General features: G+C 33.3%; 49 protein-coding genes (2 of these 49 cut by a window edge). 25 read left to right on the top strand and 24 right to left on the bottom strand.

Annotation, left to right across the window (positions count from 1 at the left end; all coding sequences use genetic code 11):
* From pstC to OZP08_RS05500, 5 genes are all read right to left on the bottom strand, one after another.
* On the bottom strand, positions 1 to 537 hold the beginning of the coding sequence (pstC, locus tag OZP08_RS05520; RefSeq protein WP_281323181.1) for a phosphate ABC transporter permease subunit PstC. It extends 711 nt beyond the left edge of the window; only the first 537 of its 1,248 coding nucleotides appear in the window; the start codon lies at positions 535 to 537; its stop codon lies off the left edge, out of view.
* A gap of 244 nt (positions 538 to 781) precedes the next feature.
* Positions 782 to 1,615 (bottom strand): PstS family phosphate ABC transporter substrate-binding protein, encoded by an 834-nt coding sequence (locus OZP08_RS05515; RefSeq protein ID WP_268848672.1) that lies wholly within the window; start codon positions 1,613 to 1,615, stop codon positions 782 to 784.
* Positions 1,616 to 1,877: 262 nt separating this feature from the next.
* Positions 1,878 to 3,221: a porin gene (locus OZP08_RS05510; RefSeq protein WP_268848671.1), complete on the bottom strand. Its 1,344-nt coding sequence runs from the start codon at positions 3,219 to 3,221 to the stop codon at positions 1,878 to 1,880.
* A gap of 194 nt (positions 3,222 to 3,415) precedes the next feature.
* Entirely contained in the window at positions 3,416 to 4,513 is a 1,098-nt protein-coding gene (locus OZP08_RS05505) for a sensor histidine kinase (RefSeq protein WP_281323180.1), read from the bottom strand.
* Between the two features lie 70 nt (positions 4,514 to 4,583).
* Complete coding sequence (locus OZP08_RS05500) at positions 4,584 to 5,267, bottom strand: response regulator transcription factor (protein ID WP_281323179.1); 684 nt, start codon at positions 5,265 to 5,267, stop codon at positions 4,584 to 4,586.
* A 236-nt stretch (positions 5,268 to 5,503) separates the two neighbouring features.
* Here OZP08_RS05500 and OZP08_RS05495 point away from each other — a divergent pair, with 236 nt between their 5' ends.
* The 6 genes from OZP08_RS05495 (at position 5,504) to OZP08_RS05470 (ending at position 13,203) form a co-directional block, all read left to right on the top strand.
* Positions 5,504 to 8,308: a TonB-dependent receptor gene (locus OZP08_RS05495; RefSeq protein ID WP_281323178.1), complete on the top strand. Its 2,805-nt coding sequence runs from the start codon at positions 5,504 to 5,506 to the stop codon at positions 8,306 to 8,308.
* Between the two features lie 189 nt (positions 8,309 to 8,497).
* The gene (locus OZP08_RS05490) at positions 8,498 to 8,800 is read left to right on the top strand and encodes a hypothetical protein (protein ID WP_281323177.1); all 303 of its coding nucleotides are present in this window, start codon (positions 8,498 to 8,500) and stop codon (positions 8,798 to 8,800) included.
* Between the two features lie 51 nt (positions 8,801 to 8,851).
* Positions 8,852 to 10,027: a DUF8696 domain-containing protein gene (locus OZP08_RS05485; protein ID WP_281323176.1), complete on the top strand. Its 1,176-nt coding sequence runs from the start codon at positions 8,852 to 8,854 to the stop codon at positions 10,025 to 10,027.
* A gap of 193 nt (positions 10,028 to 10,220) precedes the next feature.
* Entirely contained in the window at positions 10,221 to 11,651 is a 1,431-nt protein-coding gene (locus OZP08_RS05480) for a hypothetical protein (protein ID WP_268848664.1), read from the top strand.
* A 104-nt stretch (positions 11,652 to 11,755) separates the two neighbouring features.
* Complete coding sequence (locus OZP08_RS05475) at positions 11,756 to 12,094, top strand: T9SS type A sorting domain-containing protein (protein ID WP_281323175.1); 339 nt, start codon at positions 11,756 to 11,758, stop codon at positions 12,092 to 12,094.
* Between the two features lie 128 nt (positions 12,095 to 12,222).
* Positions 12,223 to 13,203: a LuxE/PaaK family acyltransferase gene (locus OZP08_RS05470; protein WP_281323174.1), complete on the top strand. Its 981-nt coding sequence runs from the start codon at positions 12,223 to 12,225 to the stop codon at positions 13,201 to 13,203.
* Positions 13,204 to 13,222: 19 nt separating this feature from the next.
* On the opposite strand, the gene tyrS is transcribed toward OZP08_RS05470, so the two are convergent.
* Positions 13,223 to 14,521 carry a tyrosine--tRNA ligase gene (gene tyrS, locus OZP08_RS05465; protein ID WP_268848662.1) on the bottom strand — a complete coding sequence of 433 codons (1,299 nt, stop codon included), beginning with the start codon at positions 14,519 to 14,521 and terminating at the stop codon, positions 13,223 to 13,225.
* Between the two features lie 178 nt (positions 14,522 to 14,699).
* Between tyrS and OZP08_RS05460 the strand changes: the two genes are divergently transcribed.
* A complete protein-coding gene (locus OZP08_RS05460; RefSeq protein WP_281323173.1) occupies positions 14,700 to 15,938 on the top strand; it encodes a tRNA modification GTPase in 1,239 nt (412 codons plus the stop codon).
* A gap of 288 nt (positions 15,939 to 16,226) precedes the next feature.
* On the top strand, positions 16,227 to 17,216 hold the full coding sequence (locus OZP08_RS05455) for an NAD-dependent epimerase/dehydratase family protein (RefSeq protein ID WP_281323172.1): 990 nt from the start codon (positions 16,227 to 16,229) through the stop codon (positions 17,214 to 17,216).
* 9 nt (positions 17,217 to 17,225) lie between these two features.
* On the opposite strand, the gene OZP08_RS05450 is transcribed toward OZP08_RS05455, so the two are convergent.
* Genes OZP08_RS05450 through OZP08_RS05440 form a run of 3 tightly spaced genes read right to left on the bottom strand, consistent with a single transcriptional unit; the run spans position 17,226 to position 19,763 of the window.
* On the bottom strand, positions 17,226 to 17,669 hold the full coding sequence (locus OZP08_RS05450) for a DUF4296 domain-containing protein (protein WP_281323171.1): 444 nt from the start codon (positions 17,667 to 17,669) through the stop codon (positions 17,226 to 17,228).
* A 15-nt stretch (positions 17,670 to 17,684) separates the two neighbouring features.
* Positions 17,685 to 19,025, bottom strand: coding sequence for a dihydroorotase (locus OZP08_RS05445; RefSeq protein ID WP_268848659.1), 1,341 nt, complete (start codon positions 19,023 to 19,025; stop codon positions 17,685 to 17,687).
* A gap of 12 nt (positions 19,026 to 19,037) precedes the next feature.
* The gene (locus OZP08_RS05440) at positions 19,038 to 19,763 is read right to left on the bottom strand and encodes a polyprenol monophosphomannose synthase (RefSeq protein WP_281323170.1); all 726 of its coding nucleotides are present in this window, start codon (positions 19,761 to 19,763) and stop codon (positions 19,038 to 19,040) included.
* Positions 19,764 to 19,864: 101 nt separating this feature from the next.
* On the opposite strand from OZP08_RS05440, the gene OZP08_RS05435 reads away from it, so the two are divergent.
* From OZP08_RS05435 to OZP08_RS05415, 5 genes are all read left to right on the top strand, one after another.
* Positions 19,865 to 20,536, top strand: a complete 672-nt coding sequence (locus OZP08_RS05435) for a DUF4271 domain-containing protein (protein WP_281323169.1) — start codon at positions 19,865 to 19,867, stop codon at positions 20,534 to 20,536.
* Positions 20,537 to 20,548: 12 nt separating this feature from the next.
* Positions 20,549 to 21,298: a uroporphyrinogen-III synthase gene (locus tag OZP08_RS05430; RefSeq protein ID WP_268848657.1), complete on the top strand. Its 750-nt coding sequence runs from the start codon at positions 20,549 to 20,551 to the stop codon at positions 21,296 to 21,298.
* Between the two features lie 177 nt (positions 21,299 to 21,475).
* Positions 21,476 to 21,946, top strand: coding sequence for an Lrp/AsnC family transcriptional regulator (locus OZP08_RS05425; RefSeq protein WP_268848656.1), 471 nt, complete (start codon positions 21,476 to 21,478; stop codon positions 21,944 to 21,946).
* A gap of 122 nt (positions 21,947 to 22,068) precedes the next feature.
* Positions 22,069 to 22,950 carry a glycoside hydrolase family 16 protein gene (locus OZP08_RS05420; RefSeq protein WP_281323168.1) on the top strand — a complete coding sequence of 294 codons (882 nt, stop codon included), beginning with the start codon at positions 22,069 to 22,071 and terminating at the stop codon, positions 22,948 to 22,950.
* A gap of 158 nt (positions 22,951 to 23,108) precedes the next feature.
* Positions 23,109 to 23,465 (top strand): hypothetical protein, encoded by a 357-nt coding sequence (locus OZP08_RS05415; RefSeq protein ID WP_268848654.1) that lies wholly within the window; start codon positions 23,109 to 23,111, stop codon positions 23,463 to 23,465.
* Positions 23,466 to 23,535: 70 nt separating this feature from the next.
* On the opposite strand, the gene OZP08_RS05410 is transcribed toward OZP08_RS05415, so the two are convergent.
* The 5 genes from OZP08_RS05410 to leuS all read right to left on the bottom strand — a co-directional run bounded on the left by OZP08_RS05410 (position 23,536) and on the right by leuS (position 29,352).
* A complete protein-coding gene (locus OZP08_RS05410; RefSeq protein ID WP_268848653.1) occupies positions 23,536 to 24,216 on the bottom strand; it encodes a zinc metallopeptidase in 681 nt (226 codons plus the stop codon).
* A 138-nt stretch (positions 24,217 to 24,354) separates the two neighbouring features.
* Complete coding sequence (locus OZP08_RS05405; RefSeq protein WP_268848652.1) at positions 24,355 to 24,951, bottom strand: hypothetical protein; 597 nt, start codon at positions 24,949 to 24,951, stop codon at positions 24,355 to 24,357.
* Positions 24,938 to 25,411 carry an RNA polymerase sigma factor gene (locus tag OZP08_RS05400; RefSeq protein ID WP_281323167.1) on the bottom strand — a complete coding sequence of 158 codons (474 nt, stop codon included), beginning with the start codon at positions 25,409 to 25,411 and terminating at the stop codon, positions 24,938 to 24,940. Before OZP08_RS05400 ends, OZP08_RS05405 begins: the two co-directional genes overlap by 14 nt.
* Position 25,412: 1 nt before the next feature.
* Entirely contained in the window at positions 25,413 to 26,261 is an 849-nt protein-coding gene (locus tag OZP08_RS05395) for an alpha/beta fold hydrolase (RefSeq protein WP_268848650.1), read from the bottom strand.
* A gap of 205 nt (positions 26,262 to 26,466) precedes the next feature.
* Positions 26,467 to 29,352 (bottom strand): leucine--tRNA ligase, encoded by a 2,886-nt coding sequence (leuS, locus tag OZP08_RS05390; protein ID WP_281323166.1) that lies wholly within the window; start codon positions 29,350 to 29,352, stop codon positions 26,467 to 26,469.
* Positions 29,353 to 29,796: 444 nt separating this feature from the next.
* Between leuS and OZP08_RS05385 the strand changes: the two genes are divergently transcribed.
* From OZP08_RS05385 to truB, 4 genes are all read left to right on the top strand, one after another.
* On the top strand, positions 29,797 to 30,672 hold the full coding sequence (locus OZP08_RS05385; protein WP_281323165.1) for a cell division protein FtsX: 876 nt from the start codon (positions 29,797 to 29,799) through the stop codon (positions 30,670 to 30,672).
* 90 nt (positions 30,673 to 30,762) lie between these two features.
* Positions 30,763 to 31,008: a DUF3098 domain-containing protein gene (locus OZP08_RS05380; RefSeq protein ID WP_268848648.1), complete on the top strand. Its 246-nt coding sequence runs from the start codon at positions 30,763 to 30,765 to the stop codon at positions 31,006 to 31,008.
* 69 nt (positions 31,009 to 31,077) lie between these two features.
* Positions 31,078 to 31,887 (top strand): undecaprenyl-diphosphate phosphatase, encoded by an 810-nt coding sequence (locus OZP08_RS05375; RefSeq protein ID WP_281323164.1) that lies wholly within the window; start codon positions 31,078 to 31,080, stop codon positions 31,885 to 31,887.
* Between the two features lie 10 nt (positions 31,888 to 31,897).
* Positions 31,898 to 32,599, top strand: a complete 702-nt coding sequence (gene truB / locus OZP08_RS05370; protein ID WP_281323597.1) for a tRNA pseudouridine(55) synthase TruB — start codon at positions 31,898 to 31,900, stop codon at positions 32,597 to 32,599.
* 104 nt (positions 32,600 to 32,703) lie between these two features.
* Here the strand turns inward: truB and OZP08_RS05365 are convergent, their stop codons facing one another.
* On the bottom strand, positions 32,704 to 33,321 hold the full coding sequence (locus OZP08_RS05365) for a thioredoxin family protein (RefSeq protein ID WP_268848647.1): 618 nt from the start codon (positions 33,319 to 33,321) through the stop codon (positions 32,704 to 32,706).
* A 176-nt stretch (positions 33,322 to 33,497) separates the two neighbouring features.
* On the opposite strand from OZP08_RS05365, the gene OZP08_RS05360 reads away from it, so the two are divergent.
* From OZP08_RS05360 to OZP08_RS05345, 4 genes are all read left to right on the top strand, one after another.
* A complete protein-coding gene (locus OZP08_RS05360) occupies positions 33,498 to 34,304 on the top strand; it encodes a patatin-like phospholipase family protein (protein WP_268848646.1) in 807 nt (268 codons plus the stop codon).
* Between the two features lie 266 nt (positions 34,305 to 34,570).
* Positions 34,571 to 35,278, top strand: a complete 708-nt coding sequence (gene pyrH / locus OZP08_RS05355) for a UMP kinase (protein ID WP_268848645.1) — start codon at positions 34,571 to 34,573, stop codon at positions 35,276 to 35,278.
* Positions 35,279 to 35,353: 75 nt separating this feature from the next.
* Positions 35,354 to 35,917: a ribosome recycling factor gene (frr, locus tag OZP08_RS05350; RefSeq protein WP_268848644.1), complete on the top strand. Its 564-nt coding sequence runs from the start codon at positions 35,354 to 35,356 to the stop codon at positions 35,915 to 35,917.
* A 117-nt stretch (positions 35,918 to 36,034) separates the two neighbouring features.
* Complete coding sequence (locus OZP08_RS05345; protein WP_281323163.1) at positions 36,035 to 38,533, top strand: DUF5686 family protein; 2,499 nt, start codon at positions 36,035 to 36,037, stop codon at positions 38,531 to 38,533.
* A 29-nt stretch (positions 38,534 to 38,562) separates the two neighbouring features.
* Here the strand turns inward: OZP08_RS05345 and OZP08_RS05340 are convergent, their stop codons facing one another.
* The 5 genes from OZP08_RS05340 to OZP08_RS05320 form a co-directional block, all read right to left on the bottom strand.
* Positions 38,563 to 40,836, bottom strand: a complete 2,274-nt coding sequence (locus OZP08_RS05340; protein ID WP_281323162.1) for a cation:proton antiporter domain-containing protein — start codon at positions 40,834 to 40,836, stop codon at positions 38,563 to 38,565.
* A gap of 123 nt (positions 40,837 to 40,959) precedes the next feature.
* The gene (locus OZP08_RS05335) at positions 40,960 to 41,679 is read right to left on the bottom strand and encodes a LytR/AlgR family response regulator transcription factor (protein WP_268848642.1); all 720 of its coding nucleotides are present in this window, start codon (positions 41,677 to 41,679) and stop codon (positions 40,960 to 40,962) included.
* Entirely contained in the window at positions 41,648 to 42,412 is a 765-nt protein-coding gene (locus OZP08_RS05330) for a sensor histidine kinase (protein ID WP_268848641.1), read from the bottom strand. Before OZP08_RS05330 ends, OZP08_RS05335 begins: the two co-directional genes overlap by 32 nt.
* Before the next feature lie 43 nt (positions 42,413 to 42,455).
* Complete coding sequence (locus OZP08_RS05325) at positions 42,456 to 42,785, bottom strand: DMT family transporter (protein WP_268848640.1); 330 nt, start codon at positions 42,783 to 42,785, stop codon at positions 42,456 to 42,458.
* Positions 42,786 to 42,881: 96 nt separating this feature from the next.
* Positions 42,882 to 45,152 carry a cation:proton antiporter gene (locus tag OZP08_RS05320; protein ID WP_268848639.1) on the bottom strand — a complete coding sequence of 757 codons (2,271 nt, stop codon included), beginning with the start codon at positions 45,150 to 45,152 and terminating at the stop codon, positions 42,882 to 42,884.
* A gap of 197 nt (positions 45,153 to 45,349) precedes the next feature.
* Here OZP08_RS05320 and OZP08_RS05315 point away from each other — a divergent pair, with 197 nt between their 5' ends.
* From OZP08_RS05315 to OZP08_RS05300, 4 genes are all read left to right on the top strand, one after another.
* Positions 45,350 to 47,764, top strand: a complete 2,415-nt coding sequence (locus OZP08_RS05315) for an efflux RND transporter permease subunit (RefSeq protein ID WP_281323161.1) — start codon at positions 45,350 to 45,352, stop codon at positions 47,762 to 47,764.
* Between the two features lie 286 nt (positions 47,765 to 48,050).
* Complete coding sequence (gene asnS, locus OZP08_RS05310; RefSeq protein ID WP_268848638.1) at positions 48,051 to 49,484, top strand: asparagine--tRNA ligase; 1,434 nt, start codon at positions 48,051 to 48,053, stop codon at positions 49,482 to 49,484.
* A gap of 87 nt (positions 49,485 to 49,571) precedes the next feature.
* Positions 49,572 to 51,041 (top strand): RNA polymerase factor sigma-54, encoded by a 1,470-nt coding sequence (rpoN, locus tag OZP08_RS05305; protein WP_281323160.1) that lies wholly within the window; start codon positions 49,572 to 49,574, stop codon positions 51,039 to 51,041.
* A gap of 60 nt (positions 51,042 to 51,101) precedes the next feature.
* Complete coding sequence (locus OZP08_RS05300) at positions 51,102 to 51,707, top strand: hypothetical protein (protein WP_281323159.1); 606 nt, start codon at positions 51,102 to 51,104, stop codon at positions 51,705 to 51,707.
* Here the strand turns inward: OZP08_RS05300 and OZP08_RS05295 are convergent.
* The 4 genes from OZP08_RS05295 to OZP08_RS05280 form a co-directional block, all read right to left on the bottom strand.
* Positions 51,702 to 52,403 (bottom strand): porin family protein, encoded by a 702-nt coding sequence (locus tag OZP08_RS05295; protein WP_268848636.1) that lies wholly within the window; start codon positions 52,401 to 52,403, stop codon positions 51,702 to 51,704. The two genes, OZP08_RS05300 and OZP08_RS05295, sit on opposite strands and share 6 nt — an antisense overlap.
* A gap of 208 nt (positions 52,404 to 52,611) precedes the next feature.
* A complete protein-coding gene (locus OZP08_RS05290; protein ID WP_281323158.1) occupies positions 52,612 to 54,555 on the bottom strand; it encodes an OmpA family protein in 1,944 nt (647 codons plus the stop codon).
* Between the two features lie 108 nt (positions 54,556 to 54,663).
* On the bottom strand, positions 54,664 to 55,587 hold the full coding sequence (locus OZP08_RS05285) for a PorP/SprF family type IX secretion system membrane protein (RefSeq protein WP_268848635.1): 924 nt from the start codon (positions 55,585 to 55,587) through the stop codon (positions 54,664 to 54,666).
* Between the two features lie 149 nt (positions 55,588 to 55,736).
* Positions 55,737 to 57,671, bottom strand: partial view of an Ig-like domain-containing protein gene (locus OZP08_RS05280; RefSeq protein WP_281323157.1) — the 3' portion only. 16,752 nt of this gene lie beyond the right edge of the window; 1,935 of the gene's 18,687 nt are visible here — the last part of the coding sequence; its start codon lies off the right edge, out of view — the gene reads right to left on this strand; it ends in the stop codon at positions 55,737 to 55,739.

The raw sequence follows: 57,671 nt of genomic DNA, 5'->3' as shown, positions 1-57,671 counted from the left end.
CTCGGAAACGGGTACCCATTCTGTTGTTAGAAAAGTATCCCACGTTTTATCACTACCTTCTTTGTTTTCTGAAACAGCATTCATCGTCTCATCTTCTGGCGATGCTACCGTTAAGTCTTCCTTTGGAGTATCTCCGTAACTTTCTGGCTTTAAATCCTCTTGAGAAACAGGTTCAGAACCATACGTCTCTGGTTTCAGATCCTCTTTCGGTTCCGTACCGTAAGACTCCGGTTTTAATTCCTCCTTTGTTTCAGCACCATAAGATTCTGGTTTTAAATCCTCAGCAACTTCGGTACCATAAGCTTCCGGCTTACCTGTAGCTTCAGCTTTAATTTCTGTTTTTTCCTTAGCTCCATTTCCTGAATTAAATATGGGTAAAGACTCTTTAAAAACAAAAATGAAAATTAAAAAAATAATAGCTATTGATAAAAAGGCAATCGACGATATAATTTTTTCGGCAAGAAATTCGGAAAGCCTGAATTGTTTTTTTAAACTTTCTTTAGTAAAAACTTGTTTTATGGGTAATTGGGGGTTCATGTGTTGATTTTATTGTTTTTTATTAGTCACATGTAATTTGCATGAGGTTATTAGCACTTTCAACCTATTTTACATTCATGCCCATTTCATCCTATTTATCTAAGAATTCATATGAAGCTAATATCTCTTTTAAAGGGATATAGTATCGCCATTTTTTTAAATCTGTGCTTTGCAATTTTGGCGATTTCATTTAGAAAAAAACATAAAAACATCCCTCATTAAAAAATGAGGGATACTTTACTTATTATTTTAAAGGATAGTACCCTACTTCTTCTATTAAACCTTGACCTGCAGGACTCAAAATCCAATCGATAAACTCTTTAGTCTCACCTGTTGGTCTTGATTTTAAATACATGTACAAGTATCTTGTGATAGGATATGTTTTGTTTTTGATAGTAGCTGCAGTTGGTAAAATTGCTGGACTTTTATCGTCTTTCTTTACACCACAATCTTTTACACCTTCTGCATAAGCTGCTCCACCGTAACCTATTGAATTTTTATCTTTTTTAACAGCATTTACAATTGCAGCTGTTCCAGGCAATGTTTGACAAGTTGGAGCAAAATCTGTTTTAACCACATTGTCTTTAAAGAAACCAAATGTTCCAGAACTACTTTCTCTACCATATAATTTAATAGGAGCATCAGCACCACCAACTTCTTTCCAGTTTGTTATTTTCCCAGCAAAAATTTGTCCAATTTGTTTCAATGTAAGTGCAGTTACTGGATTAGCTTTATTTAAATATACTGACAAACCATCTTTAGCACAAGGAATTTCAACTCCTAAAGAACCGTATCTTGCTTTTAATTTTTCTACTTCAGAAGGTTTGATAGGACGACTTGAATTTGCAATATCTGTAGATCCATTAATTAATGCTGCTAAACCTACTCCAGATCCTCCACCTGTAACTTGTATTGATGTTCCTGGATTTTTTTTCATGTATACTTCGGCCCATTTTTGAGACAAAATAACCATAGTATCCGACCCTTTTACGGTAACTTTATTTATTGTAGTGAATGAAAATCCAATAGTCATTACCACTACTAAAAGAGTTGCTATTTTAAATTTTGTTGTATTCATTTTTAAGTGTCTTTTAATTTTTGACAAAAGTAAAACCGCTACGTTAAGTCTATGTTAAGCAAGTATTATTCAATCTTTACCATTTAGCCATTTTTACAATAATTTTACAATAAATAAAAAGTAGCATAACCAGAAAGCTATTAACATCGCTGAATACCAGTAACATAAGAATATTTACAGAAACAATAAGAGACTATTTCACGAGTGATAATAGTCTCTTATATGTAAATAAAATACTTCTGGATTTTAAAATAAAATCATTTTAGAAACTAACTTGAAATCTCAAGGTTGTTGTATTATTTTTTACATCACTATTATAAATTCCACCAACTGTTGAACTCGTCTCGTTTATTGGCATTGAATATCCTAAAGCGATTTTTGTGTAATTATTAAAGAAATAGTCAAAAGCAAATGACCAAGTATGTACTCTCAAATCCGGAGCTACAGTTACTGCATCACCTGATAATCTTGCGTTTGGATCCCATGAGTCATAACGAACCGCTGCTTGATATTTAGATCCAAAGTTTTTCTCTAATGTTACATAGTATCCTATAAATTCTCTTTCTCCACTAAAATTAAAAGAAGGATTATTATTAATGATTGCAGCACCAGAAGTACCAGAGATAACCCCTTTGTTAAATTGAGATTTTAAAGCAAAACCACCTAAAACATCATAGTATAGCTGAAGCTCAGCTCCAATCCAATGTTTATCTAACTTATCTCCAACTGCTGCTGTAAATGGATTGTTATTAATATCACTATAAGTACCAGCTGCAAAAACAGTATTTTTTCCAAAATAACCATTCCCTCCAAAGTCGATTCCTAAACCTGCATTTGGAAACTTCAATGAATAAGTTGCTCTTACCACTATATCTTTATCACTATCTACATCCGAAACTTGATTAGCAATTGGTCCTTCTCCGAAGTTTCCATTAAATGCCGCAAAATCAATTTTCAAAGGAATTTCATATTTATTTACAAAATCAACAACAAACTTTGCTCCCAAATCTCTTTCTTGAGGATATAAAATTGTTGTCATTCTACTTCTTTCCAATATTATTCTGTCTCTTGAAGAAAATTCTACCTCATAATCAGGTCTATTGAATTGCCCTACCCATAATTGAAAAGTGTTTAACCAAGGGTCATTCAACTGAACATAAGCATCTTTCAAAGTCACCGCGCTAAAAGAAAAATTAGGTTGCAAAACGAATGCTACCCCTTCAATAGGCTTATAAGTAAATTTTACCCTTGCTCTTCTTATCACAAATGAATTGGTAACATCGGTAGGATTCGTAGTTAACGGTACATTCGTTTCTGCAGTTCCTGGTTTCAATTGAAGCGGACCTGTAGCAGTTGGCACATCTTGATAATTATACATCTCGTACTGCACTTGCATGTAACCAGAAATTTTCAACTTAGACATTCTATCAACTTCTTCTTGTAAAGGAGATAGTTGTTCATTCAATGCATCAAATTTTAATTGATGCATATTTATTGCTTGTTGTAATGAATCAATGCTAATTGGCTTAATTGAATCATTAGTAACTTCTTGAGCACTTGCAACGCCAAAGCACAACACCGCCATTGCAACTATAACTTTTTTCATTTTCTTTTAATATGAATGTTAATTTTGCTGCAAAGGTGACACTGCAATGTTAAGTTAAGGTTAACTCAATGTTATATAGGTGATAATTTAATGTTAACAGGTTTTTTCTTTAAATTAAATAAAAGCTATTTTATGCTCCAAACCCGCCAAAACATTAACTTCCAGAATTTTAAATTGTATTTTAGAATATAAATTTATGACTTATTTTTATTTTTCTTGAGCCCTAATTGATCCGTAATAAATGTCTTTTCAAGGGTAAAAGAAAACTCCGAACCTATGCCAAATTCACTTTCAACATAAATTTTTTCTTTATGGGCTTCAATAATATGTTTCACTATTGCAAGTCCTAATCCTGAACCTCCTTCGGTGCGAGAACCGCTTTTATCAACTCTATAAAATCGTTCAAAAAGACGTGGTATATTTTGGACTTCTATTCCTTCTCCATTATCCGTAACCCGAACCAATACTTTTTTATTGGTCAAATTCACTATAGAAACTTCGGTCAAACCACCTTCTTTTCCGTATTTTATAGAATTTACAATCAAATTTTCAACTACTTGTTGAATTTTATCTTTATCTCCATTTACAAAAATGGGCTGAATGTTATCATTTTCGAATGCCAATGTGATGTTCTTTTTATCGGCTTTCATCTCTAATAAATCAAATACATTCTGAATCAGTTTTACGATATCAAATTTTGTAAACTCTAGGTTCAAATCCCCTGATTCTAATTTGGTTATCATATCCAAATCTTCGACAATGTAAATCAATCGTTCTACTCCTTTTTCGGCACGTTTCAAGTATTTCTTTCTAATGGATTTATCGTCCATAGCACCATCAATAAGAGTAGACAAATAACCTTGTACTGTAAACAAAGGGGTTTTAAGCTCATGGGATACATTCCCTAAAAACTCTCTTCTATACTCCTCACGAACCTGCAACATTTCTATTTCTAACTTTTTATCGGTAGCAAATTTCTTTACTTCCCTAGTCAAAGTTTCCATATCGGTTGTTATGGGTTTGTTTATAAAAGTACTTGACTCTAAGAGCGAAACATCATCATAGATTTTCTTAACTCTTCTGTATATAAAGCGTTCTACCCTATACTGTAAAACAAAAAACGAAAACAAATAAACAAAGAACACACTGATAAATCCAAACAATAGAACACTACCAAAAGTAGATTTGAACAGTAATGCTGAAAGAATCATGCTAAAACCGGACACAAATAAACTGATAAACAAAGCCGATTTTATAGCAAACTTGTAACTTTTCTTGAAATTAATTTTCATTATATAATGGGAATGCAAATATTATGGTTACTAAAAAGATATTTAAAAAATCTTTAAAGTTACCATTTATTTAAACTTCAAATTTATAACCTACCCCTTTTATGGTTTTAAAAAGATCATCTCCAATTTTTTCACGAAGTTTTCGGATATGAACATCAATAGTTCTTCCTCCAACAACTACGTCATTTCCCCAGACTTTATCTAGGATTTCTTCTCTTTTAAACACTTTTCCAGGCTTAGAAGCTAATAAATAAAAAAGTTCAAATTCTTTTCTCGGCAGAGCAATCTCTATACTGTTCTTGACGATTTTATATTCCTCACGATTGATTTCTATTCCACCCACATTAAGGGTTTCACTACTTTGTTCTTGTTCTTTCAACCTTCTTAACAAAGCTTTTACTTTGCTTACCAGTAATTTCGGCTTAATAGGTTTGGTAATATAATCATCCGCACCGGCATCAAAACCTGCAACTTGTGAATAGTCCTCACTTCTGGCAGTCAAAAAAGTAATAATTACATTATTTAGCTCTGGAATTTTTCTAATATTCTCGCAAGCTTCCATTCCATCCATCTCTGGCATCATCACATCCATTATGATAAGATCCGGTAATTCTTTTTTTGCTTTTTCAATAGCTTCTTTACCATTAGTAGCTGTTACAATCTGATACCCTTCATGCGCTAAATTATAGCCTACAATTTCTAAAATATCTGGTTCATCATCAACCAGAAGAATCTTGGTGTTTCTTTTCTTCATAAAATAGCAAAAATTAAGTTTTTCCATCGCACTTCATCTTATTTGATGTACAATGACTTTTTATTGCAATGTAAAAGTAGTAATAAACTGCAAGTATCAATAACAAAAAAGCGGACTTAACTTTAATTTAATCTGTTAACGATTTCATAATAATTATGACATTCATTCATAACCCGGTGTTAACACAAAGACTAGAATCCCGCCATTTATTTGCAGAAAATTAAATACTAAACAAAATGAAATTAAAATTTCTATTCTTTACACTATTTATTTGTGCTATTGGTTTCTCACAAGGCAAAGGAACAATATCTGGTGTTTTATTAGACAAAGATTCCAACAATCAAGCCTTACCTTTTGCAAATGTGCTTATCAAAGGTACTAAAATAGGTGTTAATACAGATATTGATGGAAAATATATGATTACGATTGCTCCTGGAAGTTATACTATTCAATTTAGCTTTCTTGGTTATGACCCTATAGAAGTTCCAGTAACTGTTGTTGCAAATGAAACTGTTACTCTAAACAACTCATTGGGATCTGGAAGTTACAAATTAAAAGATGTAGTTATCAAATCAAACGTAACAAGAGAAAAAGAAACTGCATTACTTTTAGAACAAAAAAATGCTGTTGTTATTAAACAAAGTATTGGTGCGCAAGAGATGTCAAGAAAAGGAGTTAGTGATGTTGAGGAAGGCTTAACCAAAATAACAGGAATTACAAAAGTAGAATCACGTGGTTTATTTGTGAGAGGACTGGAAGATCGTTATAATAATTTACTGCTTAATGACTTAGCGGTACCTTCAAACAATCCATTTAAAAAAATTATCCCATTAGATATTTTTCCAACCGACATTGTAAGTGTTTTAGAAACCTACAAAACTTTCAACACTAATTTATACGGAGATTTTGCTGGAGGAACTTTTAATATAGTAACAGCAAACTCTGGAAAAAGTCAAACTAAAATTAATTTTGGAGCTGGTTATACTATAAACAATAACCTAAAAAAATTCCTTATTTCGCAAGATGCAACCTCTACATCTGATTTTTTTGGATTCTCTGGCAATGAAAGAGATTTACCATCTGTATTAACAGAAACCCCAAGTAATCAAACATTAACCGCAGATCAAGCGGCAAACGGTTTTGGATCAGGTTTTGACGTTAAAAGCGATATTTCTCCTTTAAACACAAATTTTGGAATCCTTCATTCAGAAAAATTTAATCTAGGCAAAAACCAAAACATATTTCAATACTTGATTTCATTTAACTATGAAAATAAATTTCAAATTAGAAGTGGTGCCGACAGATTTTTCAATACAGCACAAGGAAACTATGACAATGATTTAGTTACAACGCAATACAAATTTATAACGAACTCTTCTGTATTGGCTGCTTTAACTTATAAAACAAAAAGGCTTTCAGTTACATCAAATACCATCTATCTAAAATCGAATCAAAATTTAATACAAGATCAGCTAGGTTATACGAATTCTAATACAACACAAACAAATGGTTTTATTAGAATGAATGAATTACAAGAATCAATTTTTTTAAACACACAGTTATTTGGCAATTACAAACTGACTGAGAATGAAAGACACAATATAAAATCTGGTATTTCATACTCTACAACACAGTATGAACTTCCAGACAGAAAATCTTTCAAGGGTGTTAAGATTGATGACAACACAACTTCGATATCCTATTCCGGTAATAGTATAGCTAGACAATATCTTGATTTTGATGGCGAGCAACATATCTCAGGATTACTTGAATACAGCTGGAAATTTGGCAATGAAGACTTAAGTAAATCAAACAAGCTTACTGCAGGATATAGCGGATATGTGAATAAAATTGGATCTGAATTCAGATTTTTAGTATCACAAAGACTAGACTCAAACTCTGCTACTTTCCCTACAAACTCTCCTGATGAATATTTTAAAAGTGAGATTTTAAAAAATAATTTCACCTATACCGAAGGAACAAACTCAACATACAAAGCAATGTTAGAAGAGTTCATTAATGCTGGATACTTAGATCTAGCCTTCAAATTTGGCGAAAAAATAGAATTAAATGCAGGCGCAAGAGTAGAACAGACTAATAGAGATACAAAATATAAAACATCAGGAAGTTTTACAGATCCTTTTATAACAAAAAAAGATGACAAAACAGATTTTTTACCTTCTTTCAATACAAGATATATTTTAAATGAAAAATCAAACTTACGATTTGCAGCCTCAAAAACAATTACAAGGCCTGTAATAATGGAGTCTTATCCTCTAGAATTTGTAAATCCTGACGGTACTATAGAACAAGGTAATCCTTCATTAATTAACAGTGACAATTACAACTTTGATTTAAAATACGAGTTTTTCCCAACAAATAAGGAATTAATTTCTGCTACAATTTTTAATAAAATAATAGATAATCCTATTGAAAGATTATTTACAAATTCAGCTGGAAGTGGTGGACAAATTATAACATACGGCAATTCTAAACAAGCTCTACTTTATGGTGCCGAATTAGAATTCTTATTCCAATTTGAAAGAATTTCAAATTCTTTATCTAATTTCTCTTTGGGTGCTAATGCATCATTAATGGATACAAAAGTAACTATTGAAACTTCTAAAAATGGTATTAACAGTCCAGAAACTATTGCAAAAGATGATAATCCATCAAGAAAACTGCAAGGAGCATCACCTTGGATATTAAACGCTGATATTAAATATGATTCTGAATTTAGCAAAAAATGGAAAAGCTCAATGACTTTGGTATACAATATCTATAGCAAACGAATCTATGCAGTGGGAACAAATGGATTAGATAATTATTATGAAATGCCGTTTGGTAAACTTGATTTTATTTGGCAAAATAAAATTTCAGATAAATTTGATGTTAAATTTTCTGCAGATAACCTATTAAACCCAAGCTACAAAATAGAATTAGGTGAAAACAACAGAATTCCAATTACTGAAAGCGATTTAACAATTAAAGAATATAAAAAAGGCATAGGTTTTTCTATGAACATATCTTATACTTTTTAGAAGAACAGACAATTAATCATTCGCTAAAGCCCTGTAAACACAGGGCTTTTTTAATAAATAAAAATCAAATAATCTTTGCTCTACATTATATGTTGATTTTAGTAACTTTTTTGTAATCATTAAGTAACCTATAATCTAAACTCCCAGAGTACTTTTAGTATATCAAAATCAAAAAATAACATATAAATTATGAAAAATATAAAATTAATTTTTTTGCTTTTTTTTACAGAAATGGCTTTTTCGCAAAATACACTAAGTTATAGCCCCCTTTCTAATACAATAAACCTTAATTCAGGAGTAGAAGGAACGGTCGATGTTTTAGTTAACTGCTATGGTAGCAGTAGTAATCCTATATTTCTTAACGCTACCTTGTCATGTGGCAACAATGATGGAATTCAATCACAGAGTTATACAAATGGAAACATATTGACACCAGGACAAAATACAACGATAAGATTTAAGTTCAAAAAAACTGTAACAACAGACACTTAAATTACTTACAAATTTTCTACAAACGGAAGTTGTTTTCAAAATGAATCTGAAATGATTAAAATTACTGTGAATTATAAAGCTGGATCAACTACATCTCCTCCAGTAACACCTCCTGAATTAATCTATATAGGATCTTGGCCAACTACCACCATAACAATAACAGAAGGCGACACCGCCCCTCCATTGATAAGTTCGGGAGCAGGCAATTATACATTTCAATGGTACAAAACTATAGATGGTGTTTTCACACCTATCCCTGGTGCAACAAGTTTTTATTATTACCCAGGAACTCCTCTTGTTACAACAACATATTTTAGAAAAAACATATTAGGATCAAACATAGGTAATAGTAACGAAATTACGATAACAGTAATTAAAGCTCCTCCTATTTTAAATAATACAATTGCCTTTAATCTGACACAACTAAATGGAGTATTGATTGAAGGTAGCTTACCAACAGGAGGAGGGGGCGCCAATTCATATATATACACTTGGTATATAATTGATGAAGATGGAGACTCGAGTGAATTACCTGACACATCATTCTCCTATATCCTCCATTCTCCTGAATTCGATAGATATTTTAATTCATCTAAAAATTTTGAAATAATAAGAAACATTCAGTCAGCAGGCAAATATTCAAGGAGTAACGCACTTGAGATACCGCATATTTCTGACATACAAAACAACATTATATCGATTAATAATAAGCAAGTAACTGGAGGAATACCTACTGGAGGAATAGGGATTTATAAATATTCTTGGTCAATATATTATACAGGAGATGCTATAGATTTTGACGAAACTACCAAAGACCTAGATTTAACTCCTTATCAAGAACTAATTAATAGAATATCACAAATAGATAACTCAGCGAGATTAATCAGAAAAGTATCATCCGGAAAAACATCAATAAGTAATGGTCTAAGCATTAATGGTATTACATCTAGATCTTTGCAGCAAGAAAACACATTAACATCTACTGTTTATCCAAATCCTTCATCAGGCTCTGTAAATTTCACAACAAATTTTTCTAGCAATAAAGAAATGGAAATAATTATTTATTCTGAAAAATCGAAAAAAACGCAAACAGTTTTTAAAGGAATTACTACTCCAAATCAAATCGTGAAATGGGATATCCCATCAAATTATCCAAAAGGAATATACTACTATAAAATTGTATCAGACAACAAACAGGTTAAATCTGGAAAAATTTTATATCAATAAAAAACTACACAATCCTTTAAGTGTTTAAAAAAATAAAGTCCCATGTATGGGACTTTATTTTTTTAAACACTCTTAATATTAGCTTTACATTATCTACTGATTTTAATAACTTTTTTGTAATTATAAGATAACATTTACTCCGAATTCACAAAGTACTTTTGGCATATCAAATTATGAAAATAACACAAAAACTATGAGAACAAAAATTTTAGCTTTAGCAATGTCTTTAGGCTTATTTATTACATCATGTAGTAACAGTGATGATCCAATCACAGTAGCACCATTAACTGGTACAGAAAGTGTCATTGTAGGATCAACTACTACATTTTCTAGTACAACTACAGGAGGAACTTATACAAGTGCTGCACCTGCTGTAGCAACAATTGATGCAAAAACTGGGGTAATTACAGGGGTAACTATAGGTTCATCTGTAATAACATATACAGTTCCTGGAGCAGCTGCACCAGTAACAAAAACAGTAACTGTAACTGCAGTTCCTGCAGCAACAGGAGAAATAACTGGAACCTTTACAGAAAACAAAACGTATCCTTATGGTAATTATACATTAAAAGGAATGGTTAAAGTTAACAGTGGAGTAACTCTTACTATTGCAGCTGGTTCTACAATTACTTGTGACAAAACTACTGGACAAAATGGTCTTATAATATTAAATGGAGGAAAATTAATTGCTAATGGTACTGCTAGTGCTCCTATAGTTTTTACTGAAAAATCTAAAGTAGGAGGTTCTTGGGCTGGTATTATTATGTATGGAGATGCTCCAATTGTAAATTCAGCTAGTGCTCCTGCTCCACAAACAGCAATCTCAGAGGATGGTTTAGGATTATCATATGGTGGTTCAAACGCAGCACACAATGGAGGTTCATTAACATATGTAAGAGTTGAATATGCTGGACAAGTAATCACAACTAACAGCAAAGAAAATAATGGATTCTCTTTCTACTCTGTTGGTTCTGGAACTGTGTTAGATCATTTAGTATCCTACAAAGGTAATGATGATGGTTTTGAATTTTATGGAGGAACAGTAAGTTTGAAAAACTCAATCTCTTATGGTAATTCTGATGACGCTTTTGACTGGCAAGATGGATGGAGAGGTCAAGAGAACACAAACTGGTTTGCTTACCAAGTAGGTGTTGCAAACTACGGACTAGAAGTAGAATCTAAAAGTGTTGACAATAATTTCTGGCCAAAAGTTACTAACATCACTCTAAAAAGAGCTGCAGGTACAACTACAGAAGCACAGAGTGAAATTCAATTGGATGCAATTCAATTCAAAAAAGAAGGAAATGGAGATTACAGTAACATCGTAATTGATGGTTATGGTAGCCAAACTACTCCTACAGCATTTAATGGCGGTGTGATTCAAATATTAGACAAAGTTACATATGATCACCAAGTTGCAGGAGGAAAAATCAAATTAAACAATGTAAAAATCACTAACTCACCTATTACCTTTATTTCAGGAGTTAATACTTTTACAGTGACTGCAGCAAGTTTTGTTCCAGCATCAAACTGGACAACAAGCACTACCGCTACAGGAGCAGATTTAACTACTGGTGCTTGGTGTACAGTTGACGGTGTAGATTTGCTTAAAAATCTAAAATAATAATTACAATTTTCAATACTAAAAATACCTCTCAAAAAATGAGAGGTATTTTTTTATTTTTATTATATTTTTTTCCTTATATTTACTGTCAAATTTCGAAGCTAATGACCAAAAACTACTTTTATATTACTCTTTTATTGGCTTTTTTCTTTACTATTAGTGCAACAGCGCAAGATAATAAGCAACAGCCAAGACTACAAGAAAACGCTTCGATTGAAGGGTTGAGCTTGTACCCAAACCCTGTAACTACTGGTAAAGTATACATTACTTCAAAAAATGACTTAGAAAAAGAAATCATTATTTTTGACGTTTTAGGAAAAAAAGTATTACAAACTAAAATTGACTCTAAAGAGCTCAATGTTTCTAACTTGCTTCCTGGTGTTTATATTATAAAAATCATCGAAGAAGATGCAACTAGCAGTAGAAAATTAATAGTAAGGTAATTCCTCTCAAATAAATCAAAAAAGTTCCAAAATATTTTGGAACTTTTTTTTTGCCGTTCCCTTCCCAGAAGCTTTAAGTTAATACTCAAAAGCATCAAAATAATAATATCTTTGTAAAAAAAAGAAACTTGATTACAGCCAACGACATATTTACCATTTCCAGCCAAAAACAATTTGAAAAAATAGCACTAAAAGTGTTCCGCTTTCAGTATGAAAACAATTTAGTCTACCAGGAATTTTGTAAATTATTAAAAACAAATCCACAAAAGGTAAAATCGCTACATCAAATTCCTTTTTTACCCATTCAGTTTTTCAAAAGTCATAATGTTGTTTCAAACCAGAACCTGATTCAAACTACTTTTACCAGTAGCGGAACAACTGGAGCCATAACTAGTAAACATTTGGTTACCGACGTTTCAATCTATGAAGAAAGCTATCGTAAAGGGTTTTCGCAATTTTACGGAAACATTGAAGATTACGTTGTTTTGGCTTTACTTCCTTCCTATCTAGAAAGAGAAGGCTCTTCCTTAATCTATATGGTTGAAGATTTAATACAATTAACCAACAACAGTGATAGTGGTTTTTACCTCAACAATCACGATGAATTAATCCAAAAGCTTATCGATTTAGACCAAGCGGGACAAAATGTAATCTTGATTGGAGTTACCTATGCCTTATTGGATTTAATCGAAAAAAGAACATTCCAATTGCAGCACACCATCATTATGGAAACTGGTGGTATGAAAGGTAAACGCAAAGAAATGATTCGGGAAGAATTACACAAACAGTTATGCGAAGGTTTTGGAGTTAAAGCCATACATTCTGAATATGGCATGACCGAATTACTTTCTCAAGCCTATTCCTTGGGTGAGGGCGTGTTTGAATGCCCCTCTTGGATGCAAATTCACATTCGCGATACCGAAGACGCTCTAACTTATATACAGGATGGTAAAACCGGCGGAATCAACGTAATTGACCTAGCCAACATCAACTCTTGCTCATTTATTGCTACACAGGATTTGGGTAAAAAAAATCCCAATACTACTTTCGAAGTATTGGGACGTTTTGATAATTCTGATATTCGAGGTTGTAATTTGATGGTAGTCTAAAAAAAGACTTTCATAGTTACTAAATCACTCTAATCACAAAATAATTTTTCTTTCCGCTTTGCAACAAAACAAACTGATCGTTAATCAGATCTTTTGCAGAAAGCACAAATGTTTCGTTTACTTTTTCTTTGTTCACAGAAATTGAATTAGCCGTCAAAGCTCTTCTCGCCTCTCCATTCGACTTAAAGAATCCTGTTTTCTCATTCAGAACATGAATAATATCAATTCCGTTTTCTATATCAGCTTTAGAAATCTCAGCTTGAGGAACTCCATCAAAAACTTCTAGAAAAGTGGTTTCATCCAATTGTTTTAAATCATCGGCAGTAGCATTTCCAAAAAGAATATTAGAAGCTTTAATCGCTTTCTCTAATTCTTCTTTAGAGTGCACAAAAATCGTTAACTCTTCAGCTAATTTTCTCTGTAAAACTCTTAAATGTGGAGCTACTTTATGCTCTTCAATCAAAGCATCTATTGTTTCTTTATCTAAGAAAGTAAAGATTTTAATATACTTCTCAGCATCAATATCAGTAGTATTCAACCAAAACTGGTAAAATTTATATACAGAAGTTTTATCTGCCGTCAACCACACATTTCCACCTTCGGATTTTCCAAATTTAGAACCATCTGCTTTCGTAATCAAAGGACAGGTCATTGCAAAAGCTTTGGCATCCTCACCCACATTCATTCTGCGTACTAATTCGGTTCCAGTAGTGATATTTCCCCATTGATCAGAACCTCCCATTTGCAACAAACAATTGTATTCTTTATGCAAATGATAAAAATCGTAACCTTGAATCAATTGGTAAGTAAACTCAGTAAAAGACATTCCTTCTCCTTCACCAGATAATCTTTTCTTCACAGAGTCTTTGGCCATCATATAATTTACCGTAATACGTTTACCGACATCACGAGCAAAATTAATAAATGACAACCCTTTCATCCAGTCGTAATTATTTACTAAAACCGGAGCATTTGCTGCAGTGCCATTGAAATCTAAAAAACGAGACAAAACCGCTTTTATACCTTCAACATTATAATTTAAAGTAGCTTCATCCAATAAATTTCTCTCATCAGATTTCCCGGAAGGATCCCCAATCATTCCTGTAGCACCACCAACCAAAGCGATTGGTTTATGCCCAAAATTCTTAAGGTGAACTAACAAAATAATTGGCACTAAACTCCCGATATGCAATGAATCTGATGTGGGATCAAATCCTATATAGGTAGTCGTCATTTCTTTTAAAAGTTGCTCTTCAGTTCCTGGCATGATGTCGTGCACTAAGCCACGCCATTGTAATTCGGAAATTATATTTTTCATTTCTTTAAATAATTTGTGCAAATATAATTAATTCCTTTACCAATGATAATACTATAAAGTCTGTAAGTTGAAAGAATTTCAATTTTACAACAAATCTTAAATAATTGATTATTTTCTTGCCATTACACAGTATTTAATAAAATAAATAATACTTTCGCGAAAAATTCACTATTTACATATGAAAAAATCATTACTTATTATTTTATTCTTTTATTATGCTTTCTCCAATGCACAAATATCCTTTGAAAAAGGATATTTTATATCTAACGATGGAACCCGAACAGAGTGTTTTATAAAAAACTTAGATTGGAAAAACACTCCTACAGAGTTTAAATATAAATTACAATTAAATGATTCTGAATCTAAAGTTGAAACCATTTCAGCAGTACAAGAATTCGGAATAGAAAATGAGAGTACTTACAAACGATTTAAAGTACAAATAGATCGTACATCAGATGAAGTTAAAAATTTAACCACTAACGAGAATCCAACTTGGACAGAAGAAACTATTTTCCTAAAAATATTAGTAGAGGGCGATGCTGCTAATCTATATGAATATACTGGTGAAGAAATAAAAAGATTCTTCTATCAAACTCCGAACTCAAAATTAGAGCAACTCATTTACTTAAGATATATTTCTGAGTTACAGAATGAAGGAACTCAAAATATAACTCAAAACAATGCTTATCAAAAACAATTGTTTGACAATGTAAGATGTGGTAATACTACCCCTAATGACATTAGAAAATTAACTTATAAAAGGCCTGAATTAACTAATTACTTTATTGAGTACAACAAGTGCGCCAATCCTTCAGGTTTAAAAACAAAAACAAAAACTACGAAAGGAGAACTTTTTTTAAGAATAACCCCTAGTATAAACTTTGTTTCATTAAACATACCAGATCGCAATGATTATAATTTAAATGTCGATGCAAATAACAAAACTATATTCAAAATAGGTTTTGAAGGAGAATACATACTACCTTATAATAAAAACAAGTGGAGTGTATTTATTGATCCAACTTATCAAAAATATGAGAACGAATCACCTTATTCAGTAAAAAGTTTTTTTCAAAACACAAAAGACGTAATATATCATGCTAAAATAGAGTATTCCTCTGTTGAAATACCAGTCGGAGTAAGACATTATATGTTTTTAAACAAAACATCAAAGCTTTTTATAAATCTCGCATATGTTTTTGATGTAAATGGAAAGGCAACTATAAGCTACGATCAAACCGAATACTATCACAGCAGAACAGGTCCCAACTTTGCATTTGGCTTTGGATACAACTATAAAAACACCGTTAGCCTAGAAATGAGAATGAATACAGCCAAAGATCTGTTGGCAGACTACCCAAATTCCGATGCTAATTATAAATCATTTAGTATTATTTTAGGCTATAAAATTTTGTAACTAACAAACAAGTAGTTATTAAGGATATACACATTATATTAAAATCAAAAAAGCAGGAATATCTCCTGCTTTTTTATTAAATCCTTATATCGAAAACACACCATAAATCTGACTTAAATAACAGAAACCACAAATACAAAAGAACAGCCTCCTTTAAATCCCAACAAATAAACCTAAAAATCAACCATTTAACTCACAACAAAATCAATACTTTTAAGCTATTGCAAAAAAAATTATACAAACACAAAGAAATCTCTTTTTTCAATTATAAATAATACATTTGTAAATATGGTATTAGTCACAGGAGGAACTGGTTTAGTGGGCGCACATCTTTTAATTCACCTAATAGAAAAAGGTGAAAATGTTCGTGCTATCTATAGAAATCAAGACAGCATTCAAAAAACAAAATCTCTTTTTTCATTATACAAGAAAGAAGCTCTCTACGATTCGATTCATTGGCTCCAAGCTGATGTTCTTGACATTCCTTCTCTGGAAAGTGCATTTGTTGGAATCGACCAAGTGTATCACTGTGCTGCCTTAATTTCTTTTGACCCAAAAGATGAAGATCTTGTTCGGAAAACCAATATTGAAGGCACTGCAAACATTGTTAATTTTTGTTTGACCAACGATATCAAAAAACTTTGCCATGTAAGCTCTATAGCTGCTCTTGGCGACTTGGCGGAACACGAATCTATTATCACTGAAGAAACCGAATGGAATCCCGAAAAACCACATAGCGATTATGCAATTTCAAAATATGGTGCCGAAATGGAAGTTTGGCGAGGTTTACAAGAGGGACTTGAAGTTGTCATTATAAATCCCGGAGTAATCATTGGTCCCGGGTTTTGGAACCAAGGAAGTGGTGAGCTTTTTACGAAAGTAAAAAATGGACTGTCTTTTTACACCAAAGGATCTACAGGTTTTATTGCCGTTTCTGACATAGTCAGCACAATGTATCATTTAATGAAAAGCGAAATTCATGGTGAACGATTCACACTTATAAGCCAAAACATTACTTTTCAAAATCTGTTATTCACTATAGCTGATTCCCTAAAAGTCAAAAGACCCAAATACTATGCAACTCCTTTTATAATGAATACATTATATAAACTTGACTGGATAGCATCGAATATTTTTGGCAAGAAGAGACAACTTAGCAGAGCTTCAGCCAGATCTTCTTATTCAAATGATTTATTTTCTAATGAAAAAATAAAAAACGCCTTGAATATAGAATTCATAGACGTTCATGATTATATAAAAAAGATTATAAAATTATAATTATTCCTATTACTTAGCTTTTAATTCTTTCTCTTTTTTTGCTTTCGCTATAGAGTCTTGCGTTTTTTTCGCTTTTGTTTTTCTAAGTGCATCTGCCTTTTTTTGCTCTTTTTTAATCATGGAATCTGCCTTTGCTTTCTCCTTTTTCAATCGGTCGTTTAAAGCATCAAACATCTTTTTGTATTCCCCATAATCAGCTGCATAATAAGCGTTGCTCTTCACAAACTGTAGACTGTCTATTTTATACTTTTTATAAACGTAAGTCTTTGGATTGATATTATTACTGTATAATGTATTAGAATTTTGATACTTCAATGCATTCAAAAGTGACATATCATACATAATATCAATCATTGTTCCTTTATCAATAAGGTTATTCGGCTTTTCAACCAGATCCTTATTACAACTTGAAAAAAGGACAAGCAGCCCAAAAAAGAATATTATTTTCTTCATCTAGTGATTGTTTCGTTATCTATCAAACAACATTCTTTTACCGGCACGAATGTCTTTTACTTTAAAGCCAGAATAAACCAATTGTCCATTTACAAAGGTGTGTGTAATTCTAGATTTAAAAGTATACCCTTCAAAAGGTGACCATCCGCATTTTGATAGTATGTTTTCTTTCTTAACACTCCAAGGCAATCCTGGATTGATAATTACCAAATCCGCATAATATCCTTCTTTAATAAAACCTCTTTTCTCAATTTTGAAGATTTTAGCAGGATTGTGACACATCTTTTCCACAATTTTCTCTACACTTATCTTTCCTTGATGATGTGCTTCAAACATTGCAACAACCGCATGTTGTACTAAAGGTCCTCCAGAAGGCGCTTTAAGATAAGTTTGTTTTTTCTCTTCTAATGTATGCGGTGCGTGATCGGTAGCAACTACATCAATGCGACCGTCATTAAGAGCTTCCCATAAAACTTTTCGGTCATTATCCGTTTTTACTGCTGGGTTCCATTTTATGAAATTCCCTTTGGTTTTATAATCTTCGTTTGTAAACCACAAATGATGCACACAAACTTCGGCAGTAATTTTTTTCTCCTCTAGTGGAATTTTATTGGTAAACAACTCCATCTCTTTTGCCGTTGACAAATGAAAAATATGCAGTCTTGCACCAGTCTTTTTTGCCAAAGCAACTGCCTTAGATGAAGAAATATAACAAGCTTCCTCACTACGGATAAGATGATGAGCCGTTACAGGTATATCCTCTCCGTACTCTTCTTTGTATTCTTCTAAATTATTCTTAATCGTGGTTTCATCTTCGCAATGAACCGCTATAAGCATAGAAGTACATGAAAATATTTTTTCTAAAACTGCCTCATTATCCACCAACATATTACCTGTAGAGGATCCCAAAAATATTTTTATTCCAGCGACATTCTTCGGATTTGTTTTTAACACTTCCTCTAGATTATCATTGGTTGCCCCCATCATAAAAGAATAATTGGCAAAAGACTTTTGAGAAGCAATTTGATATTTTTCTTCTAAGATTTCTTGAGTAACTGCATTAGGAACCGTATTAGGCTGCTCGATATACGAAGTGATCCCTCCTGCAACTGCAGCACGAGATTCTGATTCTATATCTCCCTTATGAGTAAGTCCCGGTTCTCTAAAATGTACTTGATCATCTATTGCTCCAGGCATCAAATAACTGCCTTCGGCATCAATAATCATACAATCTGAAGACTTTGCACTAATACTCTCTGAAATTTCAACTATCAGATCGTTTTCTATAAGTACATCCCCTTCAAAAATAACTCCTTCATTTACTATTTTAGCATTTTTAATTAAATATCTATTCATAGCATTCCTTTTTTACAAACTATTAAATAATTTTTTCAAACGTAAAGATATTACTCCAAACACAGCTTCAATTATTATTGAATTACTCATCTTAGACTGTCCTTTTGTTCTATCTGTAAAAATAATAGGCACTTCAGAAATGGCAAAATTTTTACAATATGTTCTATATTTCATTTCAATCTGAAAAGCATAGCCCACAAATTTAATTTTATCTAAATTAATTTCCTCTAACACCTTCTTTTTATAACAAACAAAACCAGCAGTAGCATCATGTATTTTCATACCGGTTATAAATCGAACGTATACTGATGCAAAATAGGACATCAAAACCCTACTTAAAGGCCAATTGACAACATTAACTCCTGTTACATAACGTGATCCGATAGCCAAATCAGCATCACCAAGATGGCAAGCATCATATAGCTTTCCCAAATCATTTGGATTATGGGAAAAATCGGCATCCATTTCAAAAACAAAATCATAGTTATTTGCCAATGCCCATTTAAAACCATGAACATAAGCCGTTCCAAGTCCTGATTTCTTTTCTCTTTTTTCTAAAAAAAGTCTCCCCTTAAATTCATCCTGAAGCATAACCACTTTGTCTGCGGTATGATCCGGTGAATTATCATCAATGATTAAGACATGAAAAGGTTTGTGCTGCGATAGCACCGCCCTAACAATGCTTTCGATGTTTTCAATTTCGTTATATGTAGGAATTATAACAATACAATTGTTCATGTTTCGAGTAATTTCGGTGCAAAAGTAACCATTTTATGCCATTTGATAATTAAAAAATTATAATAAATAATGTTATAAAAATTAGTAATTTTGTGTCGATTATGACTGAACATATACTTCATCCTAGAATAGTTGAAAATAAAGACTGGGCAACACTAGTCTTTATTATGGCTTTTGGCATTATTGCATTAACTAAATCGGTTTATGAAAATCGCTTTGAAGATTTTTTTAAATTAATTTATTCCAACAAATACATCCGTATATACAGAGACAGCAGCCACCTGATGGACATGTTCTCTATATCCTTGTTTTTTATTCAGATAATCTCGTTTTCTTTTTTCATCCAATTATTACTGAGCTATTTTGGATTTACCTCAAAGACCGACTGGGTTCAATTCATTCAAATATTCACTTTTGTAATCTATTTCATTCTATCTAAATTTTTGATAGAAAAAATTATCGCCACTGCTTTTAACATTGAAGAACTTATCGAGCAGTTTAATTTACAAAAAGTCACCTATCGAACATATATCGGATTACTTCTGCTTCCAGTTGACATTCTTTTATTTTATTATGATTCAATTTTAAAAAATATTCCGCTGCTTGTTTTTTATATAATTCTAGGATTGAATGTGTTACTGTATTTAGTTTCAATAAAAAACTATAGAAATGAAATTTTCGGCAAGTTGTTTTATTTTATTTTATATCTTTGCGCACTTGAAATAGCACCCTATTATTTTATGTATTATTGGTTTACAAAAGGTAGTGTTTAGAAAATATTAAATATGAAAGTGAAAACAATTTTGGTATCACAACCAGAACCTAAAGTGGAAAACTCTCCATACTTTGAGCTTCAACAAAAGCATAAAGTAAAAATTGATTTCAGACCTTTTATTCATGTAGAAGGAGTTAACGCTAAAGAGATTAGACTTCAAAAAATCGATCTTCACAACTACAGTGCAATTATTTTAACAAGCAAAAACGCTGTGGATCATTTTTTTAGAGTAGCTGATGAAATGCGATACAAAGTTCCTGAAGGATTGAAATACTTTTGTCAATCAGAAGCCATTGCGTTTTACCTACAGAAATATGTGGTATACCGAAAACGTAAAATATACGTTGGTCCAAAAGATTTCGCCGATTTATCGCCTTTGATCAAAAAATACAAAGACGAAAAATTCTTGTTACCGGCTTCAGATCAACTTAATGCCGATGTGCCTGTCACTCTAAACGCATTAAAAGTAGATTGGACTCCAGCTACTTTTTACAAAACGGTAATGAGTGATCTTTCAGATTTAGCCGATGTTTATTATGATGTTTTGGCCTTCTTTAGTCCAACCGGAATAAAATCGTTATACAAAAACTTTCCAGATTTCGAGCAAAACAATACGAGAATTGCTGTTTTTGGAAGTACTACTCAAAAAGAGGCTTTGGATCACGGATTAAGAATAGACATTCTTGCTCCAACTCCAGAAACTCCATCTATGACAATGGCATTAGAGAAATACATTACTGAAGCAAATAAAGGGAAATAAAAAATTACTCAAAATATACAGACTAAACCCATTTTAATAGAATGGGTTTTTTTATGCATTAAATTTAACTTACCACAACTTAAAAAGCATTCTTAGCCAATAGTATTTACAATCCATTTTGTATTTTTGATTTCAAATTAAAACTAAAATTAGAAATTTAGTTTAAAATATGTCACCATGAAAATCAATTCCCTTGTTGTAGAAATAGATGGTATCGATAAAGAAATCCTGCGTTACTTGATGGAAGATGCCCGAAAACCCATTCTGCAAATTGCCAATAAAATAGGCATTTCGGGAGCGGCAATTCATCAACGCCTTAGAAAACTGGAACAATCCGGCGTTATTTCGGGTTCAAAATTCACAGTAAGCCACAAAGTTTTAGGATACAATACTATGGCTTTTGTTGGAATCTATCTTGACAAAGCCGCCCGAAATCCCGAAGCTGTAAAAGACCTAAAAAAAATACCTGAAGTTCTGGAATGCCATTACACCACAGGAAATTGGTCTATTTTAATCAAAATTATTTGCCGCGACAACGAGCATTTGATGCAATTGTTGAATTCTAAAATTCAAGCCATCGAAGGGGTTTCCAGAACTGAGACCTTTATTTCGCTAGACCAACAAATTGACAGGCAAATACAGTTATAAAAGCATTTTATATTCATTGCACCACAAAAAAACACATCAATAATTACACTATGTAATAACCATTTGCAGTTATTATACTTAAATTCAATAATCTCCCTAACCTACAATTCCTAAACAGCTGAATGAATTTCATCAAACCAACCCAACTACTAAAAATTGTGGCACTTATTATTTGCTTAACCAGTTGCGATAATAAAAACGATGAGCAACCTGTTTTAACAGAACCAAGCAACAGCATTGATGAATCAGCATTAATTGCTCAAGGTTACACAAAAGTATTTGAAGAGAATTTCACAACTGACTTAAATAAATGGGACATCTGGACTGGAGGCGCCTACAACGATGAATTACAGCATTATCAAGCATCAAACATAGGAATCAATAATGGCATCTTAGAAATCAAGGCTAAAAAAGAGACTGTTACTGGGGCAACTGACCCTGAGAACACTCAACCAAAAAAATTCGAATATACTTCGGGAAGAATCGAATCAAAATTTGAAATTGCTCCAACTACTTCCAAAATGAAAGTACGAATTAGTGCCCGAATAAAACTCCCTGCAGGATATGGCATGTGGCCTGCATTCTGGTCCTATGGCAATCCGTGGCCAACACACGGTGAGATAGACATATTAGAAGCTTTAGGGCAAGATCACCATAACTACATTATAAATTATTATTACGGGACTGAAGAAGGCTATCCAATTACTAACAATGACCTTACTGCTGCAACTATTCCCTCTGAGAAAGACTTAACCGAAGAATATCATGTATATGAAGTTATTTGGGAACAAAACAGTTTGACTTTTTTATTTGATGGAAAAATCATCAACACCAAATTATCAATTCGTCCTGAAAACAAATTCATCCCTGAATTCTTCAATAAACCTCAACATATAGTTCTAAACACTGCAGTTGGTGGAAATATTTTTGACAATTTCAAACCTTCATTGATTCAAACAGGCGTCCTTTATGTAGACTGGGTTAAAGTATTTGTATCAAATTAATCAGCTAAGCTTAAAATAGATACTATCACTGTCTATTTCAGAACAAGACAATTCTAAAATTCAAGCTATTGAAGGTGTTCCCTGAACGGAGACTTTCATATCTTTAGACCAGCAAATTGATAGACAACTTCAACTTCAAATACTAAAATTAACAACCTATGAAAAAACTCAAACTAACCCTTCTAATTCTACCTTTCTCTATTGTTCTAATAAACTGTAACTCCACAAAAAAAGGAGCACAATATACCTCGGTTGAAAAAAATTTAAGCTACAATAAGGACATCAAACCAATTATCGAAAATAGCTGTACACCTTGCCATATACCGCCACAAGGAAAAAAAGAACCTTTAGAAAACTACACACATGTGAAGGAAAATATCGCTTCAATAATTGAACGCGTAAAATTGCCACAAGAGGATCGAAAATTTATGCCTCCTAAAAACAAAAAACCTGCATTAAATGATAGTTTAGTTGCTGTTTTAGTAAAATGGCAACAACAAGACATGCCTGAATAATAGTTTCATAAAAAATCCGTCTCTTCCAATAAAGACGAGACGGATTGTATTTTTGTTTAAATCCTTGGATTTATCTTCTATTATTAAAAATTGAAATATAATACAACAGCGTCGCAATAGACCCTAATGCTGCAACCACATACGTTCTAGCAGCCCATTTCAAAGAATCTCTAGCTCCTGCTTGCTCTTGTTGTGTTAACATATTTTTGTTTTCTAACCAAGCCAAAGCCCTATTACTAGCATCATACTCTACTGGTAAAGTAATGATTGAAAACAAAGTTGTCGCTGCAAATATTACAATCCCCACCAATAGTAATTGCGGAAAAGTACGCAGCATCAAGATTCCAGCAAGCAAAATCCATTGCATATAAGTCGAGGCTACATTTACAATTGGCACCAATTGAGAGCGCATCGTAAGCCATTGATAACCTACAGCATGCTGCACTGCATGCCCACATTCATGCGCCGCAACTGCCGCAGCCGCAGCATTACGCTGATTATAAACTGCTTCACTCAAATTGACTGTTTTATCTGCTGGATTATAATGATCCGTTAACTGACCTGGAGTCGAAATTACACGAACATCTCGAATCCCGTTATCAGCAAGCATTTTCTCAGCGATTTCAGCACCAGACATTCCATTTTGCAAATGTATTTTCGAATAAAATTCAAATTTACTCTTTAGTGTAGAACTCACTAACCAACTTGCCAACATAATACCGCCCGCAAGAATTAAATAACTCATTCCCATATTTTTGTTTTTTAAAATTCTGTTTCTGAATAAACATCAAATTACAAACCAAACTTATCAAAATGCCATCTTGTCATTCCGCTTACACATAAAAAAAGAGGTTTGCACAATCACAAACCTCTTTATCTTATATCTGAATTATTCAATATCCAGTTGTTTATTGACTTCTTCAAATTTTGAAATCAAACTATTTACTTTCTCCATTTGCTTCTTAATTTGTTTTGGACGAAAATAAAACCAATTTAATCCAAACCAAAACAAAGTCAAACCATAAGCAAGAAAACCATAAAAAACTGTCATTCTCTGTACACATTCATACATATACAAACAAATCCCTAACCCAAGCATTATAAAATATAAGCTCAATACTTTAGAATGCATATATTCCTCTTTCTTTTTAATTAAAATCAATTTTTGCAAATAATCCTGATTCGTTTGAGTTTCATCAATTTCTTTATATGTACGCAATAGACGGCTAGAATAGACCACACTCATTACTATTGCCAAAATAACCATAACAATTCCAATCTTAGTTGAAATAAACTCAGGCTGATAATGATACCATATAAAAATAATAAATCCACATGTCGCAACAAGCAAAACATTTATCAAGACTAATTTTCGTAAATTAACTCTCTTGAAATCTTTTAGTTTAGAGAATAAATCATCTATATTGGGCTGGCTTACAGCCTGTCTTTTCCATAAATCTTTAAAGTCAATATTATCGTTGTCCATTTTCTTTAAATTTTTGAGTCAATTTTTCTTTTATTCTGTGAATTTTCACCCTAACATTTGCTTCGGACAGCCCTAGAATCTTGGCAATTTCGGCTTGTTTTACCTCTTCCAATTCCAGCGAAATGATAATACGTTCTGTTTCGGGCAATTCGGCTATACATTTATACAAAAACTGAATTTGGGGTTCTAACGAATGCTGTTTTTCTTCGCTCAGATGAATAGGCAATTCAGATTTTGGGAAACGTTTCTCTTTTTCTATCTGCCTTAAACAATTGTTGGAAGCAATTCTAAATATCCAGGTTCCTATACTGGATTCATTCCTGAAGGTTTCCAACTTTTGCCAAACAATAATAAATGTTTCCTGAGCCAAATCCTTTGCAATGTCATAATCATTGACAAAACCCATGCAAAGCCTAAATATTCTTTCCCAATACGTTTTATAGATCTGTTCAAATTCCATTCTAAGATTTTAAAAAATTATTCAACTGTGCGTCATACCAGTCTTTATCATCATACATAATAAAATGCAATCCTTTACTGGCGTATTGAAAATCAGCCTTTTTTAAATTCACATATTGCTGCTCAATTGACGGTTTTAAATTTATAAAATAAGATTCTAATAAAATTAAGGAAGGACATTTTATAGTAGAAATCCTATTTCTCAAATCGACATTAAAAAAATCACAATACATTTCCCCGAAAGTTTTTCGATCTGATTTAACACTCCAATCAAGCACTAAATCAAGTTTTGATGCGTTTTCAAGTAGTCTTGGCATCATTTTTTTCTGCATATCATAAAACTGCGTTTCTGACAATCCAGTCATCTGACTTACAGCCGGCGAGCAGTCGTTATTTTCTTTAGATTTAAATGCAGGATCCTTAAAAGCTGCCATACACGGAAGCGCATCGACAACAACAATTTTACTTATTAGTTCCGGATAATCCGCAGCAATTGCGAGTGCAAGTCCTCCACCCATACTATGACCTATTAAAATTGGTTTTTGGATTTTATTATCTTTTATATAGTTAGCTATTTCTGTTTTCCAATTTTCGAACGAAGGATTAGGTTGTGGCTTAACACCAGCAAAACCGGCCATTGTAAAAACATAACAAGTAAATTCTTTTTCAAAATTAGATTTTGTTTCATTCCAAACGTCTCCTGAACTAGCAAATCCAGGCAAGAAGATTATAGATTGTTTTCCTTTTCCGGTTTTGGTAATTTCAAAAGGATATGATTTAGTTTGCCCAAAAACATTTAAACATAAGGCTGAAAATAATAGAACGATAAACAAGAAGATGTACTTTTTCATTTTTAATAGTTTTAAGTTAATAATTATTTGGATCCGCCCTTTGGATACGACAACTATTAAAATGTTACAAAAAATTGAAAAATAATTTTAATTCATTGTTTATTAGTAGAGATGCACTGCAGTGCATCTCTACTAATAAACAAAAAAAATCCAAATCCCAATCATAAAATTGGAATTTGGATTTTATACAATGTGCCATTTATTATTACCCCACCAAATTGATAATTTTCCCTGGAACAATAATCACCTTATTTGGCATTTTACCGTCTAATTGTTTGATGGTTCTTTCGTCTTTCATTACGATTTCCTCGATTTGGTCTTTAGTCAAATCCAAAGGCAATTTGATCGTAAAACGCATTTTCCCGTTGAAAGAAACCGGATATTCTTTCTCTGATTCTACCAAATGCTTTTCTTCAAAAACTGGGAAAGCGACAGTCGAAATAGATTCTGTATTTCCTAATAATGACCATAATTCTTCGGCGATGTGAGGCGCATAAGGCGAAACCAAAATTGCAAATGGCTCTAAAATGGCACGTGAATGGCAATTTTGAGAAGACAATTCATTTACACAAATCATAAACTGGGAAACCGAAGTGTTGAAAGAAAAATTCTCGATATCCTCAGCTACTTTTTTAATGGTTTTATGCAACGACTTCAAATTGTCTTTTGTTGGTTCGTCGTTGTTTACGATTGAACCATTATCATCAAAATACAATCTCCATAATTTTTTCAAGAAACCAAAAACTCCAGAAATTCCAGCCGTGTTCCAAGGTTTTGCTTGTTCCAAAGGTCCTAAGAACATTTCGTATAAACGCAAGGTATCAGCTCCATATTCAGCACAAATATCATCCGGAGTTACCACATTGTATTTCGATTTCGACATTTTTTCAACCTCACGACCTACTATGTATTTTCCGTTTTCATCTAAAATAAATTCTGCATCTGCATAATCTTCTCTCCAAGCTTTGAATTTTTCTATATCTAATTCATCAGAAGAATTAACCATTGAAACATCTGCGTGAATTGGCTGTACTTTTTGATCACCTATTTTATTTTTAGAAACAAAACTATTTGTTCCTTCAATTCTATAAACAAACGCACTCGTTCCCAAAATCATTCCCTGATTAATCAGTTTTTTGAATGGTTCTTCGGTTGGAGCAAAACCTTTGTCTTTTAAAAATTTATTCCAAAAACGAGAATACAATAAATGTCCGGTTGCGTGCTCGCTACCGCCAATATATAAATCTACGCTTTCCCAATATTTTAATGCTTCTTCGCTGGCAAATTCGCCTTCATTTTTAGCATCCATATAACGCATCCAGTACCATGAACTTCCTGCCCAACCCGGCATAGTGTTCAATTCAAGAGGAAAAACAGTCACATTATCTATCAACTCACAACCAACAACCGACAACTTCTCACTGTCCCAAGCCCAAACTGCTGCGTTACCTAAAGGTGGTAAACCATCTTCAGTTGGCAAATATTTCTCCACTTCCGGTAATACAATTGGCAAATGTTGCGCATCAATCATTTGCGGTAAACCATTCACATAATATACTGGGAATGGTTCTCCCCAATATCTTTGACGAGAAAAAACCGCATCACGCAAACGGTAATTAGTTCTTCCTTTTCCTTGGCTAATTTTTTCTAATTCTGAGATTATTTTCTTAGTTGCTTCTTTATAATTCAAACCATTCAAGAAATCCGAATTAGCAATCTCTACATTATCTTTCGAACCATAAGCTGCCTCAGAAATATCAACATTCGCAAAAATGTTTTTGATTTCCTGCATTCCGTTTTGACCTTTAAAGAAATTAGCAAAAGCATAATCTCTTTCGTCACCACAAGGAACCGCCATTACAGCACCTGTTCCGTATCCTGCCAAAACATAATCTCCAATCCAAACCGGAATAGGCTCTTTTGTAAAAGGATGCTCGGCATAAGCTCCTGTAAATACACCCGAAATCGTTTTTACATCAGCCATACGTTCTCTTTCAGAACGTTTTGACGTTTTTTCTATATACGCTTCAACTTCTGCTTTTTGTTCAGGAGTTGTAATCTGTGCAACCAATTCATGTTCCGGTGCCAAAGTCATAAACGTAACTCCGAAAATTGTATCGGGTCTTGTAGTAAACACATCAATATATTGTTGCTCACTTTCGACTTTTGACTTTTGACTTTCGACTTTAAAAGAAACCATTGCTCCAACACTTTTACCGATCCAGTTTCTTTGGCTTTCTTTGATACTTTCGCTCCAGTCAATCGTATCCAAACCTTGTAACAAACGCTCTGCATAAGCTGAAATTCGCATGCTCCATTGAGTCATTTTTTTACGAATCACAGGATAACCACCACGTTCAGATACTCCATTTACAATTTCATCATTCGCCAAAACCGTTCCTAATCCCGGACACCAGTTTACTTCGGTTTCTGCTAAATATGTTAATCGGTATTGCAAAAGAATTTTTTGTTGCTCTTCTAATGAAAATGCATTCCATTCGCTTGACGAAAATAAATCAATCGCATCGTCACAAACCGCATTTACATTGGCATTTCCTTCTTTTTCGAACACAGCAACCAAAGTCGAAATATCTTCGGCTTTGTCATTATTTTTATTGTACCAAGAATTGAATAATTGGATAAAAATCCATTGTGTATGCTTGTAATAATCAGGATTAGAAGTACGTACTTCTCGATCCCAATCAAATGAAAATCCTATTTTATCCAACTGCTTTCTGTAACCGGCAATCACTTTTCCCTCTTTATCTACACCACCGTCAATATTTACGCGAGTTGTATCCTCTGGACGTTGTCCCGTTTGAATCGCATATTGCTCCGCTGGCAGACCAAAACTGTCATACCCCATTGGATGTAATACATTAAAACCTTGGTGTCTTTTGAAACGAGAATACACATCAGATGCGATGTACCCTAGCGGATGCCCCACGTGCAATCCCGCCCCTGATGGGTAAGGAAACATATCCAATACATAATGCTTAGGTTTGTCTGAATCATTTTTGGCTGCAAAAGTTTTATGCTCAGCCCAGTATTTTTGCCATTTGGCTTCAATTTCATTCGGATTGTATTTCATTCCCTTTTTCTATTTTTATTTTAATGGAGTTTCCCTTTCGAAACTCTAATCATTTCAATTTTTATTATTTTGTAAAACCTTCAGTAAAAAACTAAAGGAAAATATATTTAATTCTTACTTTTTAACTTAAAAAAAACATTTGGGCGTGCCCCCGTTGAGCAAAGGGGCATACTTATAGCACCGTTTACACACCCCTTTGCTCAACGGGGTCGGGCTATACGCGCTACTTTGGTAGCTAGCTTCTATCCCTCACGCTCTCTCGAAACCAAGGCATTTAGTGTAAATAATTCATAATCACCAAAAAAACAAATCTAAAAAGACGAGCTAAAAAGAATAATGAGTCGGCAAATTTACATTTATTGTACGAAAGTTAAAACTTTGAGTGTTATTAACTTCAAATTAAAGAATATGTTTATTATTTTTACCCCATAATTTAGATATACTATGATTTCATCCTTTGAAAAGTTTCAAAAGCGCAGGTTAATTTCCTCTTATTTTTCAGTAGTACTAAGTGTATTCTTAGTATTGTTTTTACTAGGCATATTAGGATTGTTTATAATCAATTCTAAAAAACTGGCCGATGACTTCAGAGAAAAAATAGCTATGACTGTTTTTTTCAAGAAAGAAGCCAATGACACTATTCTTAAAGCTTTTGGGCAGGAATTAAAAACGACCAAGTTTTCTAAAAATTTCGTTTATGTTTCCAAAGAGCAGGCTGCAAAAGAACACTCTGACATTATAGGCGAAGATTTTGTAACCTTTCTAGGCGAAAACCCGCTACAAAATTCATACGATATACACTTAAAAGCTGATTATGTTGTTAGAGACAGTATCGCAAAAATAGAATCACGATTACGAAAAAACCCAATGGTTTCAGACATTGTTTACGATAAACAATTAGTAAATCTGGTTAATGACAACATCAAGAAAGTAAGTATGTGGATTTTAATCATTAGTGCATTCTTAACAATTATAGCTGTATTATTAATCAATAGCTCACTGAGACTTTCTATACATTCTAATAGATTTATCATCAAAACGATGCAAATGGTAGGAGCTACCAAAGCATTTATAAGAAAACCTTTTGTAATGCGTAGCATAAAACTAGGCATGATTGGAGCAGGTCTTGCTATCCTTGCCTTACTTGGCGTTTTGATTTATTTAGAAAACAGTTTCCCTGAGCTTGGAATCTTAGAAGAGAAATTACTGATAGCATTAGTATTAATTGCTGTTTTTGGACTTGGTGTTCTAATTACTTGGTTAAGCACTTATTTTGCGACACAACGCTTCCTGAATTTAAGAACAGACGACCTTTATTAATTTTAGATTGCAAATTTTAGAATTTAATTTTTTGCCCCGAGCCTAAAAACGAACCGGCAAAGCATTTTAAGATTAAAAAAATAAATAAAAATGAAAAACGAAGAACACAAACAAGATTTTCTTTTCGAAAAAATAAACTATAAAATCTTATTGATTGGGATTGGAGTAATCGCATTAGGATTCATCCTAATGTCTGGTGGAGGAAGTGATGATCCTAATGTATTCAACGAGTCAGTTTTTGATTTCAGAAGAATCCGTTTGGCTCCAACAACTGTTTTAATTGGTTTTGGCATCACCATTTTCGCCATTCTTAAAAATCCTAAAAAAGACCAATAGACGTTTTAGATCACTTAGATTGCTATATCAAAACAACCTAAAATCTACACTCTAAACCTAAAATTTAAAATGAATACATTACAAGCTATCCTCCTTGCCATTGTTGAAGGTTTAACTGAATATCTTCCTATTTCCTCAACTGGACATATGATATTTGTAAGTTCTTATTTCAATATCCAAAATGACGATTTCGTAAAATTATTCCAAGTATCAATTCAGTTTGGAGCAATTTTGGCAGTAGTCGCATTATACTGGAAGAAATTTTTTGATTTCTCAAAACTAAATTTCTACATCAAACTGGCTTGTGCAGTAGTCCCGGCTTTGGTATTAGGAAAATTATTTGACGACAAAATAGAAGCCGTGCTTGGTGATCCAGTGCCTATTGCAATTGTGCTCATCCTAGGCGGAATCATACTCCTTTTTATAGACGGTAGATTTCACAACCCAACTATTGTAGAAGAAGAAGACATCACCATTAAAAAAGCAGTTACCATTGGTTTTTGGCAATGTTTGGCTATGATGCCAGGAACGAGCCGTTCAGCAGCTTCTATTATTGGAGGTATGCAACAAGGGTTAACGCGTCAAGCTGCAGCAGAATTTTCTTTTTTCCTTGCTGTACCTACGATGCTGGCAGTAACTACTTATTCTATTCTATTGAAGACTTATGAAGTATCTCAGCTAAAAGGATATGAACTTTTACTTCAATCACCAGATAATATAAAACTATTCTTGATGGGAAATGTTATTGCATTTATCGTAGCTATTTTAGCCATCAAGTTCTTCATTGGCATTATCAAGCAATACGGTTTCAAACCATGGGGATGGTATCGTATAATAGTTGGTGTTCTTCTTTTAATTTACTTTACATACATAAAATAACAACCCATTGATAACTGTCGAAGATTTCTTAAACGGCCAAATTCTCTTAATTGACAAACCGTTGCATTTTACTTCTTTCCAAGCGGTAAATAAAATCAAATATGCGCTTATCAATAAAGCGGGATTGCCTAAAAAATTCAAAATTGGACATGCTGGTACTTTAGACCCATTAGCCTCTGGATTATTATTGATTTGCACAGGAAAGTTCACCAAAAAGATTTCCGAATTACAAGGTCAAGCCAAAGAATATACCGGAACTATCTATATTGGAGCCACTACTCCATCTTATGATTTAGAAACCGAAATTGACCAAACTTTCCCAACAGACCATATCAATGAATCTCTCATTCATGAAACCGTAAAACAGTTTTTGGGTGAAATTGACCAAAAACCGCCTATTTTTTCGGCTATAAAAAAAGATGGTGTGCGCTTATACGAACACGCACGTGCTGGAGAAACAGTCGAAATTGCTTCTCGCAAAACCACTATTCATGAATTCGAAATCACCAGAATTGCACTTCCCGAAATAGACTTTAGAGTAGTTTGCAGCAAAGGCACTTACATTCGTTCTCTTGCTTACGATTTTGGAAAAGCCATGAATTCAGGATCACACTTAACCGTTTTGCGACGCACCAAAATTGGCGATTATAACGTTGCAGACGCCATCGATGTGAATGATTTTGTGAATACTTTGACTCCAAAAGAAGAGTAACTCCAAAAGAATATTTCCGAAACAAGTATTACAAATACTGCATTTCATCCTAATTGTAAACCTTTACTAATCTATAAAACCAATCTCAGTTGTTTGAGAAGTGATTACAAACAAGCGTACTCATTTATAGAAACCATAATTTCTGCAATCTCATTTTGCGTAGACAAGCCTTTATCATGCAAATACCACATTTGTAATTGTGTTTTAGCTTCTTCATCTACAATACCAAATTGCTCTTTATAGTTTTTAATTAAATCCGAAGCTCCTTTTGGTCTTGGCCCCCAATGATTACAAACCTTTCCGGATTCTTTATCTATAATGATAAGTTTAGGAATTGATCTTGCCCCATTGGTCAAAAAATGATTCATTAAATCATCATTCGAATCACGGAAAACAATTTTCAAATCTATTTGATCCGATTCTAAAGCCATTTTATTCAATATTGGGAGTATCTGCGCAGCATCTCCACACCAACCTTCAGCAATAACCAACCAAATATATCTGTTTTCTAAAGCTTTTAATTTTGTACTAATCTCCTCAGGAACGGTTATGGTTTTATCCAAACGCTTCAAACGGCTTTCGTTCAAGGTACTGTAATGCAATAAATCTTCGGATTGTTCATTCCCTGTTGACTTTCCTTCAGACAACAAATCAGATACAATTTTTCTATATTCTAAGTATGTATAACTATTAAATAATGCTTTGGCTACTGAATTTTTCATATGTAGATATTTGTTTTTTAATGGTATATGATATCGCCATTCTTAATACCTATTTATACTTTAGAATCATGGCGATTTCACAACTATAATTTGTTTGGGGCAAATTTAGGCATATGGTTATATTTAAAATGTGATAAAAATCACTTTAAGACAAACTAAATGCATAAATTTATAAAATGGATAACAAATCAAAATCAATCGGTTTAATATTATCAGGAGGTGGATCAAAGGGTATCGCGCATGCCGGTGTTTTACAATTTCTGGAAGAAAAAGACATTATACCTGTTCAAATTGCGGGATCTAGTGCTGGATCAATTGTTGCTGCTTTATACGGAATTGGAAAATCACCATTGGCTATTTTGGAATTCTTTAAATCCATTTACTTTTTTCATTGGAAACATTTCACCTTCACAAAAGCCGGACTGATTGATTCCGACTCCTTCAAAGAATATTTTTATGAGATTTTCAAAGATACTACTTTGTCCGAACTCAAAATCCCCATTCATGTTACTGCAACCGATATGATTAAAGGAAAATCAAAAATATTTAGTCCCGAAACAAAAACAATAGATGCTATTTTAGCATCATCATCATTCCCTGGAGTAATGTCTCCCTATCAAATTAATGGTAAATTATACAGCGATGGTGGCATACTCAATCATTTCCCTACCGAAATCCTAAGAGAAAAATGCGATACCTTAATTGGAGTTTACGTTAGTCCAATGCAAAAAATAGAAGCCAAAGATTTAAATTCAATAAAATCTGTAACAGCTAGAGCTTTTGATCTATTTTCGGCCAACTCCAGCATACATAAATTTGATCATTGCGACTGGTTAATCAAACCCGAAGCTTTATCGCTTTATAGTACATTCGAAACTAATAAAGCTAAAATGGAAGCTATTTTTACTATCGGATACGATTCAGCCAAAAAATCATATAAAAAACTCAATTCATCGCTAGACACTAAATTACTGAGATACTAAGCTTCAAAAAACTAATCAGATAAAGACAAATTATTATCCCGAAAATAAAAAAATAAAAAACTTAGATTCTTAGCCACTTAGAGCCGTAGCATCTAAATGAGAATAGGAAATAGTCATCAAAAAACTTAATTTGAATATTTAAGTAACTCTATTTCAAAAAAAACAGAATATGTCTATATTTGCACAAATTATGCAATACTGACTCAAACGGTAATGCAATTTACTTTCGATAATTGTAGGGAGACCTTAAAAATAAAAACGGACTAATGAAATACAAAAGAATCCTTCTGAAATTAAGTGGTGAAGCTTTAATGGGTGATTTACAATACGGGATTGATCCTAAACGATTGGCTGAATATGCCGATGAAATTAAGCAAATTCACGGAAAAGGAGTAGAAATCGCTATTGTAATTGGTGGAGGAAACATTTTTAGAGGTGTTGCAGGAGCCAGTTCTGGAATGGACAGAGTACAAGGTGACTATATGGGAATGCTTGCTACTGTAATTAACGGAATGGCATTACAAGGAGCTCTTGAAGACAAAGGAATGAAAACCCGTTTGCAAACTGCCTTAAAGATGGAATCAATAGCCGAACCTTACATCAAGAGAAGAGCTGATCGTCATCTTGAAAAAGGAAGAATCGTGATTTTTGGAGCAGGAACAGGAAACCCATATTTCACAACAGATACAGCTGCTGTTTTACGTGGTATCGAAATTAATGCCGATGTGATTCTAAAAGGAACTCGTGTAGATGGTGTTTATGATTCTGATCCTGAAAAAAATGCTTCGGCTGTAAAATTTGATTATATCTCTTTTGATGATGTAATAAAAAAAGGATTAAATGTAATGGACACTACAGCCTTTACTTTAAGCCAAGAAAACAAATTACCAATAGTAGTTTTTGACATGAACAAAATAGGAAATCTATTGAAAATTTGTGAAGGACAAAATATAGGAACCGTAGTAAACATATAATAGACTTCTTAGATTATTGGATTATTAAATAAGAATAGAAAAATCCAAAGATCTAAAAATCTAAAAATCTAAATTATGACAGAAGAAATTGAATTTATATTAGATAGTACCAAAGAATCTATGGCAGGTTCTATTGAACATTTAGACAAAGCATTTTTAAATATCCGTGCCGGAAAAGCATCTCCTGCTATGCTGGGTGGTGTTTTTGTAGATTATTACGGATCTGCATCTCCTCTTTCTCAAGTTTCAAAAATTAGTGTACCAGACGCAAGAACGATTACGCTTCAACCTTTTGAAAAAAACATGCTGCATGCTATCGAGAAAGCAATTATGATTGCCAATCTTGGATTCAATCCTATGAATAATGGTGACATGATTATAATCAGTGTTCCACCTCTTACTGAAGACAGAAGACGTGAACTAGCTAAACAAGCCAAAGCTGAAGCTGAAGATGCTAAAATTAGTATTAGAAACGCTAGAAAAGAAGCCAATACTGACATCAAAAAATTAGAAAAAGAAGGAACTTCAGAAGATATTTGTAAAGGTGCTGAAGAAGATGTACAAAACTTGACTAATTCTTTTATCAAAAAAATTGATGAGATTCTGGCTATAAAAGAAGCCGAAATCATGAAAGTTTAAACTTTTATTTTACAATAAATTAAATCTGTCTCGTTTTTTGGAATGAGACAGATTTTTTTATTCTTATTTTTGTCAAGACAAAATGTACTTGAACATGTTTTGGATTAAATCGTTTTTATGAAGCACTTTTTTTTACTGTTCTTCCTTTTTACGCTTTCGCTTCAAGCGCAATTTCAAGTAAATGGAATTGTGAAAGATGCTTCAACAAAAAAAACACTCCCTTTCGCAACTATAACTGCCAACGATGGAACAAACACCGTATCTGATGTAGATGGAAAATTTGGGATTACTTCACAAAAAGAAATAACTACTCTCAAAATCTCTTATGTAGGTTATTTAAAAAGTGAAATCACTATTCAAAATGACAAATCATTCTACAGTGTTTTTCTGGTTCAGAAAACAGATGAACTTCACGAAGTAATCGTTTCTAATGAAAACCCAGCTATTGGAATCATCAAAAAAACTATTACATACAAAAAGAAAAACAATCCCTTAGAACGACTCAGTAGTTTTGAATTTAAATCTTACAACAAACTGATTGTTACCGCAAATCCAGACTCCATAAACGGAAGCATTGACTCAGTTTTTACCACTAGTCCGTTTGAAAAAAAACTCAAAAAACTAGATTCTACCGATTATAAATTCAAACAGCTTATAAAGAAACAGCATTTATTTCAAACTGAAAAAGTATCCCAATACCAATACAGCGACAATAAAGTAAAAGAAACCATTTTGGGGACCAGAATGGCGGGTTTCAAACAACCTATATACGAAGTACTTGCCTTTAATTTGCAGTCCTTCTCCATATACGACTCAAAATATGAACTTTTCGAAACCAAATACAATAGCCCTATTGCCAAAAATGGTTTAGAAGAGTACAACTATAAACTGTTAGATACTGTAGCCATAAACGGGAGAAGTACCTATATGGTTTACTTTAAAAACAAAGAAAAGAAAAAAGCAGCTGGTCTTGAAGGTATTCTTTATATCGACAAGAATAATTATGCCATCGCAAAAGCCATTATGCGCATCAAAGGATTACTTGACATTACCGGAATTCATGAATTTCGATATATTCCAAAGGAAAAATTATGGCTTCCTAGCCAAAAGAAATTCAAAATCGTAAAAGGGGTTAATGATGATGATATAAAAATACTAGGAGGTACGATTCAATTTGATGGGGATATTGCAGAAGATCTAAAACCCAGAAAAAGAACAGAGTCGGATTATATTTATTTGCTGTCACAGACCAATAACTTTGACTTTCGATACAACACCCCTATAAACATCAAAAAGCCAGTTGTTAAGATCGAAATCAAAGATGACGCCATTAATAAACCCGAAAGTTTTTGGGTCAAATACAGAAAAGACAGCTTAGACATTCGCAGTCAGAAAACATACATTTTACTGGACAGTATTTCTATACAAAAAAGGATAGAAAAACGATTGAATCTTGGCCGCAAAATCCTCAGCGGATACCTTCCTCTCAAAATTTGGGACCTTGATTTGCGCAAAATAATAAGCTACAATAACTACGAAGGCCTCCGATTGGGAATTGGAGGTGTCACAAATGACAAATTTTCCAGAAAATATAAATTAGAAGGCTATTCAGCTTATGGACTAAGAGATGAAGCTTTTAAGTACAATTTAGGAGTGGGCGCTCGGGTAGATAAATTTTCTAATACTTGGATTGGTGCTAGCTACACTGATGATGTGAAGCAAATTGCAATTACAGATTATGCTGTCGAAAAAAAGGGCTTCAAGATTTACGATCCACGTACCATTAACTTTAGCACTTTTTACAGATATGAAAATTGGAAAATAGCTGTTGAGTCTAAAATTCTACCCAAAATAGAAAGTGCCCTTGTATTTTCCAATACATATGTAGAGCCAAAATTCAATTACATCTACATCCTCAATGGCAACACATACCAAAACTATACCATGACAACAGCTGCGATTTCGTTAAAATGGAATCCCTATAGCGATTATATGCAAACGCCTACAGGAAGAATAGAAACCGATAAAAGGTTTCCTAAATTCACTTTTCAGCTTACACAATCCATTCCCAATGTTTTGAAGAATGACTTTAACTTTACCAAAGTAGATTTTAAAGCTGAGTATCAGGTAAAGTACTTAAATGGTCAAAGAACCTTCTTATTATTTGAAGCCGGAAGAGCCTTTGGAGATCTTCCCCTTCCGCAACTCTACAGTACATCGCCCAATAACCTTAACAAAGAAACCGTCATACAGCGTATCACTTTCGCGGGTAAAAACAGTTTTGAAACCATGTATTTCAATGAATTTTTCTCTACAGAATTCATGTCTTTTCAATTCAAACATGGATTTAATAGAATCTTCCTTGTCAAAAAAATAAAACCTTCTATAGATTTTATAACCCGAATGGCTTGGGGTAATATGAAAAACCCTGAAAATCATTTTGGAATAGAACATAAAACACTAAACAAGGGTTTCTTTGAATCTGGAATAGAACTCAATAAAATCTACAACGGATTTGGTCTTGGAGGTTATTACCGTTATGGCCCAAATCATTTGAGCAAATTTGAAGATAATTTAGCTATCAAATTGACTTTTAATATTGATCTGGGCATTTAAGTAATTTACAACTTTCTTTCTGGATTTCATTATGGTTTAATAATCAATACCGAAGGTGTATTATTGAGCCACGTACTATGGGAGTCAATTAATTTTTTCCAACTTTCCAGACTAATAATCATCAAATCCTGTTGTTCTAAAAATTCTTTTTTAATTGTTCTTTCCTGCATCATCATTATATGATTGGGTGCTATTTGTTCTATAGAACGAACTAATTCTTGAATTTCTCTATTACTATCTTTTATTTCACCTAAAGCATCCAAAACGGTTACTTGAGAGCCATTGTTGTGTATCAGTTTTTGGGCAAAATCCATCAAAAATCCATCTTCTTTACTGAAAATTGGCATAAAAACCCGATTGATTTCTTCTAACTCTTTGTCAACAAGAATTCCAACAGGCATTTTGCTATTGGCTATTATTTGTCTGGTTCTTTCATCAAAAGGAGAATTTTCAAACAAACCTTCTTTTCCAGTAATTTTATCAATCAAACGGTCTGGATTGATGATTCTAGTTGTAAAACCTAGCACTTTCCCCAATAAGGTTCCTTCAAAAATTGATTGCCCCAAGCCCACTAATAACAAATCATAATCTCCTTGATTCGCCGTTTCTGTTATTTCAGAATCAATATCATTAGACACCTTAAAAAGGGTAACTATATTTTGTTTTAGATTTTCTGATTCGGCAATAACAGGCAAAAAGATTTCTTTTTCATGATCCTTAACATCAAAGGAATGCAACTCTGAACTTAATGATAAATGCATTGCTGTTACAATTGTATTACCACCTTGTTTCTTAACTAAACTGTTGGCAATCTTTAGCAGTGTTTTGCCTTTATCAGATGAAGCAAAAGAAATCAAGATTTTATACTTGCTTTTACTACTTATTTCTTCAGGAACAATAGTAGGTTTTGCTCTAAAAACATAATTGATTAAATCCAAAGCCGGTCCTGTCATAAAGGTAGTTACCAAAGCCATAATCACCATCATCGTAAAAATTTGGGTAGACAAGACTCCTAAATCATACCCGATATTCAACACCACCAATTCCATTAAACCTCTTGTATTCATTAATGTCCCAATAGATAAACTATCCTTCCAGCTATGACCAACAAACTTTGCCGCCAGTGCACTTCCGAAAAACTTACCTGCTACAGCTACCAAAATAATCAAGCCAGTAACTTTCCATAAATGTGGATCATCTATTAATCCTATTTGAGTTCTTAAACCAGTAAAAACAAAGAACAAAGGAAGCAAGACAACAACTGAAACATCTTCTACCTTTTCGATAAAAATAGAACGGAATTTATTGTTTTCCGGCATGATTGCCCCTGCCAAAAATGCTCCGAACAAAGCATGAATTCCTATCAGTTCTGAAACATAAGAAGAGAGTAATAAAGTCAAAAAGAAAATAGCCACTACGGGTTTGTTCAAACTTTCTCTTGTTGCATTCAAATCTCCTACTTTCTTCAAAAAAGGACGAACCACATTCAACATCAGTAGCACATATAATATTGCCATTGCAATAACATATAGAGAACTGGTAAATGAACCTGCTTTTACAATAGCAATTACTGCTGCCAGAATACACCATGCGGTAATATCATCTGCTGCAGCACATGTAATTACGATAGCTCCTAATTTAGTTTTATGAATACCACGTTCCCTAACTATCCCAGCCAAAACCGGAAATGCTGTTATACTCATCGCAATTCCCAAGAACAACCCGAAAGAAAGAAATTCAACCCCCTGTGGAGCAAAAGAATGATAAATAAAATAAGCCAAGCCCAATCCTAGTGAAAATGGTATTATGATACTTGCATGACTAATAACAACGGCATCATGCGCTTTGTTTTTGAGTGCTTTTAAATCAAGCTCCATTCCAATAACAAACATAAAAAGGATTAACCCAATCTGGCTCAAAAATTGCAAGTTCCCCAAAGAATCTTTTGGAAACAACATAGCCGAAAACTCCGGAAAATGCATCCCGATTAGAGAAGGTCCCAAGACAATACCTGCAATCATTTCGCCTATTACGGTTGGTTGTCCAATTTTTCTGCAAACCCATCCAAAAAAACGAGCCACCAAAATAATAGTTACAATTTGCGCCAAAAGAATGGCTAAAGGGTGTTGCAAATTGTGCTTCATAGACTCTAAGAAATCATTCCAATGTCCATTTTCTATATGGTGAGTAACAATATTCCGTCCTGTTTCCAGCATTTTCCCTTTTAGGACAATCCAATACATCAAAACAGAAAAACCACCAATAATGGTCAAATAGAAAAAAGAATTCTTAATACTTCTCATACAATACTGCTCTTTTAAATTATTAAATTTTCGTGCAAATATGAGAACAGATTTTTGAGGTATAAAATGAATTTCAACCTAATTTTTGCTGAATGTAACAAGAGTACAAAACTTTGTAATAAGTTAGATTTTCACTTTCGATAAAAAATCAGAACGATAGGTTTCGCTCAAAACTAAGACAATAGGTTTTCCTTTTTTCTCATGAAGCGAGAGTGTAATTTCATTATGATTGAAAAACTGTACTGCCGATATTGCAATGATTTCTTTTTTATTCACTCTACAAAAATCAGCCTTGGGAAGCTGGCTTAAAAGCGAATCAAACTTTATATTTTTAAGTACCAAAAAGGTTCCGTCTGCAAGAAGCACTTCCTTGTCTCTACTATCTGACAATGCCGTTTTGATGTATTGAATCTGATCAAAATACAACAATGACTTTCCTTTATCTGTGTTTAAATGAATAAATTTCTTTGAAGTCTTAGATTTATTGTACCGTTCTAAAACTTTTACAACCGCTTTCTCCAGACGTTCTTTCGTAACCGGCTTAGTGATATAGTCCACTGCATCAATATCAAATGCTTCGGCAGCGTAATCCTTGTAGGCCGTGGTAAAAATAACCAGTTTATCTTGCAGCAAATTGGCCAGAGTCAACCCATCAATCCCTGGCATTTCGATATCCGAAATACACAAATCGAAATCGAGCTTAGGCATTTCATCGAGTAATTTTTGTGGATCGTTAAACGCCTTTATAATTTCTAATTCAGGAATTTGTTCACAAAGCATTTTCAGATAAGTTAGTCCTGGCAACTCATCATCAAGCAGTAAACATTTGATTTTTGTATTCAAGTAGATTGATTTTTAAATGTGCAATATAAATGTCATTTTCAACAAATTTATCCAATTTGTACTGATTCTTGTATATAATTTTCAATCGTTGTTCTAATGTAGTGGCACCAATACCGCTTCGTTCCTTCTTTAATGCTTTTTTCTCTGAAATTTTATTAGAAACTGTCAAACTAAAACAATTGTCCTTAAACTCAAATAGTATAGAAATAAAGGCATCAGAACTTTGCAAATCGGCATGCTTAAAAGCATTCTCTATTAAATCAATCGAAATCAGAGGAGCCAAAAGTTTTTGCTCATACAGCTTTTCTTCTTCATTAATCTTCGTTTTTACTTTCAATTCAAAAAGCGGACTCACTTTAACTTTATTAATTTCAATAAGGTTGAGGGCAAACTGGATTTCTTCTTTTGGTGAAACAAACTTTTTTTGACTTTCATACAAAATGTAATCCAAAACATTGGCTAATTTATCTAAAGCAAAATACGTTTGATAGGCATGCGATTGAATAGAGTTGAGTATATTCTTGAAGAGGTGTGGATTCAGTTTAGATTCTAATGTTTCCAATTGAAGATTATTTACTTTCATTTCAAGTAAATCAAACTTCTCTTCTACACTCTTTTTGGCTTTTCCAGATTCAATTAATCGGTAAACAAGGTAACAAATCACACCAATGAACACCAAAATAATTATCAGTAACACATATACGGTACTGTTGTTTCCTTGTGCATTATCCATCTTAAGTTTGAATTAGAAATATTAAAAAATGATTTTTTACATTTTAATGTGCAGACACAAACTTCAACCCAATTATAGATGCTATCAAAGTAGTTAAGAAAAAAAGTCTCCAGAAAGCAGCTGGTTCTTTGAAGATAAAGATACCGACTAAAACAGTTCCTACAGCTCCAATTCCTGTCCAAACGGCATATGCTGTACCAATTGGCAGCGTTTGTGAAGCTTTATACAATAGAGTCATACTAATAGATAGTGCTATAAAAAAACCAACCATCCATAAAGTAGATGTCATTCCTGAAGTTTCTTTGGCTTTGCCTAAACAGGTAGCAAAACCTACCTCAAATAAGCCTGCAATAATAAGTAAAATCCAATTCATATATGTAAAGTTTATTTGTCAGTGGTCATATATGTTATCACCTTTTATTTATAGGTGTTTGTTTCACAAACTTGGTTTTTAGTGGCGATTTCATAGTTAATGTTTTATAATCAATACAGAAGGAACTCCACTTAACCAAACAGAGCGGGAATCCAACAAATCTTTCCAACTATCCAGACTCACAATCATTAAGTCCTGTTTCTCTAGGAAATCTATTTTAAGAATCGATTCATTATCCAGAATAATATTATTTGGAAATTTTTGTTTTAATGAACTGATGGCACTTCCAATTACAAAGTTAGAATTAATTAGTCCATTAATATCCAAGAAGGTAACCTTAGAATCATTATTGAAAATTAATTTTTGAGCATAATCAATCAAAAAGGAATCTTCTGGACAAAAAATAGGAACAAACACTTGATCCACTACTTTTAGATCTTTGTCAATCAAAATACCCAACGGCATTTTAGCTTTCAAAACAATTTGTCTTGTTCTTTCATCAAATGGAGAATTAGCGAACAATCCTTCTTTACCAGTAAACTTGTCAATCAATCGTTCCGGATTGATTATTCTTGTGGTAAACCCGATTACTTTCCCTAAAATCGTTCCTTCAAAAATAGATTTTCCAAGACCTACCAACAATAAATCATAATCTCCTTGATTGGCGATATCAGTTATTTCGTTTTCAATATCAATCGTAGCTTTAAAAATGGTTGTAATCTCTTGTTTCAAAAGAATTGACTCTTTTACAATCGGATTAAAACTACTTTTCTCTTTATCCTCTATATTAAAAGGGTGCATTTCATCACTTAGGGACAAGTGCAAAGCAGTAATACTGGCTTTCTCTTTTTGCTTTTTTACTAAACTATTAGCCAATCGCAAAAGAGATTTTCCTTTTTCGTTGTTTCCAAATGATATTAAGATTCGATATTTACTGTATTTTATTTCATCCTCATGATCCGTTCTATCATTTGTTTTGAAAATATAATTAATCAAGTCTAAGGCAGGTCCAGTCATAAAAGTAGTAACCAGTGCCATAATCACCATCATCGTAAAAACCTCAGTTGTAAGCACTTTAAGCTCCAAACCGATATTAAGAACAATCAGCTCCATCAAACCTCTGGTATTCATCAAGGCACCAATGATTAAACTGTTTCTCCAATTTTGTCCAACGAATTTTGCAGCCAGCGCACTCCCGAAAAATTTACCAACTACAGCTACAAGAATAATAAAGCCTGTAACTTTCCACAAATAAGGATCGTTGAGCAATCCTATTTCGGTTCGTAATCCTGTGAATACAAAAAATAATGGAAGTAAAAGTATAACCGAAACATCTTCGACTTTTTCTATAAAAACTGTTCTAAACTTGGGAACATCCGGCATGATACTTCCCATCATAAAAGCACCGAATAGCGCATGAATCCCCACTAACTCAGTAGCATAAGATGAGACAATCAATGTGAGAAAAAATATAGCAACAACAGGTTTACTCAAACTGTCCTTGGTTCCGTATAAATCCCCTATCCTTTTCAAGAAAGGTTTTACCAAAAAAATCATTAGTAAAACATATAACAGTGCTAATGAAATAATATACAATGAACTTACAAAAGTTCCTGCCTTGACAATAGCAATTACCACAGCAAGCAAACACCAAGCCGTAATGTCATCGGCCGCTGCACAAGTAATCACAATAGCCCCCAATTTGGTTTTATGCATGCCTCGCTCCTGCACAATTCTTGCCAATACCGGAAACGCTGTAATACTCATGGCGATTCCCATAAATAAGCTAAAAGAAAGAAACTTAACTCCTTCCGGAGCAAAACGGTTGTAGACAAAATAAGCCAACCCAATCCCTAATGCAAATGGTATCACAATACTGGCATGACTAATAACAACAGCCTCTTTGGCTCTGTTTTTCAAAACCTTGATATCCAATTCCATTCCTATTACGAACATAAATAGAATCAATCCTATCTGGCTCAAAAACTTTAAATTTTCTAAAGAGTTTGCGGGGAAAAGAGCATGAAAAAATTCTGGACAATACATCCCTAATAATGAGGGACCCAATGCAATACCTGCAATAATTTCTCCAATTACTGAGGGCTGCCCAATTTTTTTGAAAACCCATCCAAAAAAACGAGCCACCAATATAATCATTATAATCTGTGCCAGTAAAATAGCTAATGGATCTTTTATATTATGCAACATCGATACTAGAAAATCTCCCCAAGAATCATTTGTTGCTATAGGAGTATTCATTGTTTTGGACATTTCTAAATGTTTTCCTTGTAGAATAATCCAGTAGATTAATGCGGAAAAACCGCCAGTGATAACGAAATAAAAAATTGTATTCCTGTAATTTTTCATACTTGATATGAGTGCGACATTTAATTTTAAAAAAACAAAGATGAGAAAAACAAATCTATTAATAATAAAACTAATTTAAATAGTAATCATATTTTAATACCATCAATACTATATGCTCAAAAAAACATAAATCAAATACCTAAAAAGCGAAATAACTGTATGGGTTTACTTAAATTTGCCGCGTTAAAAATTTGAATATGAAAAAATGGTTTAGTCTAGGATTCTGGGAATTAATCGCTAGAGTTGTTCTTAGGAATAAAATATTAATGTTATCATTAATTGCGTTAGTTACAGCACTTCTTGCAATGCAATGGAAAAACATCCATTTTACCCATACCGAAGCCAATTTATTACCTGCCGATAACATTGTCAATATAGAATACAATGCCTTTTTGAATAAATTTGGAGAAGAAGGTAACCTGATTGTCATTGGTGTAAAAAACGATGCAATATTTACCCCAAAAGTTTATGCCTCTTGGACGAAATTGATGAATACCATCAAATCGAACAAAGATGTTGATTTAGTTATTTCATTGAATGACTTGAAAAAACTACAAAAAAATGAAACTCTTGAAAAGTTTGAGCTAGTTCCTTTTATCGACCAAAGCAAAACAATTGACAAAACCTACCTCCAAAAAATAAAATACGAGCTTTTTAACAAACTTCCTTTTTACGAAGGATTACTTTTTAATAAAAGATCTGGAAGTATTCGTTCGGCAATTTACATAGACAAGAAAATCGTAAACACTCCGGAAAGAAAATATTTTGTACTCAATCAATTAATTCCTGCGATAAAAGTTTTTGAAAAAGAAACCGACATCAAACTTCGTGTTTCAGGAATGCCTTATATACGAACACTCAATGCACAAACAATCCTAAAGGAAATTGGACTTTTTATTGGAGCCGCTTTATTTCTTACTTCCTTGTTGTTCTTTTACTTTTTTAGAAGTTTTAGAGCCACAATGATTTCATTATTCATTGTAATCATCAGTGTAATGTGGTCTTTTGGAATTTTAGGATTATTAAATTATGAAATCACGGTATTGACCGCGATGGTACCAACCTTAATGATCGTTATCGGAATTCCTAACTGTATTTTCCTCACCAACAAATACCATCAGGAATACAAAACTCACGGTAACAAAGCCAAAGCCTTACAACGCGTTACTACCAAGGTAGGAACAGCCATGTTGATGACTAATGTTACTACGGCTATTGGATTTTTTACTTTCATTACCTCAAACAACAAACTACTTATCGAGTTCGGAAACGTAACTTCGATTAATATTTTGTTACTATTCATTCTATGTATTATTGCCATTCCTATTTTGCACAGTTATGTACCGGCACCTATAGACAGGCATTTAGAACATTTGGACAGGAACTCCATCAAGCGTTTCATGGATTGGATTCTAAGAAACGTAAAACACAACCGTTTCTCTATTTATGTAGTAGCAGTAAGTCTTTTAATCATCAGTATAGTTGGGATTTACCAAATGCGTATTTCCGGAAGTCTGATTGAGGACATGCCCAAAAAAGAAGATTTTTTCAAGGATATCATATTTTTCGAAAAGGAATTTGATGGTGTAATGCCTTTGGAAATAATGATTGACACCAAACGCAAAAAAGGGATAATGAAATTATCTACTTTGAAAAAAATGGACGAGCTTCAAAAAACGATAGAAGAAATCCCAGAACTTTCAAAACCAATTTCTATTGTCAATCTGGTGAAATATTCTAAACAGGCTTATTACAACGGAAACCCTGATTATTACGACTTACCTACTTCTCAGGAGCAGGCATTTATATTGTCTTATGCCAAGAATGCCACCAAAGATTCTAAAGAAAACTTAATGAAAAGCTATGTCGATCCTACAGGACAAGTAGCTCGAATTACCACATTTATGCGTGACGAAAGTGGCAGCAGAATCCCTATAATAGAATCTGAAATTCGTAAAAAAGCAGACATGCTCTTTCCTCCAGATAGATACAACGTAATTATTACTGGAAAAGCATTAGTGTTTCAAAAAGGAACCGGATATCTTCTAGACAATCTACTTTCTTCTTTAGTATTTGCTTTTTTCCTAACAGCACTTTTGATTGCGTTTATGTTTCGTTCATTCAAAATGGTATTGGTTTCATTAATTCCAAATCTATTGCCACTATTATTAACTGCAGGGCTTATGGGCTTTTTAGACATTCCGCTAAAACCTTCTACAATTTTGGTTTTCGGTATTGCCTTTGGTCTCTCCGTCGATGATACTGTTCGATTCTTGGCTCAATATCGAGAGGAACTAAGGAAAAACGATTGGAAAATAAAGAAATCCGTTTATGCCACCTTCAGCGAATCGGGGCTTAGCATGTTTTATACTTCTATCGTTTTGTTCTTCGGATTTTCGGTATTTATGCTTTCAAGTTTTGGAGGAACGATTGCTCTAGGAGGTTTAATTTCTTTGACTTTGCTATTCGGAATGTTATCTAATTTAATGTTATTGCCTGCATTGGTTTTAACCCTGAATAAAACTATTGCAAACGAGCAGGAATTTATCGAACCTAAACTTGAAATCCTCGAATACACTGACGAAGAGATTGATGATTTTGAAAAAAATTAGACACTGCTCTCTAAAGTTATAAACCAATGGTTAAGAATTTCAAAACTTGTAGTTAACTGAATTCATTTCTATTTTTCAATAGGAATTCAGTTAACTACTTTTGAAACAGTATCCTTTTACTTTTTTCTTTAAAAAATAAAAGATATAACGGATAGCAGGAAAATGCTCCTGATTACTCCATTATGCACAATGACAATTACAAACAAATCATTTATATTTGCATTTAGATTAAAAACACAGATTTTTGTTTTAATCTAAAATCAGAACTCTAAAATCAAATATCAAAATGAGACACACAAAAGTTAAAGACTTACTAAACAGTACAACAACGTTACAGGAAATTAATGCAAAAGGTTGGGTTAGAACTTTTAGAAATAATCAGTTTATTGCTTTAAATGATGGTTCTACCATTAATAATATACAATGTGTTGTCGATTTTGAGAATACTCCAGATGAAACTTTAAAGAGAATTACAACTGGTGCCGCAATTTCGGTAACCGGAAGTTTGGTAGAGAGCAAAGGAGCAGGACAAAAATATGAGATTCAGGTAAATAAACTGGAAATCTTGGGTGATTCAGATGCTGAGAAATTCCCAATGCAACCAAAGAAACATTCTTTGGAATTCTTGCGTGAAAATGCGCATTTGCGTGTACGTACCAATGCTTTTGGAGCAATTATGCGTGTACGTTCGGTTTTATCATATGCAGTTCATAGTTATTTCCAACAAAAAGGATTTGTTTATGTAAATACACCAATCATCACTGGATCTGATGCAGAAGGTGCTGGTGAAATGTTTAAAGTTACCGCTTTACCATTTGACAATACACCAAGAACCGAAGACGGAAAAGTAAATTACAAAGAGGATTTCTTTGGGAAGGAAACTAATCTTACTGTTTCCGGACAATTAGAAGGAGAAACTTTTGCAATGGCTTTGGGTCAGATTTATACTTTTGGACCAACTTTTAGAGCCGAAAACTCAAACACTTCTCGCCATTTGGCTGAATTTTGGATGATTGAACCAGAAGTGGCTTTCAATGACTTGAATGACAATATGGATCTTGCCGAAGATTTCATTAAATATGTAGTAAAATATGCCGTTGATAACTGTAGCGAAGATTTAAAATTCTTGGAAAGTCGTTTGATTGAAGAAGAAAAATCAAAGCCACAGGCTGAAAGAAGCGAAATGCCTTTGTTAGAAAAATTAGGATTTGTTATGGATAACAACTTCAAACGTGTTTCATACACCGAAGCAATTGATATCTTAAGAGATTCTACTCCAAACAAAAAGAAAAAATTCAACTATATCATTAACGAATGGGGAGCTGATTTACAATCAGAACACGAACGTTATTTGGTAGAAAAACACTTTAAATGCCCAGTAATCTTATTTGATTACCCAGCAAATATCAAAGCTTTCTATATGCGTTTGAACGAAGACGGAAAAACAGTTCGTGCGATGGATATCCTTTTCCCAGGAATTGGAGAAATCGTAGGAGGTTCTCAAAGAGAAGAGCGTTTTGATGTATTGGTCGAAAAAATGAAAGCCTTAGGAATAGACGAAGAAGAATTATGGTGGTATTTAGACACTAGAAGATTTGGTTCTGCGGTTCACTCTGGTTTTGGGCTTGGATTTGAAAGACTAGTTCTTTTTGTAACAGGAATGACTAACATACGTGACGTAATTCCTTTCCCAAGAACACCAATGAATGCAGAATTCTAAGAAAAAAATTGTTTCAGGTTTCAAGTTTCAGGTTGTTGGACGTTCAGCAAACTTGAAACTTGAAACCTGAAACTAAAACAACAAAAAATGCTAAAGCAGTTTTTAAATTTAAAAATATCACAAAAATTATCTCCTCAACAAATCCAGTTGATGAAGTTAATTCAGCTACCTACGCAAGCATTTGAACAACGTTTATTGGAAGAAATGAATGAGAATCCTGCTTTGGAATCTGGAAAAGAAGAAGAGGATCATCATGAAAAAGACGAGTTTGACAATGAACAATATGACGATTATGATGATTCCGAAGCTGACAGAATAGACGCTGAAGACATTAACATAGACGAATATTTAAGTCATGACGACACACCGGATTATAAAACCCAAGTCAATAATTACGGTGATGACGATGACGAAAGAGAAATTCCTTTTGCAGCTCCCGTTAGCTTTCATCAGGATTTAATCAATCAATTGAACACTTTTATTCTAAGTGACGAAGAGCGTGATATCGCTGAATTTCTAGTGGGTAGTATAGATGATATGGGATACATTCGCAGAAGTATTCCAGACATTGTCGATGACATGGCATTTACCCAAGGTTTATATACCAATGAAAAAGAAGTAGAAAACATTCTTCAAATCATTCATGAATTAGAACCAACAGGTGTGGGTGCACGTGATTTACAAGAATGTTTATTACTGCAGTTAAAGCATAAAACACCGACAGAATCAGTTGATCTTGCCACAGCCATCATCGAACAACAGTTTGATGCATTTGCTAGAAAGCATTATGAAAAACTCATACAAAAATTCAATATTTCTAATGAACAACTCCGAAATGCCGTTCATGAAATAGAAAGGCTTAATCCTAAACCAGGCGGATCATTTGCCGGAAACAATAAAGTCACAGAGAATGTAGTTCCCGACTTTACCATTCGCATTATAGATGGTGAATTAGAACTAACCCTAAATGGCAGAAATGCACCGGCATTACACGTTTCTAAAGATTATCAGGAAATGATGCAAACCTATAAGGATTCTAAAGACAAATCTAGTTCACAAAAAGATGCTGTTCAGTTTATCAAACAAAAACTGGATTCAGCCAAATGGTTTATTGATGCTATAAAGCAACGTCAAGACACTCTATTTGTCACTATGAATGCCATAATGCATTATCAACAGGAATATTTACTTGATGGCGACGAAACCAAGATCAAACCCATGATTTTAAAAGATATTGCAGACATGGTAGGTCTGGATATATCAACCGTTTCCAGAGTAGCCAACAGCAAATATGTTGAAACACCGTATGGCACTAAATTGATCAAAGAATTCTTCTCGGAAGCCATGAAAAATGATCAGGGTGAAGATGTCTCAACTCTTGAAATCAAGACAATTCTTAAAAACACAATTGACGAAGAAGACAAACAAAAACCGCTTGCAGATGACCTTTTAGCTGAAATATTAAAAGACAAAGGATATCCTATTGCGCGAAGAACTATTGCAAAATATAGAGAACAGTTAGAAATTCCTGTAGCTAGAATGAGAAAAAAAATATAAATTCAAGAGAATCTTTTAATTGAATTAACCAATAAACAATCTTCAAACACTCTTTTGAACTTGAAAAAAATACTTCCCGTTTTCTCCTATATTTTTCATCCGCTATTCATACCGACAATAGCCACTTTTGTCTATTTTCTATTTGCCTTTTCTAATTTTAGAATAGAGGAAATTATTATTGTATTGACACAAGTAACAACACTTACAATACTTATACCCATCGCATTTTATTTTTTTCTACGATCAACTGGCAAAATCAATTCTATAATGATTGTCAATATTGATCAACGAAAAATTCCATTATTAGTACAGTGTTTTATAATCATCCTGCTAGTACAAAAAAGCATAACTATAGAAAGATATGCAGAGCTCCATTTTTTCTTTCTAGGCGCTTTATTAAGCACCATAATAGCTCTCATATTATTGTTTTGTAAAATCAAGGCTAGCTTACATATGTTAGCTATTTCTTCATTAACCGTATTTGTTTTTGGGCTGAATATTCATCATCAGGCAAATGCTATTTACCTTGTGCTTTTTTTCGTTTTATCTAGCGGATTTGTTGCTTCTTCACGTTTAGAAATGAACGCACATACTCCTAAAGAACTTCTAATTGGTCTTTTAATAGGTAGCCTTTCTCAATTGTCCTTGCTTTTTTTGTGGTTATAGGATATAAAACATAATTCCTATACTTAAAGCATTCATTTTTATTGACTCGTCATTTACTTTTGCTGTTGATTTAAAAAGGGAATTCAAACCATAATAAGCGTATAAATTTATAGTATTATACCCCGCAGAAATATAGGCTCCATAAAGAAATTCATTAAAATCTTTATTATTTCTGATGATTATTTTTGTTTGATTATCATAAACCGATCTGTCTAATAACAGATAACTAAATTTAAATCCCCCATAAATCCTCCAAAATTTATATACTTCCGGAGTTGAAGTACGCCATCTAAATTCGATTGGAATTTCTACAAGGAACTGTTCAAATTTATTTCTGTGATAATTTTCTGTGGAAGGAATTACGGTATAAATGGGATTTTCGTTCGTACCTGTAATGGCAAGATTTTGAATATAATTATTATAAACGAATCCAATACCAGGTGCTATTGCAACTGTTCTACTTTTATTTACAGGCATATCCCTTAGAAACCCAGCAGAAAAACCAAATGAAACTCTTTGCTGTGAAAAATCCGAAGGTTTATTTAAAAGCGAATTATAAATCAATCCTGTGTAGAATTGATCTTCTCTATAAAGCGAATCTATTTTGACATGTAATGTATCAATTGAAAATTCTTTCCCTTGAGAAAACCCTTTGAAAAATGATAGAAAAAGGAAACAACCAAGAAATAACCGCATATTTAGGCATTGAATTAAATTAAAACTTAAGACTTTTTACAGAATGAAAGTCAAAAATTGTGCATTGCAGATACAAATATAAGATTTTGAGAGTTTGGTAATCCTTTTTGAAAACAAATAATACCAATGACCATAAAAAACACTCATAAAAAAAATCCTTTCTCTCTGAACAAATTCAGAAAGAAAGGATTTTACTAAAAAAATTCTATTACTTCATCGAAACAATAATAAACTCGCTTCGTCTATTAGCTTGATGTTCTTCTTCAGTACATTTAACACCATCTGAGCAATGATTCACTAACTGTGATTCACCATACCCTTTTCCTATAATTCTAGTAGAATCTACACCGTTTTTCACTAACCAAGCAACAGTTGCTTTAGCTCTTTTATCAGATAATTTTTCATTATAGCTGGCCGTTTGGCGGCTATCTGTATGTGAACGCACTTCGATTTTCATCTCTGGGAAATCCTGCATTACAACTAGTACTTTTGCCAACTCAAATGCAGCATCTTTACGAATAGTAGACTTGTCTAAATCAAAATAGATAATCGGAATATTCAATGTCTTGGCTAAATCTGTTCCAACAGCTATTTGCTTGATGCGTTTCTCTAACATAACTGGGAAATCTTTATTTCCGGATCTAATTCTGGTTTTAACCTTTTCTTCCTTGGTTTGATACTCATCTTTAGCACTTCTAAGATAATATATTTTACCACAATCAACACTAAAACTATAATACCCTTTTTCGTCAGAAACAATTTCTTGTAATGGTTTAAACTCATTGTCAAGCAAAGTCAACTTAGCTCCTGCTAATATTTGTCCAGAATCAAGATCTGTCACAATTCCAGAAAGAGTTTGCTCACAAGTTAGTTTTTTATTCTCTACGAATCTATAAATATCATCAAACCCTTTACCACCTTCTCTATTCGAGGTAAAAAATCCATTTCTGTTTTTACTGTTAATAAAAAAAGCAAAATCATCTTGATTACTATTGATAGGTCCACCTACATTTTGTACTCCATAGAAACTTCCATTCAAATCGATTTTAGCAACATATATATCCAATCCACCTAAACCTGGACGGCCATCAGTAGCAAAATACAGTTCGTTATCTCCTGATACAAATGGGAATGTTTCTCTACCTTCGGTATTAATTTCCGGTCCAAGATTTTCAGGTCTTCCATATTTTCCGTCTGCATCTATTTTAACTCTAAACAAGTCAGACTGCCCTAAAGTTCCTGGCATATCTGAAGCAAAATATAAGGTTTTCTCATCAGGGCTTAATGCTGGGTGAGCTAAACTATATTCATTACTATTAAATGGCAACTCAATTACATCTACCCACTCTCCTACTTTATTCAAACTAGCTCTATAAAGTTTTAATAAAGTGTTTTTATTAGCATCTTTCCCTCTTTTGCCTTCCAGGTAATTATTTCTGGTAAAATACATCGTTTTTCCATCTTGGGTAAATATGGCTGTAGACTCGTTGAACTTAGAATTGATTTTTTTATCAAATAGTTCCGGTTTTCCCATTTCACCATCCGACTTCATCTCCGATGAATACAAATTTGTAAAGAATTGGTTTGTCCACTTAAACACTTTCTTAGAAACACCTCCTGTATCACGTGCAGAAGCAAAAACCAATTTTTCTCCCAAAATTGAACTTCCATAATCTGAAAACTCCGAGTTAACCCCCGCGTCTACAACTTGAAAACGTCCTGAATTGGCTTTAATTTCTTCAAGATAATTTTTATTCTCGGTAAATAAAACAGCTCTTTTATCACTAGCATTTTTAGCATTGAATTTTTCAAGCATTTGATCTGCTTTTGCATAATCCCCAGTTGATTTTAAGGCCTGTGCGTAGCGATAGCAATATTCAGGCTCTTGTTCTGGATTTATCGTAAAAAGGCGTTCATACCATTTTAGGGCTTTTGGTAATTCAGCTTTAAAATAATAAGCATTACCCAGCTTTTGAAACATCTTTTCATCTCTATAACCTTTTGCGGCTACCTTTTCATAATTATCAATTGCATCAACGTAAGCGTAACGATCGTAATTCTTATCTGCTTTAGCGAGAGTTGTTTTTTGTGCAAACCCTTTAAAAAAGAGAGTACTTAAAATCAAGCTATAAACGATATTATTAATTTTCATATTATTGTTTTTATTGTTTTTTTTAGGTTAGAGATATATACAATTTGCATACTATGACTGATCTTTATAATCATTTTTTATTATGCCAATTCCATATTTTTTTAAGTTTTAGAAGAATCTTGGGGAGATCATTTTATCATATTTTTTAAACAGTTCGTATCGTAAGAAAATTTCGTGTGAACCAGAATGATAGCTTGCCAATGCGGTTGTGTCAAAATCATAACTATAGCCTATAAACCACGAGTCACTGGCTTGAAATCCTATCATTGCACTCACAGCAGCACTCCATCTGTAAGCCAGTCCACCCACAAACTTTTCATTAATCAAGAAATTGGCAGACACATCTACTTGTAATGGTGCACCTGGAACATATTTGGTTAACAATGATGGTTTAAATTTTACACTAGGGCCTAATTCAAATACGTAACCAGCAATCAAATAGTAATTTATTTTTTCTTTAGCAATATGACTCTCAGAAGATGTTGCCGATTTATCAAAATGCTCTGTTTCAATTAAATTAGGAGCAGACAATCCAATATAACTATAATCCGAATGCAAATAGAAACCAACTCCAACGTTAGGTGAAAATTTATTATCTACATTCTGTTCAAAAATAGGATCACCAGGGTATTGATCTAATTTAGTAAAATCTACATTTAATAGATTTGCACTGGCTTTTAACCCAAATGACATTTTATATTCCTCTGAGGTATTTATAGTATATGAGAAATCTACAGCAATATTATTCTCATCCGATGGTCCTATTTGATCGTTTACTACAGACACTCCCAAACCTACTTTACTCTCACTAATTGGAGTATTTATAGAAATTGTATTCGTCACTGGAGCACCTTCTATTCCTACCCATTGCCTACGGTGCAATGCAAAGATGTTCATTGACTGCCTAGTGCCTGCATAAGCTGGATTAACAATTATTGTATTATACATATATTGCGTGTATTGAGCATCTTGCTGCGCATATGAAGCAACTGAAATAAGCAGCACAATAAATCCCGTTATCCTTCTTTCCATAAGCTTTTGTATTAATCTTTATAAAAAATCTTTATAGCCGTCATGAACAAACAATTTTTATAAATCGCGCAAAAATACACTTTTATAAATTAAGTCTTGTTATTATATGTAATCTATAATCACTAAAATCTTCATAAACTGTTAACTTTTTACCTTCTATTCAAATATAAATACCCTGATTTTTCAATTGTATTAGAACTATTATCTTTATACTTAAGTATATAAAAATAGGTACCTACTGGTAACTCCTGAGATTTCTCAACAGTTACACGTCCCTCAGAAACCCCTCTAAAAGATCTATCATCATTATTATAATGTTCTCTTTCAAAAACTAATACACCCCAACGGTTATAAACCTCTACTGAGTTATTTGGATAACAATCTAATCCTTCTATATACAATTTATCGTTTTTACCACCTCCATCAGGAGATACTGCGTTATAAACTTTTATAACACATCTTGAAACGTTTAATACCGTTGGATTATCATTTACCAAATTCGTATCATCAGATTTATCTTCAACAACTCTACCGTTTGGACTTGTACCATAAACCGTAGCTTGATTTGAGACAGATCCTAAATTAACATCAGCTTGTGTAATTACATATGTCCCTTTAAAATTAGTAGTATTTGATTCCCCTACTCCCAATGTTATTAAACCTCCAGTCATCACAACTCCTGGCAATGGGTCTGATACGTTTACATCAGTCAGTGGCGTGTTTCCAGTATTTGTCACATCAAAACTATAAGTAATGGTTTCTCCAGCTTGTGCATAACTGTCTCCATTTTCATCATTGAGATGACCTGCTTTCACCAAAGCAATACTTGGTTGTACAACGAATACACTTACTGTAGCAGAACTACAATTATTTGGATTTGCTTTTTCGCAAATTGTATACGATAACGTATGAACTCCTCCTGGTATATTGGCTAATGCTTCTAATACGCCATTTGGAGCTACATTGAAATTAGTATTTGGCACTACTGTCAATATTATATCCGCTAGATTTATTGGCTGTCCATTAAAAGTATCATTTGCTAATATATTTAAAACATCTTTTATCCCTTTAATAGGATCTATTGTACCAGCATCATCGTTATTAGCTTGAATACTACCAATTGTTGGTGTTATTTCATTATCGTTTATCGTTACCGTGGCTGTTGCATCCGCTACTATTGGGGTTACTGTTACAGCATTATTAGTACTGTTCAAGGTAATGATTACACTTTCAGACCCTTCCAATATATTATCATCAATTACTGTTACAGGAATAGTTACGCTAATAGTATTCGCTGGAATAGTAATCGTATTTGTGATAGTAGCATAATCCGTTCCGTTGGTAGCCGTACCGGTCACAGTATATGTTACTACTGTTGAAGTTGTTACTGGATTAGATAAGCTAATAGTAAACAATCCGTTAGTAGATGGCTCCGATGCATTTGCTGTAGTGGCAACTATGCTCACTACTGAAGCGTTCAGAACCTTGATAACTTGACTTACTGGTGCTGAAACGTTTCCGCATGCATCAGTTGCTTTCCATGTTCTTGTGATTTCCGATCCTCCACTTATTGCTACTGTTACATCAGTAAATGTGATTACCGGAGCACTGTCACATGCATCAATAGCCGTTGGTGCTGAGAATACAGGAACTACCGGACTACTGATTGTCATTGTTCCTCCTTGTCCTGATAATACAGGTGCCGTAGTATCCTCAATGGTGATAACCTGGGTGAAGACCACGCTGGTGTTCGAGCAAACGTCATTGGCTACCCAAGTATTGGTATAGGTACCCGAGTTCGCGCAGGCTCCCGCCACAAACGCCCCAGCCGTTTTAGTGTAAGCCACCGTACTGCAGTTGTCCGTAGCTACCGGAGCCAAACCTTGCGCAGTGGCGATAGCAGCAGCATCACTGCATTGTATTGTTGAGTTTAAGGCAGTGGCAGCCGTAGTCCACACAGGAGCCGTAGTGTCCTCGATGGTGATAACCTGGGTGAAGACCACGCTGGTGTTCGAGCAAACGTCATTGGCTACCCAAGTATTGGTATAGGTACCCGAGTTCGCGCAGGCTCCCGCCACAAACGC

The organism is Flavobacterium aestivum, assembly GCF_026870175.2.
Taxonomy (GTDB): Bacteria; Bacteroidota; Bacteroidia; order Flavobacteriales; family Flavobacteriaceae; genus Flavobacterium; species Flavobacterium aestivum.
This window is presented reverse-complemented; position numbering and strand designations above follow the sequence as displayed.

Excerpts from the sequence above, each read along its gene's own strand:
- OZP08_RS05515 (WP_268848672.1), bottom strand. The coding sequence starts at position 1,615 with ATGAATACAACAAAATTTAAAATAGCAACTCTTTTAGTAGTGGTAATG.
- OZP08_RS05510 (WP_268848671.1), bottom strand. The coding sequence starts at position 3,221 with ATGAAAAAAGTTATAGTTGCAATGGCGGTGTTGTGCTTTGGCGTTGCA.
- OZP08_RS05505 (WP_281323180.1), bottom strand. The coding sequence starts at position 4,513 with ATGAAAATTAATTTCAAGAAAAGTTACAAGTTTGCTATAAAATCGGCT.
- OZP08_RS05500 (WP_281323179.1), bottom strand. The coding sequence starts at position 5,267 with ATGAAGAAAAGAAACACCAAGATTCTTCTGGTTGATGATGAACCAGAT.
- OZP08_RS05495 (WP_281323178.1), top strand. The coding sequence starts at position 5,504 with ATGAAATTAAAATTTCTATTCTTTACACTATTTATTTGTGCTATTGGT.
- OZP08_RS05490 (WP_281323177.1), top strand. The coding sequence starts at position 8,498 with ATGAAAAATATAAAATTAATTTTTTTGCTTTTTTTTACAGAAATGGCT.
- OZP08_RS05485 (WP_281323176.1), top strand. The coding sequence starts at position 8,852 with ATGATTAAAATTACTGTGAATTATAAAGCTGGATCAACTACATCTCCT.
- OZP08_RS05480 (WP_268848664.1), top strand. The coding sequence starts at position 10,221 with ATGAGAACAAAAATTTTAGCTTTAGCAATGTCTTTAGGCTTATTTATT.
- OZP08_RS05475 (WP_281323175.1), top strand. The coding sequence starts at position 11,756 with ATGACCAAAAACTACTTTTATATTACTCTTTTATTGGCTTTTTTCTTT.
- tyrS (WP_268848662.1), bottom strand. The coding sequence starts at position 14,521 with ATGAAAAATATAATTTCCGAATTACAATGGCGTGGCTTAGTGCACGAC.
- OZP08_RS05460 (WP_281323173.1), top strand. The coding sequence starts at position 14,700 with ATGAAAAAATCATTACTTATTATTTTATTCTTTTATTATGCTTTCTCC.
- OZP08_RS05455 (WP_281323172.1), top strand. The coding sequence starts at position 16,227 with ATGGTATTAGTCACAGGAGGAACTGGTTTAGTGGGCGCACATCTTTTA.
- OZP08_RS05450 (WP_281323171.1), bottom strand. The coding sequence starts at position 17,669 with ATGAAGAAAATAATATTCTTTTTTGGGCTGCTTGTCCTTTTTTCAAGT.
- OZP08_RS05445 (WP_268848659.1), bottom strand. The coding sequence starts at position 19,025 with ATGAATAGATATTTAATTAAAAATGCTAAAATAGTAAATGAAGGAGTT.
- OZP08_RS05440 (WP_281323170.1), bottom strand. The coding sequence starts at position 19,763 with ATGAACAATTGTATTGTTATAATTCCTACATATAACGAAATTGAAAAC.
- OZP08_RS05435 (WP_281323169.1), top strand. The coding sequence starts at position 19,865 with ATGACTGAACATATACTTCATCCTAGAATAGTTGAAAATAAAGACTGG.
- OZP08_RS05430 (WP_268848657.1), top strand. The coding sequence starts at position 20,549 with ATGAAAGTGAAAACAATTTTGGTATCACAACCAGAACCTAAAGTGGAA.
- OZP08_RS05425 (WP_268848656.1), top strand. The coding sequence starts at position 21,476 with ATGAAAATCAATTCCCTTGTTGTAGAAATAGATGGTATCGATAAAGAA.
- OZP08_RS05420 (WP_281323168.1), top strand. The coding sequence starts at position 22,069 with ATGAATTTCATCAAACCAACCCAACTACTAAAAATTGTGGCACTTATT.
- OZP08_RS05415 (WP_268848654.1), top strand. The coding sequence starts at position 23,109 with ATGAAAAAACTCAAACTAACCCTTCTAATTCTACCTTTCTCTATTGTT.
- OZP08_RS05410 (WP_268848653.1), bottom strand. The coding sequence starts at position 24,216 with ATGGGAATGAGTTATTTAATTCTTGCGGGCGGTATTATGTTGGCAAGT.
- OZP08_RS05405 (WP_268848652.1), bottom strand. The coding sequence starts at position 24,951 with ATGGACAACGATAATATTGACTTTAAAGATTTATGGAAAAGACAGGCT.
- OZP08_RS05400 (WP_281323167.1), bottom strand. The coding sequence starts at position 25,411 with ATGGAATTTGAACAGATCTATAAAACGTATTGGGAAAGAATATTTAGG.
- OZP08_RS05395 (WP_268848650.1), bottom strand. The coding sequence starts at position 26,261 with ATGAAAAAGTACATCTTCTTGTTTATCGTTCTATTATTTTCAGCCTTA.
- leuS (WP_281323166.1), bottom strand. The coding sequence starts at position 29,352 with ATGAAATACAATCCGAATGAAATTGAAGCCAAATGGCAAAAATACTGG.
- OZP08_RS05385 (WP_281323165.1), top strand. The coding sequence starts at position 29,797 with ATGATTTCATCCTTTGAAAAGTTTCAAAAGCGCAGGTTAATTTCCTCT.
- OZP08_RS05380 (WP_268848648.1), top strand. The coding sequence starts at position 30,763 with ATGAAAAACGAAGAACACAAACAAGATTTTCTTTTCGAAAAAATAAAC.
- OZP08_RS05375 (WP_281323164.1), top strand. The coding sequence starts at position 31,078 with ATGAATACATTACAAGCTATCCTCCTTGCCATTGTTGAAGGTTTAACT.
- OZP08_RS05365 (WP_268848647.1), bottom strand. The coding sequence starts at position 33,321 with ATGAAAAATTCAGTAGCCAAAGCATTATTTAATAGTTATACATACTTA.
- OZP08_RS05360 (WP_268848646.1), top strand. The coding sequence starts at position 33,498 with ATGGATAACAAATCAAAATCAATCGGTTTAATATTATCAGGAGGTGGA.
- pyrH (WP_268848645.1), top strand. The coding sequence starts at position 34,571 with ATGAAATACAAAAGAATCCTTCTGAAATTAAGTGGTGAAGCTTTAATG.
- frr (WP_268848644.1), top strand. The coding sequence starts at position 35,354 with ATGACAGAAGAAATTGAATTTATATTAGATAGTACCAAAGAATCTATG.
- OZP08_RS05345 (WP_281323163.1), top strand. The coding sequence starts at position 36,035 with ATGAAGCACTTTTTTTTACTGTTCTTCCTTTTTACGCTTTCGCTTCAA.
- OZP08_RS05340 (WP_281323162.1), bottom strand. The coding sequence starts at position 40,836 with ATGAGAAGTATTAAGAATTCTTTTTTCTATTTGACCATTATTGGTGGT.
- OZP08_RS05330 (WP_268848641.1), bottom strand. The coding sequence starts at position 42,412 with ATGGATAATGCACAAGGAAACAACAGTACCGTATATGTGTTACTGATA.
- OZP08_RS05325 (WP_268848640.1), bottom strand. The coding sequence starts at position 42,785 with ATGAATTGGATTTTACTTATTATTGCAGGCTTATTTGAGGTAGGTTTT.
- OZP08_RS05320 (WP_268848639.1), bottom strand. The coding sequence starts at position 45,152 with ATGAAAAATTACAGGAATACAATTTTTTATTTCGTTATCACTGGCGGT.
- OZP08_RS05315 (WP_281323161.1), top strand. The coding sequence starts at position 45,350 with ATGAAAAAATGGTTTAGTCTAGGATTCTGGGAATTAATCGCTAGAGTT.
- asnS (WP_268848638.1), top strand. The coding sequence starts at position 48,051 with ATGAGACACACAAAAGTTAAAGACTTACTAAACAGTACAACAACGTTA.
- rpoN (WP_281323160.1), top strand. The coding sequence starts at position 49,572 with ATGCTAAAGCAGTTTTTAAATTTAAAAATATCACAAAAATTATCTCCT.
- OZP08_RS05295 (WP_268848636.1), bottom strand. The coding sequence starts at position 52,403 with ATGCGGTTATTTCTTGGTTGTTTCCTTTTTCTATCATTTTTCAAAGGG.
- OZP08_RS05290 (WP_281323158.1), bottom strand. The coding sequence starts at position 54,555 with ATGAAAATTAATAATATCGTTTATAGCTTGATTTTAAGTACTCTCTTT.
- OZP08_RS05285 (WP_268848635.1), bottom strand. The coding sequence starts at position 55,587 with ATGGAAAGAAGGATAACGGGATTTATTGTGCTGCTTATTTCAGTTGCT.